Genomic DNA, 44,837 nt, shown 5'->3' with positions numbered 1-44,837 from the left:
CTCCGAGCAGGAGCGCGGATTCGCCAGGCCAGGCCCAGCGCCCAGAAGCCGCCGTCCTCGGCCGGGCCGAGGACGGCGTCGCAGCCCGCGAAGTCCACGGTGAGCAGCTCCGGCGTCACCTGCGGGGTGTCCATGCCGATGAGCAGCGCCGGGCCGGAGCAGTGCGCGAAGGCGTCCGCCAGCCGCTCGTCCAGCCCGCCCGCGCACTGCGGCAGCACCTCGAAGCCCACCGGCAGCCAGTCTCCCGGCGCCCCGTCGAGGACGAGGACCCGCCGGGTCGCGGGGGCCGCCGCCACGGCATGCAGGGTGTCCGCGAGCGCCGCCTCCGCCAGACGGGCGGCCTGCTGCGGGGTGAACGGCGGGGTGAGCCGGGTCTTGACCCGCCCCGGCAGCGGTTCCTTCGCGATGACGAGCAGCGTGGTCACCGTACGAGCCCCCCGTCGGCCGGGGTCTCGGCCAGCACGCGGCTCATGTCCCGCACCGCCTGCCAGGTGCCCCGCCAGGTGCCCGTCACCTTGGAGGCGCCGGTGCGCGGCCGGTAGGACACGTCGTGCTCGGCGATGAGCCAGCCGGCGTCGGCCGCGCGGACGACCATCTGCAGCGGATAGCCGCTGCGCCGGTCGGTGAGGCCGAGCGCGAGCAGCGGCTCACGGCGGGCGGCGCGCAGCGGGCCCAGGTCGTGCAGGCGCAGTCCGGTACGGCGGCGCAGTATCCGCGTCAGCGCGAGATTGCCCGCACGGGCGTGCGCCGGCCAGGCGCCCCGGCCCTCGGGACGCCGTCGGCCGAGGACCAGGTCGGCCGCGCCGTCCCGGATCTCCCGTACGAAGGGCACGAGCAGCGCGGGGTCGAGGGAGGCGTCGCAGTCGCAGAAACAGACGATGTCGGCCGTGGCCGCGGTCAGTCCGGCGTGGCAGGCGGCGCCGAAGCCGCGCCGCGGCTCGTGCACCACCGTCGCGCCGAGCGCGCGGGCGATGTCGGGGGAGCCGTCGGTGGAACCGTTGTCGACGACGAGGGCGCGCCAGCCGGCCGGGATCCGGCCGAGCACCCAGGGCAGGGCCTCGGCCTCGTCCAGGCAGGGGAGCACCACGTCGACGTCCGCTGAAGTGGTCGTCACGGTTTCACCCTACGAACGCCAATCGGGCATTTGGGACTCATGGTCCTTACGAAACGCGGACGCCCGCCCCGCGGCCCGACGGCGGCGGCCGAGCGGTGGGAGGCTGGAGCCATGCAATCGCTGTACGAGCCCCACGGGACCGAAGCCGCAGGCGGGACGGCCCGGATCCTGGTCGTGGACGACGATCCGACCGTCGCCGAGGTCGTCACCGGATACCTGCACCGCGCCGGCTATGTGGTCGACCGCGCCGACGACGGCCCGACCGCCCTCACCCGCGCCGCCGCGCACCGGCCCGACCTCGTGGTGCTCGACCTGATGCTGCCCGGCATGGACGGCCTGGAGGTGTGCCGGCGGATGCGGGACGGCGGGCCCGTGCCGGTCATCATGCTCACCGCCCGCGGCGACGAGGACGACCGCATCCTGGGCCTGGAGGTCGGCGCCGACGACTACGTCACCAAGCCCTTCAGCCCCCGCGAACTCGTCCTGCGCGTGGAGTCGGTGCTGCGCCGCAGCCGCCCCGCCACCACGGGGCACCGGCTCGCCGCGGCCGGCCTCTCCGTCGACCCCGACGCCCGCCGGGCCACCAAGAACGGCACCGAACTCGCCCTCACGCTCCGGGAGTTCGACCTGCTCGCGTTCTTCCTGCGGCACCCGGGCCGCGCCTACAGCCGCGAGGACCTGATGCGCGAGGTCTGGGGCTGGGACTTCGGCGACCTCTCGACCGTCACCGTCCACGTCCGCAGGCTGCGCGGCAAGGTCGAGGACGACCCGGCCAGGCCCCGCCTGATCCAGACGGTGTGGGGCGTGGGCTACCGCTTCGAACCGGACGGGGCGGTGCACTGACCATGCGTGACACCCTCCTCATCGCCCTGTACGCCTTCGCCGGCGCCGCGGCCGCGGGGGTGGCGGGAGCGGGCGTGCTGCGCCTGATCCGGCGCCGCTCGCTCACCGCCTCCGTCGCCGTGGTCGCGGCGGTCGGCGTCGGCGCGATGCTCGCCGGCACGCTCGCCGTCGCCTGGGCGATGTTCCTGTCCTCGCACGACCTGACCGTGGTCACCACCGTCGTCGCGATGGCGGCCGTGGTCTCCCTGGCCACGGCGCTGCTCCTCGGCCGCTGGGTCGTTGCCCGCAGCCGCGAACTCACCGACGCCGCCCGCTCGTTCGGCGACGCGGGCGCCTTCGCCGCCCCGCACGGCCCGGTCACCGCCGAACTGGCCGCCCTCAGCCGTGAGCTGGCCGCCACCAGCGCCCGGCTCGCCGAATCCCGCGAACGGGAGCGGGCGCTCGAGAAGTCCCGGCGCGAGCTGGTCGCCTGGATCTCGCACGACCTGCGCACCCCGCTCGCCGGACTGCGCGCCATGTCGGAGGCGCTGGAGGACGGCGTGGCCGCCGACCCCGGCCGTTACCTCAAACAGATCCGCACCGAGGTCGAACGGCTCAACGACATGGTCGGCGACCTCTTCGAACTCTCCCGCATCCACGCGGGCACCCTCCCGCTGAGCCCCTCCCGGATCTCCCTGTACGACCTGGTCGGCGACGCACTGGCCGGCGCCGACCCGCTCGCCCGGGAACACGGGGTACGGCTGGTGGGCGACCGCGTCGAACCCGTACCGGTGGAGGTGGACGGCAAGGAGATGACCCGGGTGCTCGGCAACCTCCTGGTCAACGCCATCCGCCGGACCCCGCCCGACGGCACCGTCGCCATCGCCGCCGAGCGTACCGACGACGGGGTGGTGCTGTCCGTCACGGACGGCTGCGGCGGCATCCCCGAGGAGGACCTGCCGCGCGTCTTCGACACCGGCTGGCGTGGCAGCGACGCGCGGACCCCGCCCGCCGGGGCGGGGCTGGGGCTGGCGATCGTACGGGGCATCGTCGAGGCCCATCAGGGCCGGGCGACCGTCCGCAACATCCCGGGCGGCTGCCGCTTCGAGGTGACCCTGCCGACGGCGAAGGCGTGAACGGTCACTCCGGGCGGCAGCTGATGGAGTTCGGGGCCACGTTCCGGCATGTGAGCCCGCTCCCCGGGCCGATGATGCGCGAGAGGAGCGGCGCGATGTCCTTCTCGCAGGACAGGCCCGAGCCGTCCTCGGGGTCCTCGTTCGCGTGACGGCAGACCTTGTCGATGACGGTGCCGCTGTCGACCTTCGGGCCGGGCGGCGGCGCGTCCGCGGAGGCTGATGGGACGAGGAGGCCCAGGCCGAGCACCGGCGCGGTGAGCAGGGCTGCGACCTGGGCGCGGGTCGGCCTCAGGGTCCGTCGCGACATGGCTGTCCTTTCGACTGGTTCGTACGCATCGATGGGTTCATGCGCATTTCGAAGCAGCGCCATGATCAAGGGTCAGGCCGTCCCACGCGTGTGGACACGCTCAGTGCGTTCGCGTGAACTCCCGCATTCCCTCCGCGAAGCCCACCTCCGGCTTCCAGCCGAGTTCCGTGCGCAGCCGGGAGGAGTCCGCCGTGATGTGGCGGACGTCGCCCAGCCGGTACTCGCCGGTGACGACCGGTTCCGGGCCGCCGTGGGCGGCGGACAGGGCGCGGGCCAGGTCGCCGACCGTGTGCGGCTCGCCGCTGCCGGTGTTGTACGCGGTGAGGGTTCCGGGGCGCGGCCCGGCCTCCAGCGCGACGACGTTGGCCGCGGCCACGTCCCGTACGTGGACGAAGTCCCGCCGCTGCCGGCCGTCCTCGAACACCCGCGGGGCCTCGCCGCGTTCGAGGGCCGAGCGGAAGAAGGAGGCGACGCCGGCGTACGGGGTGTCGCGGGGCATCCTGGGGCCGTACACATTGTGGTAGCGCAACGAGATCGCCGTACCGTCCGTGGCGCGGGCCCAGGCGGCCGACAGGTGTTCCTGGGCGAGCTTGGTCGCGGCGTAGACGTTGCGCGGGTCGGGCGGGGCGTCCTCGGTGACCAGGCCGGGGACGAGCGATGCGCCGCACCGCGGGCAGCGGGGTTCGAAGCGGCCCGCCTCCAGGTCGGCCGCGGCCCGCGGCCCCGGGCGTACGACGCCGTGCGCGGGGCAGTCGTAGCGGCCCTCCCCGTACACCACCATCGACCCGGCAAGCACCAGCCGCCGGACGCCCGCCTCGGCCATCGCGGCGAGCAGGACGGCGGTGCCCAGGTCGTTGCGGGAGACGTACTCGACCGCGTCCGTGACGCCGTTGCCGAGGCCCACCATGGCCGCCTGGTGGCAGACCGCGTCCACGCCGGACAGGGCGCGGGCGACCGCTGCCGGGTCGCGCACGTCGGCGCCCCGACCGGCCCGGACGTCGTACACGAGCGGCTCGTGCCCGCTCGCGCGCAGCGCCTCGACGACATGGGACCCGATGAACCCGGCACCGCCGGTGACCAGTACACGCATACGGCCACGCTAGAGGCCGACGGCACGGGAACCGGGTGACGCGACCGCCATGTCATGACTTCGTAAGGGCTCGCTGTCGCCCGCACCGGGGAACGCGCCGGGTGATGCCCACCGTCAGCCTCTCGCGCCCAGACAGCAGTTGTTCCCGAAGAAGCTGAGTGTTTCAAGAACTTCTGTCAACAACGTTGACTCCTGGGTGCGCCGCCCGCACATTACTTCTCGGTAGTACCTCGCGGTAACCCCGCGACAAGGCAACTCCCCCTTGCCCTGAGCCGCCGCATTCTCGCGCACCAGCACACACACGGGCACAGCCATGCCCGCCTGCTGCGTGTCCCCACCTCGAGAACAGGGAGCACCCGCCCATGCCCAAGTCTGCCCTGCGCCGGGCCATCGCCGCGACGTCCGCGCTCGCCGGCGCGCTGGCCCTCGGCCTCACCGCCGCACCCGCCCATGCCACGACACCCCTGAACTACGCCGCCCTCGGCGACAGTTACAGCGCCGCCTCGGGCGTCCTGCCCGTCGACGCGAGCAACCTGATCTGTCTGCGCTCGACGGCCGACTACCCCCACGTCATCGCCGCCCGCACCGGCGCCGGGCTCACGGACGTCACCTGCGGCGCCGCCCAGAGCAAGGACTTCACCGCGTCCCAGTACCCCGGGGTCGCCCCGCAGACGGACGCGGTCACCGCCGGCACCGACCTGGTGACGCTGACGATCGGCGGCAACGACAACGGCACCTTCGTCGACGCCATGCTCGCCTGCGGAACCGCCGGCATTCTCAGCGGCGGCAAGGGCAGCCCCTGCAAGGACATCTACGGCAGCTCCTTCGACGACGGGATCGACACGAAGACCTACCCCGCGCTGAAGAACGCGCTGGACGCCGTGCGGGCCAAGGCGCCGAACGCCCGTGTGGCGGTGCTCGGTTATCCGTGGATCACGCCGGCCCAGGCCGACCCGTCCTGCTTCGCCCAGCTGCCGGTCGCCTCCGGTGACGTGCCGTACCTGCATGCGCTGCAGGCCCACCTCAACGCCGTCGTGCAGCGCGCCGCCGAGGAGTCCGGGGCGACGTACGTCGACTTCTCGCAGGCGTCGGAGGGCCATGACGCGTGCCAGGCCGTCGGCACCCGGTGGATCGAGCCGCTCCTGTTCGGGCAGAACATCGTCCCGGTCCACCCCAACGCGCTCGGCGAGCAGCGCATGGCCGAGCGGACCCTGAGCGTTCTCGGTCTCGGCTGACTCCCGCGCCCGGTCAGGCCCGTGCGCCGCCGTCGACCCGCAGCACCGTGCCCGTCACGAAGGAGGAGCGGTCGCTCAGCAGCCAGGCGGCGGCCTCGGCGATCTCCTCGGGAACGGCCGCGCGGCGCAGCGGGGTGAGCGCCGTGAGCCGGTCCTGAAGGCCGGGAGCCTGAGCTTCCCAGGCCCGGATCATCTCCGTCAGGGTGTTGCCGGGCGCGATGGCGTTGACGCGGATGCCTTCGGGGCCGTAGGTCACGGCGGCCGACTCGGTGAGGCTGTTCACCGCCCGCTTCATCGCACCGTACGCGGGCAGTTCGGGGTTGCCCCGCAGACTGCCGACGGACGAGTTGTTGACGATGGCGCCCGTCCCGGCGGTGGCCCGGATGGCGGTCACCTCGGCGACCATGGCGAGCCAGACGCTCTTGAGGTTCACCGCGTAGACATGGTCGAACTCGGCCTCCGGCAGCTGGTCCATGGGGCCGGGCGGCTGGATCGTGGCGCCGTTGTTGAAGGCGATGTCGAGGCGGCCGTACAGGTCGACGGTACGGTCCACGGCGGCCCGCACGCTCGCCGTGTCGGCCAGGTCGCACACGACGTAGTCCGCGGTGCCGCCCGCCGCCCGTACCTCCTCGGTGACGGCCTTCAGCTGGGCCTCGGTGCGGGCCGCGAGCAGGACCCGGGCCCCTTCCCGGGCGAAGAGCCGGGCCGCGGCGGCGCCGATCCCGCGCCCGGCACCGCTGACGAAGGCGACCTTGCCGGCCAGCAGGCCGTATGCGGGCGTGTCGATGTCCGGTGTGTCGTCCATGACGTTCTGTGCGTTGTCCATGGCAGCGAGCCTGCGCCCCGGGTGGCGGGCCCATCCAGGCACCGGCAGTACCTGGATCGGGCTCGCCGCAGACCCGCACACTGGAGGTGTGGACAGAGCGGAACTGGCGGGATTCCTGCGCAGCAGGCGCGAGCGGATCGGCCCTGCCGACGTGGGCCTGGCCGCCGGGCCGCGCCGTCGCACGCCGGGGCTGCGCCGCGAGGAGGTGGCGCACCTGGCGTTCATCTCGACCGAGTACTACACCCGGCTGGAGCAGGCCCGCGGCCCGCGTCCGTCCCGCGAGGTACTGGCCGGACTGGCCCGCGCCCTGCGGCTGTCGGACGCCGAACGCGAGCACCTCCATCTGCTGGCCGGCGCCTCGCCGGACCGCGCGCCCGGGCCCCCGCGCGAGGTGCGGCAGAGCATCCTCGACCTGATCCACCGGCTGCCGCGGTCCGCCGCCTTCGTCACCTCGGCCACGCTGGAGGTGCTGGCCTGGAACGAGCTGGCCGCCGCCCTGATGGAGGACTTCTCGGCCCTGCCGCGCCGCGAGCGCAACCTCGCGCGCCGTGCCTTCCTCGGGCCGCGCTCCGAGGGGCAGCGGCTGTACGGCGTGTCCGACGCCGACGCGTTCGCCCGGCACGCCGCCCGCCGGCTGCGCACGGCCGCCGCCCGCTACCCCGACGATCCCGAGGTGACCGGGCTGATCCGCGAACTCCGCGCCGGCAGCGAGGAGTTCGCCCGGCTGTGGGACTCCCACGACGTGGACGCGGAACCCACGCTCCGCAAGACGTTCCGGCATCCGCAGGTCGGGCCGGTCACCGTCAACTGCGACGCCCTGGACCTCGCCGACCGGGACCAGCAGGTCGTGATCTACACCGCCGTCCCCGGCACACCGTCCGAGGAGGCGCTGCGGCTGCTGTCGGTCATCGGCACCCAGCGCATGGACGCCGCCCGCTGAGCCGGACCAGCCGTACGGTGCGCACCTGGATGCCGTGCTGATGGCGGGCACGCGGTGCACCGCCTCTGTTGCGAGGCGGTGCACCTGTGGGCGAGGGCGGACCCGGTCAGCAGTACAGGTTGCCGCCCGGCGAGACGCCGAGGATCTGGGTGAAGCGCTGGTAGGCGTCGACGCGGCTCTGGACCTGGGCGGGGTTCTTGCCGTCGCACTCCAGGGAGCCGTTGATGCTGCGGATGGTCTGGCCGAATCCGGCACCGTTGACCATGGCGTCGTGCGGGGTCATCGTGCCCGGCCCCGACTGGGTGTTCCAGTACCAAAGGCCCGTCTTCCAGGCGACGGAGGCGTCGTTCTGCACCTGCCAGGGGTTGTCCAGGAGGTCGATGCCGAGTGCGTCACCGGCGGCCTTGTAGTTGAAGTTCCAGCTGAGCTGGAGCGGGCCGCGCCCGTAGTAGGCGGCCTGTCCGGCGGGGCAGCCGTACGGCCGGCTCCAGTCGCAGTACGTCGGGTAGTTGGCGGTGTTCTGCTCGACGACGTGGACCAGGCCGCCCGTCTCGTGGCTGACGTTGGCGAGGAAGGCGGCGGCCTCCTGCTTCCGGACCGTGTCGCTGCCGGTGTTCGCGAAGCCCGGGTAGGCGCTCAGGGCCTGGACGAGGCCGCTGTAGCTGTAGAAGCTGTTGCGGTTCGGGAACATCTGGTTGAACTGGGCTTCGGAGACGACGAATCCGGACGGTGTGCCGCTTCCGCCGCCGGCCGGAGCGTTCCACTTCTGGTTCGCGCCACTCGTGCAGGTCCAGATCTGCAGCCGCGTGCCGTTGGCGCTGTTGTCGTCCCGCACGTCCAGGCACTTGTTCGCGGCCGGGTTGACGATGTCGTGGGCCGGCGTGACCACCCACTGCTGGTTGGCGCCGCCGGAGCAGTCCCACAGCTGGACCGCCGCGCCGTCGGTGGTGCCGCGGTCGACGACGTCCAGGCACTTGCCGAGCGCCCGCAGGGTGCCGTCACCCGGGTTCGACCAGTTCTGCGCACCGGTTCCGTTGCAGTCGTAGAGCTGTACGGCGGTGCCGTTGGCGCTGTTGGCGCCCTCCACGTCCACGCACTTGCCGGCCAGCCCGGTGATCCGGCCGTCCGCGGCCCGGGCGGGCGAGGCGATGAACAGCGCGGCGAGGAGGGCGGCGACGGCGCCGCCGGCCAGGAAGCGTGCGAGACGCCCCGGACGTATGGGTCTGTGCGGGAGTTCGGCGAGGCGGAGGTGCATCGACAGGTGCTCCGGTCCAGGTCGGGTGGATGGGGTGCGTGCCGGTGCCGGCGGACGTGCCGTGCCGCCGGCCGGAGACGGGGGTACGGGCCGTCAGCCGAGGACGGTCTCCGTGACGACGATGTGTCCGGCGTCGGGATCGAGGCTTCCGCCGAGCCGTCCGAAGGCGCCGTCGGTCAGGTCCAGGCACTTGGGTACCTGCGGAGTCCAGGCGAACGTGCCCCGGTCGTTGATGCGGACCACCAGCGACCTGCCGTTGGCGGTGTTCGTGACCTGTACCCGTGTGCCGAAGGGCAGTTGGGGCTGACGGCTGAGCGAGGTCGCCGCCGTGTCGGCGTTGTTGTCGAAGAGTTCGCCGCTGGCCGTCAGGGCGCCGGGCGGCTGCGGACCGTAGTGGGTCGCCCAGCAGGTGTCGGAGTCCTGAGCGGCTGGGGCGTGCGTGCCGGCCTGGGCCGGGGAAGCGGTGAGCAGGCACGCGGAGAGGCCCAGTGCGGCTGTGAGGACGGCGGCGGAAGGGGACCTGGCCATGGAGGAGGGTGGCCTTTCGGGTGGGGGATGGCTGAGCTGTGAAACTAGAGGTACAGACCATTGGGGTCAAGGTGTGAAGTAAGCCATGAGGAAAGCGAGTTGAGGCGCGTCGCCGCACCGCGGCACGCGGAGTGGGGCAGGCACGCCATCCGAGTTCCGGCCCGTCCGAATTCGGTTGTCCGCCGAGCCGGCCCCGCACTACCGTGCGGTCAGTGGATCTCTTCTCACGCTCTTGGACGGCATTGCGCACAGCGGTCGCGGAACTCCCGGACGAGGACTTCGAGCGGCCGTCCGGCTGTACCGGCTGGCTGGTACGTGACCTGGTGTGCCACCTGGTCATCGACGCCCAGGACGTCCTGATCACACTCGTCACACCCACCGACGCCGAACCGACCGTGGACGCGGTCACCTACTGGAACCTGGTCGAGCCCCCGACCGGCCAGGATCCGCTCGACGCGCTGATCCCCCGGCTGGCCGCCGCCTACGGCGAGCCGCGGTGGCTGAAGTTCCACCTGGACGACGTCGGTTCCGCGGCGGGCCGCGCCGCCGAGCTCGCCGATCCGGCCCTCCGCGTCCGTACGCGCGACGAGGTACTGACCGCCGGCGACTACCTGTCCGCGTACGTGGTCGAATGGACCCTGCACCACCTCGACCTGATCGCCCGTCTGCCGTCGGCCGCCGAGCCACCCGTCGAGACGCTCACGGCGGCGCGCGCGTCGCTGGAGAAGATCGCGGGCACTCCCTTCCCCGCCTCGTTCTCCGACAAGGACGCGCTGCTCGTCGGCACCGGACGCCGTACGCCGACCGAAGCGGAGAAGGCCGCCCTGGGTGACTTCGCCGCCGAACTCCCGTTCATCCTCGGCTGAGCGGCCTGTCCCGGTCCTGGGCCGAGGGCTCACGTGTCCGCTCGGCGCTCCACGTCCCGGGCGCTCCACGTCCCCTGAGCGCTCGAACATCACTCGAGGGGGAGACCAAATGGCGAGATGACCTTCCTGTCCGGTCACTACCATGTGCCATAAGACAACCATTCGACCGGCTCGTTCGATACGCGCCGGTCAGGGTCGCCGACGTGCCAGGGACCGCTCCCCGGGCTGTGGTGATCTTCCTGCCCAGGAGGACCTTCCGCATGTTCCGACGTATTGGCGCCACAGTCGTCCGACATCCCGTCTGGACGATCGTGGCCTGGCTGATCGCAGCGGTGGCGATCGTCGCCACTGCACCGAGTCTGCCCTCGAACAGTGACGAGAGCAGCTTCCTTCCCAAGAGTTACGAGTCCATCAAAGCGGCCGATCTCCAACAGAAGGCGTTCCCCAGCACCTTCACCCCGTCCGCGATCGCGCTGTACCAGCGCACCGACGGCGGCGAGCTGACCGCCGCCGACAAGCAGGACATCGCCCGGATCACCACCGAACTGGGCAACAAGCACATCGACCAGGTGCAGAAGGTCGTCCCCGGCCCGCCGTCCAAGGACGGCAGGTACGACCTGACCCTGGTGCAGATGGACAGCAAGAACGCCGGCCAGCCCAAACAGGCCGACGCGGCCAAGGTGTTGCGCGACGACGTCAAGCAGCTGGCCAAGGGTACGCATCTCGACGTCAAGCTCGGCGGTAGCGCCGCCCAGGCTCTCGACCAGCAGGACTCGTCCAAGCGAGGACAGGCGCTGATCGGCTTCGGCACCTTCGCGATCATCCTGGTGACCTTGCTGATCATCTTCCGGGCGCCGATCCTGGCCGTACTGCCCCTGGTGCTGATCGGCCTGGTGTCGGCCGTCGCCAACGGCCTGATCGCCTACGCCACCAAGCTGTTCGACCTCCAGGCGAACAGCTCGATCTCGTCGATCCTGATCGTCGTGCTCTTCGGCGTGGGTACGGATTACTTCCTGTTCCTGATGTTCCGGTACCGCGAACGACTGCGCGCCGGTGACGAACCCAAGCAGGCCATGGTCAACGCGGTCGGCCGGGTCGGTGAGGCCATCGCCTCGGCGGCCGGGGCCGTCATCATCGCCTTCCTCGCGCTGGTGCTGTCCACCCTCGGCTTCCTCAAGCAGATGGGCCCGGCGCTCGCCATCGCGGTCGGCGCGACCCTCGTCGCGGGTCTGACCCTGATCCCGGCGGTGGTCTCGCTGATCGGACCGAAGGTCTTCTGGCCTTCCAAGTCCTGGCAGAAGGAACCGGAGAACGCCCGCTTCGCCGCCCTCGGCCGCGGGGTCCAGCGCCGTCCGGCGCTCGCCGCCGCGCTGTCCGGTCTCGTCCTGGTCGCGCTGGCGGGCGGCATCTTCGGTTACCACGCCACCTTCGACCTGGCCTCGGGCTCCATGCCGAAGACCAAGGAGTCCATGGTCGTCCAGGACCAGATGCAGAAGGCGTACTCGGCGGGCGCCGCGGCACCCACCGACGTCTACCTGTCCAGCACCGACGGCAAGCCGCTGGACAAGGCGGCCTTCGCCGCGTACGCGAGCAGGCTCGGGGCCGTGGACGGGGTCGCGAACGCCCGCATGACACAGGTGAACAAGGACGGCAGCACCGCGGACTTCACCGTCACGCTCAAGTACGAGGCGTCGACGGACAAGGCGATCGACACCGTGGGCCGGGTGCGGGACGTCGCTCACGCCAACGCCCCTGACGGCACCAAGGCGGTCGTCGGCGGCATGTCCTCGATCTACAAGGACATCAACACCGCGGTGAACCACGACTACAAGACGGTCTTCCCGGTGGCCGCCATCCTCATCATGGTGATCCTGGGCCTGCTCCTGCGCAGCGTCGTCGCCCCCTGGTACCTGATGGCATCGGTGGGCCTCGGCTTCGGCGCCACCCTCGGTGCCACCGTGTTGATCTTCCAGAAGGGGCAGGGACACTCGGGCCTGATGTTCATGCTCCCGGTGATCATGTATCTGTTCGTGGTCGCCATCGGCACCGACTACAACATCCTCATGATCGCCCGGCTCCGCGAGGAGGCCCGCGAGGGCCGCGAACCGCGCGAGGCGGCCGGCATGGCGCTGCGCCACGCCGGTCCGACGGTCGCCGCGGCCGGCTTCATCCTGGCGGCGACCTTCGCCACGATGATGCTGGCGGGCAACTCGCTGCTCACGGAGATGGGTTTCGCGGTCTCCTTCGGCATCGCCGTCGCGGCCTTCGTCATGGCGATGTTCTTCACCCCGAGCCTCACCGCGCTGATCGGCCACGCCGCGTGGTGGCCGGGGCACGGTGACCAGGCCGAGGCGGCGACGGCCGGCGCGGGCACCGGTGTCAGCGGTTCCGCATCGGCGCCCGGCGCCGACCGGGACTCCTTCGCCCACGATCCCGCGGGGCGCCGCAACTAGCGGCAGCGCGGGTCGTGATGGGGCGTCCCGCCGGGTCATGAGGCCTGGCGGGACGCCCCGTCGTCGTGTCGCGAGGGATGCGGCCGACGGTCCCACGCTCACGTGCAGCGCTACTGAAGCGGCACAGCCTCGACCGGGCCCGCGCACGGCAGGACGGACGCCGGCCGGGTTCGTCAGGGTCGTCGGGTGCGGGGGAGCGCACGCCAGGCCCCCGGCCCGGTTCCTGCTCGCCGGTATCCGCCAACTCGACCCGCGTAACCGGCAGTTAACCGAACCGGGACCGGCACATCAACCGCCGCACGGGTGGACGTCCGCATCGACGAGCACCCTCGCGTGCATGGCATTCACCTCGTACAGACCCGGCTTGACCCGTGCGGCGACGCTCACCGCGGCCGCCCTGCTCCTGCTGCTCGCGCCGCCCGCCGGCCGGGCCACCGCCGCCCAGGCGACGCTCCCGCTCGGCGACCCCGGCCTCGCGGAGACCCGCACGACACAGACCCTGGCCGACGGTGTCACCCTCACCCGTGTCGTCCGGGGCACCGAGCCCGCCCCGGCCGACCAGATCAACACCACGACACGCGGCCCCTGGGTGGTCGACGTCCTCACCATCGACCCGCGCAGGGCGCACGGGCAGCTGAAGGCGACATTCGGCCCCGACCTGGCCCACACGGAGAGGACGACCGATCTGGTGCGCTCCTCGAATGCCCTGGCCGGCGTCAACGGCTCCTTCTTCACCTTCACCGCCAGCGCGCAGTATCCCGGCGACCCGGTGGGCCTCGGCCTCTACGACGGACGGCTGCTCAGCGAGCCCACCGGCGACCCCGCGGAGGCCGACTTCGTCGTGGACGCCCACAGCAACCGCGCCCTGATGGGCCGGCTGAGTTGGTCGGGCAGCCTGCACAACCGGCGGACCGGAGCCACCCTGCCGCTGAAGTACGTGAACCATCCGCCCGCCGTCCCGGCGGCCTGCGCCGACCTGACCGATCCCACCCGGTGCACCGTGCCCGGCGACGTCGTGCGCTTCACCCCCGAGTTCGCCGAGAGCACCCCCTCCGGAGCGGGCGTCGAGGTGGTCCTCGACCGGCACGGCTGCGTCGTCCGCACCCGGACGGCCCGCGGCACGCACCTGACCGCCGGCCAGACCTCGGTACAGGCCACAGGGGCCGACGCGGCGGCCCTGCTGCACACCGCCGACGGGGGCTGCCTGCGCACCGAATCCGTGCTCACGGACGAGCAGGGCCGCCGGCTTCCCGCCCGCCCGGGGCTGTTCGGCGTGAACGGCCGCTATCGCCTCACCGCGCACGGCCGGATCGTGGTGCCGGCCGGCTCGGGCAGCTTCTTCGACCGCAACCCGCGCACGATCGCCGGTACGACCCGCCAGGGCAAGGTCGTCCTGGCGACCATCGACGGCCGCATGACGACCAGTGTCGGCACCACGATGGACGAGACGGCGGCGGTCGCCAACGCCCTGGGCCTGGCCGACGCCGTCAACCTGGACGGCGGCGGCTCGACCACCATGTCCGTCGAGGGCACCCTGGTGAACCACCCCAGCGGGCCCACCGAGCGGTCCGTGGGCGACGCCCTGGTCTTCGTACCCCGCCCGTACCGGCCCACCGAGGGCTGAGCCCCGCCCCTCCGCTCGGCCGCCCGCGCTCGGCCACACGGTGATCCGGCGCGCGGCCGCATGGTCGTGCACGGCAGCGGCGTCCGGGTCGTCGATCCGCTCCAGCAGCGGTGATACGGCGACCCGGGCGAGCCGTGCGCGTGGACCGGCCGGAGCGGTACACGAACTGAGGGCGCCAGGTGGGGGCATGGCACCCGGAATACCCTCGTGCGGACGGGAGTTGATCACCGCATGACTCAAGGACCCGCACCTCGGCCCCTGTCCGACGAAGCCCTCTCCGATCTGCTCGCCAAGCAGCAGTTCGGCACCCTTGCCACGGTCAAGCGAAGTGGTCACCCCCACCTCACCACCATGCTCTACGCCTGGGACCCCCAGTCCCGCGTCGTGCGGCTGTCCACGACGGCCGACCGCGCGAAGGCGAAGCAACTGCGGCGCGATCCGCGGGCGGCGCTGCATGTGCAGGGCGGCGACGTGTGGTCGTTCGCCGTCGCCGAGGGATCCGCCGAGGTCTCCGAGACCACCACGGTGCCCGGTGACGCGGTCGGGCGGGAACTCCTCGCGATGCTCCCGCCGACCGCCAGGCCCGAGCACGAAGACGCCTTCCTCGCACAGCAGGTGGCCGAGCGCAGGGTCGTGATCCGGCTGCGGGTGGACCGGCTGTACGGGACGGCCCTGGACATCGAGGGCTGACCCCGGCCCACCGAGCTGCTCACACCCGTGAGCCGTCCGGACGACGGCCGGGACGACATGACCGCGCTGCCCCGGAGTCTGCGCCGACTGGCAGGATGCCCCGCATGGAACGCGCACACCCCCTCGACGGCCTCGACGCCCAGCCCTGGCCGGACTTCTCCCACGCCTACGGCACCGCGGAGGACCTTCCCGATCTGCTGCGGGCACTGACCGGGCCGGACGACGACGCGGCGGCCGCAGCGCTGTCGGAGCTGTACGGGAGTGTGCTGCACCAGGGCACGGTCTACGCCGCCAGCGCACACATCGCGCCGTTTCTGGCCAGGATCGCGGCCTCGGGCCATCGGACGGCGGACCTGCTGACGCTGCTCGGGGGTATGGCCGAGAGCGAGGACGAGCACGGCGTGCCGCAGGGCACGGTCCGGGCCGCCGTGACCGAACAGCTCGCCCTGCTGCTGCCCTTGCTCGATGCCGCCGAGCCGGAGGTCCGCCGGGCCGCGGCTTGGGCCGTGTCCCACACCCGCGCCACCGCCACCGTCCTTCCCGCACTGCGGGGACGCTGGGACGAGGAGTCCGAGCCGTCGGTGCGGTCGGCGATCCTGGCCGCGATGTCCCGGCTGGATGCCCGCGCCGGTGCCGAAGCGGCCGCCACGGTCCTGGAGCCCTCCCAGCCGCCGGAGCTGCGGCTCGCCGCCGTGTTCGCCTGTCTCGACGCGAACCTGCCCTGGACCGGGCAGCACCACTCGACGCTGCTGTCCCTCCTGCCCGCTGACGAACTGGTCTCGGACGGCTTCGACCTCGACCGCGCCGAGCCCCTGGCCGCCGTGGTGGAGGCGCTGCTCGGCCGGGACCGCGAGACGGACCGGGAGGCGGTGTTCGCGCTGCTGGACGCCGCTCTTCGGGACGGTCGGGCGGAGGTCCGTGCCGAGGCGCTGTGGGCGGCCGACCGCGCCTGCATGCTCTCGCGCAGCGCCCCGCGGCGGCTGCTGGCCGGGCTGATCGAGGCGACCACCGAGGAGGAGGGCGTGGTGGCGGCGGCATCGCTCCTGGGCCGCCTGGGCACCGCCGCAGCGCCGGCCGCGTCCGTCCTGGCGCCGCTCGCCGGCCGCAGCCCGGACCGGGCGGACGACCACGCCGACCGGGCCCTGGCCGCGCTCGTGCTGGTGGCTCCCGCCCAAGCCGTACCGCTGCTGGCCCGCGGCCTCGGCCGGCGCCCACGGGCCCTGGACGCCGCCGCGGGCTTCCTGAGCCCCGTGGACGTCGTCCTCCCCTACGACACCGAACTCCTCGAGGCGGTACGCCGCCGCCTCTCCCGCCCCGGAAGCCTGAGCGGCAACGAGCCGGGGCAGCTGACGAAGCTGCTGGCCGGCTGGGGCGCTCGGGCCGCCTCGGCGCTGCCCGAACTGTACGCGCTGCTGCCGCACTTCCCCGGACAGGCCGCCACCGCCATCATCCCCCTCGCGCGCGACTGCGGCCCCGGCGAACGGCAACGGGCAGCCACCGCACTGCGGGCCACCGCCGAACGAGGCTCGCTGCGGGCGGCGAAGGCGCTGTACGACCTCGTCGGCGAGCCGGAGCCGCTGCTGGCGTGCCTCGCCCGTGAGCTTCGACGCGACTCGCGCGACCTGCAAGAAGCCGCCGGAACAGCGGGCGCCCTCGGGCCCCGGGCCGGATCCCTGGTTCCCGTACTGCAGGCGGCACTTGCCGCAGGGAAGGGCAGCACCGTCACCCCCGCACTGGACGCCGACACCTCGCTCGCCGAAGCGCTGTGGCGCATCACGGGTGACGCCCCCACGGTCGTCGAGGCCCTGGATTCGGTGTTCGCCCGGGCGGCACAGAGCCCCTGGGCCCGCTGGTCCGCGGTGCGGGCCGCCCGGGCGACGGCACTGCTGGGCCCGGCCGGACGTCCGCTGACCGCCCGGCTCGAGGCCCTGCTCGGCGACCCGGAGCAGGTACCGGCCGCGGTGCTCGCCCTCGCGGCGGTGGCGGAGCCCGCGCCACCGCCGCGCACCGGGCTCGCCACGGCGGTCCTGGACGCCGTCGAGCAGGAAGCCGACCCGACGGGAGCCCTGGATGCCCTGCAGTCCCTCGGCTCCGCATCTCTGGCCCCACGTCACCTGGCCCGGCTGGCGGTTCTCGCCGACGGCGACGCGCGGGTCATCCGCTCGGGCGTGGAAGGCCGGATCATCCGCGAGGACGAGGCCTTCCGCGAGCGGGCGCGCAGGCTCCTCGCCGTCCTGACGGCCGACGGCACCAGGCCCTGAGCAGCCGGGGCCGTGGTGCGGTCGGGTCAGCTCCAGTGACCGGCGGCGGTCTCGGCGACGTAGTCCGCGAACGGCCTCGGCGGCCGGCCGAGGGCTCGTTCCACGGCGTCGGCGACCGTGGCGCCCCGGCCGGAACGGACGGTCACGAGCAGGCCGGTGAGCAGGCGCGCGACGTCGGCCGGAACACCGGAGGAGATCTGCCGCTCGGTGAACACACCGGGATCGACGTCGACATGGCGGACGACACGTCCGGTGGCCCTGCCGATGAGGTCGGCCGCCTCGCCGAAGCCGATCGCCCGAGGACCGGTCAGCTGGTACGTCCGGCCGCCGTGCCGGTCCTCGGTCAGCGCGGATGCGGCGACCTCGGCGACGTCCCCGGCGTCCACGAAAGGCGTGCGGCCGTCGCCGGTCGGCAGGGACAGGGTCGCCGTCCGGATCCCCTGGAGCCAGGGACCCTCGCTGAAGTTCTGCGAGAACCAGTCGGGCCGCAGGATCGTCCCTTCGACGCCCGAGCGCCGCACGGCCCGTTCGGCGCCCTTGAGGGGGTGGGTGTCGTCGGCCTCGCCCACGCCGTACGCCGACAGCAGCACCAGCCGTCGTACGCCGGTGTCCACCGCTTCGGCGACGAGCCGGGGGGTCCGCGCCTCATGGTCGACGTCGGTCCGTAGGTCGGGCTCGACCAGAGGGACACCGAGGCGACCGTCGCGGCCGTGGCCCACCAGGTCGGCTACGAGGACCCGTTCGCCTTCAGCGTCGCCTTCAAACGCCGCCACGGCACCACCCCCTCCCTGTGGCGCCGTCAGGCACGCCGACCCGAGGCCACGACCCCCGAGTGAGCCGGCCGGCCCCGGCCCGGTGTCAGTGGGCTCCGCTACCTTCGGACCCATGCCGATCACTGCACACCTTCGCGACTCGGTCCGCCTGCCCGGCGGGCAGGCCCTGGTCAACGGCTTCGCCTTCGAGAGCCGCGGGACCGACTCACGCCGTGCCCTCCTCCGGAGCGGCCATGAGCTGGAGGTGTACGACCTGGACGAGGTGTTCGCCGGAGAGCGCGCGCCCAGCGCCGTCTTCCCGCTGCCCTGGCCGGGTTGGGACAGCGGTGTCCACTCGGTGAGTCCCGACGGCACGTTCGCGGTGTTCTCGGGGCAGCGCGCGGCACGGGCCGTGGGCCCGGGCGGTGAGACCCTGTGGGAGTACCGGCACGGCTGCTGGGGACCGGAGACAGGCCACCCGCACACCGGGGACGAGCAGGAGGTGTGCCGGGGGCTCGAGCACGGCTCCTGCCGGATCTCGGACGACGGCAGCCTGGTGTGGGCGCACATCGTGGCAGAGCCGGAGGAGGGCGAATGGGAGGAGCGCTGGGTCGTCCTGGACGCCCGTGACGGACGCGAGCTGGCGGCGATGCCACTGGAGAGCGCCGCCGCCGGTTCGCACCAGCTCTCCCATCCGGACGGCGTCCATGTGGGCCTGTGCATCGGCATGGGCCAGGACGGCATCCTGCTGCACTGGGCGCGATGGGACGGCAGGGAGCTGACCGGCTGGGACCTGAACGAGACCATGGACCGCATCCTGATGGACGTCCACCCCGGGCACGCGGGCTTCCTGACGGTCCAGCACTACGGCGCCGACATACGGCTGCACGCCCTGGACGGCACCGTGCTCGCCGAGAGACCGGCCGCGTCGGACGACGACGAGCATCCCCTCCACTGGGACTACACCTGCGGCTTCGTGGACGCCGATACCGTCATCGCGTCGACCCTCGACTCCGCCGAGGACGGCAAATCCCCCAGCCACTGGATCCTCGACACCCCCACCTTGGAGATACGCGGCACGGTGACCTATCCCGAGGGCCCCGCCGACACCTACGCGCGCCCGCTGGGCGACGGAACCTGGCTCACCTACGACGCCGGCAGCGAGACGCTCAACCGCTGGACACTGCAGGCGTTGTGCGAGACCGAGGCGCTGGACTGACCGGCGCCCGGACGGACCGGTCCTCGCCCGTCGGGCGGCGAGCGCCTGGGCCAGGTGGCGTACGGGCGCGACCCCTGCCTGGTGTGTGTGCGCCGGTGGCTCACAGCGGCTGGCTGGCGAGGGCCGCCAGGTAGGTGCCGTAGAGCAGGGACACGGCCGTGAGGCCTGCGCACACCAGGCGGAACCGGGCCGACGGGCTTGCGCGCCACGCCCGTACGAGGGCGCGGGCCGGCGGGATGAGGAGGGGGAACGCCGGAAGGAGGAAGCGCGGCTTGGAGGAGAAGGGTCCGGACACCGCGAGCGCCAACAGCAGCAGCACGCCCACGAAGACCACCAACGGCAGCGGGGCGCGCTCCAGACACAGCACGCAGAACGACACGATTCCGGCCACGACGAGGACCACGGACACGGGATAGGTCACCCAACTGCCCCGCATCGGCATCGACTCCAGAAACCGCAGGGGCCCGACCGCGAGGTCCAGGCGGGAGTTCCAGGCACTCTGCACCTGCAGGTACCCGTGCCACAGGTCACCGGTCTGCCGTCCCACCCACAGCACATAACCCGCCCAGCCCAGTGGACCGAGGGCCGCGCCGGCCAGGAGTCCCGGGGTGGCGTGCCCGCGCTGTCGTACGACCTCGTGCGCGGCCGCGGCGGCGACGGCCGCGGCGACCGCGACCCCGTTCGGCCGCGCGAGGCCCGCCAGCAGCGCCAGAGAGCCCGCGGCCAGCCAGCGGCGGCGCAGCACGGCGTACAGGGACCAGGCGGCACACGCGGTGAACAGCGGTTCGGTGTAGGCGAGGGTGAGGGCCACCGATTGCGGCAGTACGGCCCACAGGGCGACGACGGCGGTGGCGACCGTCCGCCCGTGGAGGTGATGGCCGATCATGTAGATGCCGTACACGGCGAGCACCGCGGAACCCCAGGCGACCAGCAGCCCGGCCTGCCCGGCGGTCAGGGGGAGCAAGCCGCGCAGGGCGCGGATGAGCGCCGGATACAGCGGAAAGAACGCCCAGTCGGTCTGGACCGCGCCAGTGCTGGTGATGCGCAGCTGGGTCCCGTAGCCGTGCTCGGCGATGTGCAGGTACCAGACGGAGTCCCACGTATGGACCAGGCTCTTGCCGAACGGGCGGCCGGCCACTGCGTCGGCCACGATCAGCAGGACGACCCCGGCGAGCCGGACGGCTCCGAAGACGGCGAGGGCCCGGAGAACGCCCGGGGCACCCTGCACCCGACCGCGGCCGGTCTCGCGAGGGCTGTCGGGCGGCCGCAGCGCGGGTGACATGCTCACCCTCCGACCATGAACGGCCGGAAACACGAGCGCAATCCGGCACGCGTCCGGCCACGCCGACCGGCCGCCTACGGAGCACTGTGAGCAGGGGACCGCCGTACTGTTCACGGCCGGGGCCGGCGAGGAACGGCGAGCACATTCCTCGTGCGTCCGGACCGGCGCTGTGCGGCACCTTCGCCTCGAAGGAAACTGATTCGGTGAGCCTCAGGCCGCGGTGTCGCGCAGCTCCGCCAGGGTGGCCGGTGTCAGGTGCCGACGGCTGTCGTCGGCGTCGACCAGGACGACCGTGCAGGGGGCGCTGTGGGTGAGCGCGGAGGTGAGACTGCCGTCGGCGAACTGGGCGAGCGGACCACGCGGGGAGCGGCCGACGGCGACCGCGCGGGCGCCCACGCGTGCCGCGTGCCGGGCCAGCGCACGGCCGGCGGCCGCGTGATCGCCCACGCTGCCGAGGACCTGACCGGTGGCGGCGACGCCATGCTCCGCGAGACGGTCCAGGTGGGCGACCACGGCGGCCCGGGCCTGTTCGGCCGTCTCGGTCTCGACGGCCTGCTCCTCGACCACCGCCGTCTGCTGGACGTGGACGACCTCCAGCGGGCTGCCGGTGTCGCGTGCGAGGCGGGCCGCTGCGTCGACGATGGCGGCGGCCCGGTCGTGCGCGCCCACGGCGACGATGACCGGCGGTGTGTCCGTGGCGGCCGGGGCGCCGACGGGCGTGAGCGAAGGCACCGCCGCTTCGGCCTCACCGGTGTCGGTCTCGGCCCGGCGCAGCAGGCCGTGCCCGCCGGCCAGGACGGGGACGGCCAGGACGAAGGTGGCGGCGCCGAGGTAGAAGGGCACGCTCAGGTCGGTTGCGTCGGCGAGCCTTCCGGCGACGTACGGTGCCAGGCCGCCGCCGATGAAGCGCAGGAAGCCGTACGCGGAGGAGGCCACCGGGCGCTCCACCGGTGAGACGAGCATGACGGCCTGTGTGGTGAGGGTGTTGTTGATGCCGATGAAGGCACCGCTGACGATGACCGCGACGATGACCACGGCCGGTGTCTGTACGCCGGCGGCGATGACGGCCATCACGGCGGCGAGGCCGACGAGGTTGGCGTAGAGCACCGGAGCGGTGCCGAAGCGGGCCTGCAGGCGCGGGGCGACGAACACGCTGAACAGGGCCACCAGCAGGCCCCAGGCGGTGAAGACCAGACCCAGCTCGTGGGCGCCGAGCTTCATCGGATAGGGGGCGTAGCCGAGCATGGTGAAGAAGCCCCAGTTGTAGAGCAGGGCCATGATGCCCATGGTCAGCAGACCGCGGTGGCGCAACGCCCTGAGCGGCGCGACGGGGGAGGTGGGCCGGGCGGGCTTGGGCAGCGACGGTACGAAGGCGAGGGTCGCGACGAGGGCTATGGACATGAGGACGGCGACGCCGAAGAACGGGCCGCGCCAGCTGATGGCGCCCAACTCGCCGCCCAGCAGCGGCCCTACGGCGATACCGAGGCCGAGTGCGGTCTCGTAGAGGATGATCGCGCCCCCGAAGCCGCCGCTGGCCGAGGCGACGATCACCGCGAGCGAGGTGGCGATGAAGAGGGCGTTGCCCAGACCCCAGCCGGCGCGGAAGCCGACGATGCCGTTGATGGAGCCCGAGGAGCCTGCCAGCGCGGCGAAGACCACGATGACGGCGAGGCCGATGACCAGGGTGCGCTTGGCGCCGAACCGGCTGGAGAACCAGCCGACGACCAGCATCGCCACCGCGGTGACGATCAGATAGCTGCTGAACAGCAGCGAGACCTGGCTGGGCGAGGCGTGCAGGCTCTTGGCCAGGGCGGGCAGGATCGGGTCGACCAGGCCGATGCCCATGAACGAGATCACGCAGGCGAACGCCACGGCCCACACGGCCTTGGGCTGCCGGAACGGGCTGGCGGTGCTTCCTTGCGGTGCGCTCATGACGGCTTCATCTCCGGTTCTCTCCAGGGAGGTTGCGAGGGGGACGGGCAGGTTCAGGTACGTGTCTGGCGGTCCTGGATCACGCGGGCCAGCGCGGGCAGCGCGATCGCCACGGCGTGCCGCTCCGGCCCCGTCAGCTCTTCCATGAGCTCCGCCAGGGCGTCGGCGCGCTCGGCCCGCCGTTGCCGGAACACCTCCAGGCCGGTGTCGGTCGCCTCCACCAGCACCCCGCGGCCGTCGGTGCGGTCGGCGGTGCGGCGTACCAGCCCCGCGCGTTCCAGGCGGGTGACGAGCTGGGTCATGTTGGGCTGGGTGGCGTTCTCGGCGCGGGCCAGTTCGGTCAGCCGCTGGGGTCCTTCGCGCCCCAGCCGGCCGAGCGCGGACGAGGCCGCGGTGCTCAGGCCGCCGGTCGTGGCGCTCCGGCGCACGTACCGGACGATGTCCTCCACGGCGAGCATCAGGTGCCCGGCCGACGCGTCCGCCGGGCCGGCAGAGTCCATAACCTGCTTATGCATAAGGTCATTATGCATATACGTGTAGGGTGCATCAAGCGTGTCGGCCGGTCCGTCGTGGTCAAGTGACCCAGATGGTCGGCCAGGGCCTGTCGTGCCTCGGTGGCGGCAGTGGCCGGCCGGGGCACGCCGGTGCGCTGGTGGACGGTCGCCGGATGTCCTTCCCCGTCCGGATCCTCCAGGACCGCGACCAGGCGCACGAACCAGTCATGGACGGTGTCGCCGTCCCGGACCGCCTCCATCGCGGCCACCCGGCCCGGGTGCGCGGCGGCGCGGGCCGCCAGTACGGAGACGTCCGGCGCATCGGGCGGCCTGCGTCGCACGCGGTCGCCGAGGGCGTCGTAGCGCGCGGACGACCTCCTCCGCCTCGCACAAGCCGGCCCCGAGCGGGCGCAGCGCGTCCCAGGCGGCCATGACGGCCGTGAGCAGGCGGTCGTGCGGCACCTCCGTGTCGATCTCCCGGCGGGTCCGTTCCTCCAGGGATGACCACCAGCCGCTCATCGCCTCACCAGGAACGATGCCGTGAAGTGCCGAATGCGCCGAAGTTACCTCACCCCTGACGGCCGGGGAGGACGGCCGACCCGGCAGGGAGCTTTTCGCGCAGATATGGTGGGTACGCGGGGGTATGGCAGGTCTTTGTGATCCGCTGGTTCGGCAGGCGTGGAAGAAGTGATGCCGATGATCTCCGACATGGTTCTGGTGCCCACCAGCGACGCCACGCTCTCCGGTGACCTCGTGGTCCCGACGGCGGCGCGGGCCGTGGTGCTCTTCGCGCACGGCAGCGGCAGTTCCCGGCACAGTCCGCGCAACCGGATGGTGGCCGCCGAACTGCGCACCGCCGGGTTCGGCACGCTGCTGATGGACCTGCTGAGCGAACGGGAGGAGCGGCACGACGCGCTGACCGGCGAGCACCGCTTCGACATTCCGCTCCTGGGCCGACGGCTCGTGGCCGCGATCGACTGGATGGACACTCAGCCCGACACCCGTGGCCTCCCGGTCGTCCTGTTCGGCGCCAGCACGGGAGCCGCCGCGGCGCTGGTGGCCGCGGCCGAGCGCCCCGACCGGGTCCTGACCGTGGTCTCGCGAGGCGGCCGGCCCGATCTGGCGGGCGACGCCCTGGGACGGGTACAGGCCCCGGTGCTGCTCATCGTCGGCGGCCAGGACCAGCAGGTCCAGGAGCTGAACGAGGAGGCGGCCAGGTACCTGCGGGCCCCGAACGCCCTGCACATCGTTCCGGGTGCGACCCACTTGTTCGGAGAACCCGGAGCGCTGGAAGAGGTCGCCCAGGTGGCCAGGCAGTGGTGCGACGACCGACTGACCGGCACGACCGGCTGACCGGGGAGACCGTGCAGCAGGAGAAGTGACCGCTCGCGCCGGCAGCCCCCGCGCGAGGCGGTCCGCTCCGCGAAGTAGCCCGCCGCCACGGCTTCTCCGTCAGCTCGCATTCGGCCTGCCGAAGAACTCGGCGTAGCGGGCCGGCAGCCCGGACAGCAGGTGGTCGATCTGCCGGTCGGGCACCGCGTCGGCCACCGTGGACAGTACGGCGTCCGCGTCCCACTCGGCCGTACGGGGCCGTGCGCCGGTCTGCACGGACACCCGCCGGAGGAACTCGTCACAGTCGAACGTCTCGGGACGCCCTCGGTCCAGATGCAGGACCTCGTCCAGCGGCGCGGGCAACCGATCCGCCAGTTCGTCGGCTTCTTCCGGGGCGATCCGGGTCGCCAGCACCCACAGGACCGCCTCGCAGACGTGCTCGGTCTCCTCACGGCTGCGGTACTCGCCCCGGTCGCGGACCTGGGCCAGGAACTCTTCCAGTTGCACGGCGGCCTCCCGCTGTCGTCGCAGGCCATCACGGCGAGCCGCACCCCTGCCGTCCACCGCGGCCGGATCCGGGACGGCCGACGGACACGGGTGATGTCGTCATTGTAGGTTTTCGGGTGGTCTCAGGCCGGGAGGACGGAGGAAGGTCTCGCCCCTTCCCGCTCGCCGGTGGGGGGAGTCCGGGTTCCCCAGGCGGTGCCGTCGGTGGGGCGGAGCGAAGCCGGTCGGGTGATTGACGGGCCGGTCCCGGCTCGGGTGCGGCCTGTCACGGGCTCCGCCGGAGAGACTGCGGCCATCCCGACGGAGGTGGCGAACACATGCTCAGCGACAGCACAGCGACGATCCTTGCCGAGAGGCCGAGCGTGGCGGCGGTCGTCGCCGGTGCTCCGCGTGTGGCGCAGATCGCGGCGCGATGCAGCGACGAGACGGAGGCTGCCCGGTGCCTTGCGCCCGAGGTGGTCGAGGCGGTGCGGGCGGCCGGGTTCGCCCGGCACTTCGTCCCCGCGGCCTTCGGCGGCACGGAAGGCCGGTTCGTGGACATGGCCTCGGCGGTGGCCCTGGTCGGCGAGGGCTGCGCCTCGGCCGCCTGGGCCGCCTCGCTGTCCGCCCACGCGGCCCGGTACGGCGCGTACCTGCCCCTGGAGGGGCAGGCGGTGATCTGGGGTGACGGGCCGGACGCCCTCATGGCGGGCGCGCTCATGCCGGCCGGGAAGGCCGAGCCCGTCTCCGGTGGCTGGCGGCTCAGCGGTGAATGGAAGTACATCAGCGGAGTGCGCTTCGCCGACTGGGTCTTCGCCTGCTCCGCCGTACCCGGCGACGTGGGCCCCGACGGCCGGGGCGAGGTGCGGTTCTTCGCGGTGCCACAGGCGGACATCACCGTGAAGGACACCTGGTTCACGCTGGGAATGCGAGGAACCGGCAGCGACACCATGGTCCTGGACGACGTCTTCGTACCCGGGCATCTGACCCTGTCGAGGTTCGACATCAACGCGGGGCGTGCGACGGCTTCGGAGGCCCGCTGCCACACGGTCCCGGTGAACGCGGTGAACGGGCTGCCGCTCGCCGTGCCCGTCGTGGGTGCCGCCCGGGGCGCGGTGCGGGCCGCGGCCGAGCAGAACCTCCGGCGGGTCGACCGGCGGGGCGCCCCGCTGCGTGAGAAGCCGTCGGTGCAGATCGAGCTGGCGCGCTCGGCCGCGGAGGTGGACGCCGCGGAACTCCTCGTCCAGCGGGCCGCTCGGGTCGCCGACGGCATCGAGGAGACCAAGGAGGGCGAGGCGGCGGTCCGCGGACCGCGGGACCTCGCGCTGGCGGTCGAGTTGTCGGTGTCGGCCGTCGAACGGCTCTTCCGCGGCACCGGGACGACGGGCCATTTCGAGTCCGACCCGGTCCAGCGGTTCTGGCGGGACGTCAACACCGCCGCGTCCCATGTGATCTTCTCCTTCGAGACCACCGGCACGGCCTACGGGGCCTGGGCACTCGGCGTGGAGAGCGCGGAGCCGAGGCGTTGACCTCGCCGATACGGCAGGCACGGTGTCGGCTACGACGGCTCCCGGTCGAGGGATTCGCACCATCCGCTCAGAGCAGTGCCATGCCGCAACCACAAGATCCAGGCCCCCTTCCATTGTGCGCTCGGCGTCGGATACCCCTGGAGGCTGAGACATCGGCCGACGGACACGACGCGGAGGGAACGGGCCATGAGCGCAGGACGGTTCGAGGACGGCTGGTATGTGGACGAGCGGTGCACCAACTGCGATGTCGCGCGGCAGCTCGCGCCCGGCCTGATCGGTGAGGTCGCCGGACGCTCGGCCGTGCTGCGGCAGCCGCGGGACCGGACCGAGGCGCGCCGGCTCCACGCCGCCGCGCATGCCTGCCCCACCCGCTCGATCCGTCCCCCGGGAGGGCGGCTGGACGCGGCACTGGACCCCTTCCCGATGGCGCTGGACGACACCGTCCACCTGTGCGGACACAACTCCACACACACCGCGGGAGCCAACTCCTACCTGTTACGCCGCCCCGACGGCACCGCGATGATGGTGGACACCCCGCGCTGGAGCACCGCGCTGGCGGTGCGCTACGAGAGGCTCGGCCCCGTCACCGACGTACTGCTCACCCATCGCGACCACGCCGCGCACGGCCGCCGCTACGCCGACCGCTTCGGCGCGCGGCTGTGGATCCACGAGGGGGACCTCGCCGCCGCCCCGGACGCCGACCGCGTGCTGCGCGGCACCGACCCGGTGGAGATCGCCGACGGCGTGACCGCACACCCCCTGCCCGGCCACACCCGGGGCAGCGTGCTCTTCCTCGCCGACGACCGGTACTGCTTCAGCGGCGACAGCTTCTACTGGTCGCGAACCACCCAGGACCTCGAGGTGGCCGAGAGCGTCACCTGGTACTCCATCCGGGAGCTGGCCGCCTCCTTGGCGCGCACCGCCGGCCGACTGCGCTTCGAATGGCTGCTGCCGGGCCATGGCGACCGCCGGCGCCTGCCCGCCGACGAGATGGCCCGGCGACTGCGAGGGCTGACCGTCCGGACCCGCGAACTGCGGCCCCGGCCCGTCGATTTCACGGCTGTGCGCTGGTGACGACCCGGGCCGGCTGCCGACCGGGGGACCTCCTGCCCTGCTGAGCGGTTTCCGGCGTGAGGCGGGAACATGTGATGCCATGCGCGCCGCGTACATCGAGGAGCTGGGTTCCGCCGACGTCATCCGGTACGGCGAGATCGCCGCGCCCCGGCCCGGCCCCACCGACGTACTGGTGGACGTCCTGGCCACCACGGTCAACCCGGTGGACACGTTCGTGCGGTCGGGGCTCTTCCCCACGCAGATCGACTTTCCCTTCGTCGTGGGCCGAGATCTGGTCGGCACGGTCGCCGAGGCGGGCCCCGGTGTCACCGGGTTCCGCGCGGGGGACCGGGTGTGGTGCAACAGCCTCGGGCACGACGGGAGACAGGGTGCGGCGGCGGAGCAGGCGGTGGTGGCCGCCGACCGGCTGTACCACCTGCCCGAGGGAGCCGATCCGTACGCGGCGGTGGCCGTGTTCCACCCGGCGGCGACCGCCTATCTGGCCCTGTTCGTCCACGGGCGGCTGCGTGTGGGGGAGACCGTGCTGGTCGCCGGGGCCGCGGGCAACGTCGGCAGTGCCCTCGTGACGATGGCGGTGCGGGCCGGCGCCCGCGTCCTCGCCACGGCCGGCGCGCGCGACGTGCGGTACTGCGCGGAGCTGGGCGCGGCCGAGGTGTTCGACTACCGGGATCCGGACCTGACCGGGAAGATCCGCGGCGCGGCCCCGTCGGGGCTCGACCTGTACCTGGACACGGCAGGCGTCAACGACCTCGACACCACGGTCGACCTGCTCGCCCGCAGGGGCCGCGTGGTGCTGCTGGCCGGCGCCCGGACCCGCCCCGTGCTGCCCGCCGGAGCGCTGTACATGAACGACCGTTCCGTCGTCGGGTTCGTGATCTCCCACGCGACATCCGACGAACTCGCGGGCGCCGCCGCGTACATCAACGACCTGCTCGGCCGGGGTGCGCTGCGCCCGCGCGGCATCGAGGTCCTCCCCCTCAGCGCGGCCGCCGACGTGCACGCCCGGATGGAGAAGGGCGAGCTGCACGGACGGCGGGTCGTCCTGCGTACGGACCTCACCTCCGGCGCCAGGTGATGTGCCGCAGCAGCGCCGCGACCGCCGCCGGCGGTTCACCGTGCGGGCGTACCACCACCACCTTCCAGCTCGGCGCGTGCCGGGCGAACCGACAGGCCGCCAGCTCGGGGAAGCGCTCGGCGATGGACCGGGGCATGACGCAGACGCCCAGGTCGCCTCGGACCACCAGCCGCACCTTGGAGCGAGGTCCGGATTTCGCAGGACTGGGACACGGTGACCTTCTTCGGGGCGGGGAGCCGGTGAGACCGGCTCGGCAGGATGCCTGGCGGCGATCGAGCAGCTCCCTCGCCGCTCTCACGGGTACCAGCGCCGGGCCGCTCCCTCTGCTTCCCCCTTGATCGCGATGATGGTGGATGTCGGTCACCTCTGCCAGAGATGATCGATGCGGTCTGCGGAGGCCGTGTCGGATGATTTGACTCAGAACGCGTAGTTTGTTCAGCGGTACGGACGTCCGGTCGGGCCGGGATTCGGCAGGGATGGAGACCTCGCGCAGACGGTCTACGATCATGGCATGATAGTTGAATATAGAACTACTCGTCCGGGAGGCGGTCCACGGTGAGCAACGTCGAGACGAAACCCACGGAGCTGCGGTGCGGTGGCGCAGTGGACGCCGAGCGGCCCACCGGGGCGGCACGGGTCGACGTACTGACCCCGCGCGATGTGCCCCTCGGCGGTCCCCGGGCGATGACCGTGCGCCGCACACTGCCCCAGCGTGCCCGGACCCTGATCGGCGCCTGGTGCTTCGCCGACCACTACGGCCCCGACGATGTCTCGGTGACGGGCGGCATGGACGTCGCCCCGCACCCCCACACCGGGCTGCAGACGGTGAGCTGGCTGTTCACCGGGGAGATCGAGCACCGGGACAGCATGGGCAACCACGCCCACATACGGCCGGGCGAGCTGAACCTCATGACGGGCGGGTACGGCATCAGTCACTCTGAGGTCTCCACCCCGCGGACCACCGTCCTGCACGGCGTGCAGCTGTGGGTCGCGCTGCCGGAGGAACACCGCCACACCGAACGGGACTTCCAGCACTACGCACCCGAGCCGGTGCTGAGCGACGAGGCGGAGATCAGGGTCTTCCTGGGCTCCCTCGCCGGCCGCAGCTCTCCGGTGCCGGCCTTCACGCCCCTGCTCGGCGCCGAGATCGTCCTCCAGCCGCGCGCGGCCCTGTCGCTCGCCGTGGACCCCGCCTTCGAGCACGGCCTCCTGGTCGACCAGGGCGAGGTGCGTGTGGCGGACACCCTGGTGGGTCCTTCGGAGCTGGGCTATGTCCCCCCGGGCGCCGACGCGTTGACGCTGACGAACGAGACGGACGACATCGCGCGCACGGTGCTGCTCGGTGGAACGCCCTTCGAGGAGGAGATCGTCATGTGGTGGAATTTCGTCGGGCGCAGCCACGAGGACATCGCCAAGGCCCGGGAGGACTGGCAGAACTCCACAGAGCGCTTCGGCGTCGTCGAAGGATATCCGGGCCACCGCCTCCTCGCCCCCGCCCTGCCGAACGCCGTCATCACACCGCGCAGGAATCCACCGCGCCACTGACCCGTCCCACGCGTGCACCGACCCCCATCCGAAAGGCATCCCATGAGCCAGCCCTCCGCCGCGCCGACCGTCGAGCGCAATGACGCCAAGTACCGGTACGAGATCCTGGTCGACGGCAAGCGCGCCGGACTGACCGCCTACCGCGACCGCGGTGAACAGCGCGTCTTCTTCCACACCGAGGTCGACGAGGCCTTCGCCGGACAGGGTCTGGCCTCCCGGCTGGTCAAGGAGGCGCTCACCGACGTACGCGAGTCCGGCAAGCGGATCGTGCCGGTCTGCCCGTACGTGGCCAAGTTCCTGAACACGCATGAGGAGTTCGCCGACATCACCGACCCCGTGACCCCGGAGGTCCTGCACTGGCTGGACACCGAACTGGGCTGACCGCACCCTTCCGGCCGGCCGCCGGACCAGGCGGCCGGCCCTACGGCAGTGCACCCTCGGGGAATTCCCGTAGCGCGCCGACAACTGCACGGTAAGATCACTGTCCAGTCACCCTGAGGCGCGCCGGCCAGACCACCCGGCTGCGCCCTCCGTGCCGAGCCTCGCAGGACGCGTCGAACGACGCATCTGCCGCAGTGCTCATGGACGACCTCCGGAGAGCCGATGCGTTGTGCTGTGCCCTTGGCCGCTGTCGCCGCGTTGCTGTGCGCGGGCTGTGCCGCGACCGGTGACCACGGCGGTGGGGGCACCGGTGAGGCGAAGCCGGGAGCCGGCTCGGCGTCCGCGGGCCCCGCTGACGCCGTGCGCGCAGCCGTCGCCAGGACCGGTGCGACCACCGCCCGTCTGCACGAGCGCATCGAGGTCTCGGGCGGCGGAGAGACGTACACGCTCACCGTCACCGGAGGGTTCGACTTCGCCGGCGGCCGGGGCTCCCTCGCCGTCGATTTCCCCGAGGGCGCCGTCTCGCACATCGACGAGACCTTCGCGGACGGCAAGGTCTACGTCAAAGGTGCCTCCGGCGTAGATGCCGCCGCGTGGGGGGTGATGCCCCGTGAGAAGCCCGAGGCGCACTACGCGCTCCGGGCCCCGGCCAACGACCCGGAGCATGTCTTCCGGCAGACAGCCGCGATGGAACGTGTCTCCCGTGAGGGCGAGGAGACCGTCAACGGTGTGCGGGCCGTGCACTACCGCGGGATGCTCGACCACAAGACGCTCGCCCTCCGGATGGCCCGCGCCGTGCGGTCGAAGATGGACAGGGCCCGGGCCATGCTCGGAGACGACCTGCCCGCCTTCGCCGACGCGTGGGTCGACGGCCGCGGGCGGCTCGTGCAGACCTGCATGACACTGAACCTGGCCGCCGTCCAGGTGAAGGTGACGATGACGCTGTCCGGGCTCGGCGCACCGGTGTCGGTGAAGACGCCCCGGCCCGGCGACACGGTCCCGGTCAGCGACATGAACGGCGTTCTGACCGGCTGAGTGCCGTACTCCCGCCCACTCGGCCCGGGGGAGTGGTCCGTACACGCCGGCGACACCCGCCGTACGTCTCGGCGTGGCAGCCTGGGCCCATGACGTACGACCCCCTGCCGTCCGTGGACGAGCTCATGGCTCTGCTGGCCGACTGCGCGGACGTCTGGGACACCCCGGACCGGTCGGGCGACCCGGTGGACATACTGGACCACGGCCTCCAGGTCGCCGCCCTGCTCGCCGTGAGCCACCCGCACGACGAGGAGCTGCAGGTGGCCGGGCTCGTCCACGACATCGGCCACTACCTCGTGCCCGCTGACGAAGCGGCACACGGCAGGCATGCCGCGGCCGCGGTCGAGGGGCTGCTGGGGCCGCGGGTCGCCCGTCTGGTCGCCGCGCACATCCCGGCCAAACGCTATCTGGCCGCCGCCGACCCGCAGTTGGCGCTCTCGCCGGAGAGTGCCCGCACGCTCGGCTGTCAGGGCGGGCCCATGACCCCGGCGGAAGCGGTGGCCTTCGAGGCGGACCCCGACTTCCCGGCGGCGATCGCGCTGCGTCGCGCCGACGACGCCGGCAAGGTCGTGGGCCTGGCGGTGGCTCCCCTCCCGTCGTGGCGACCCGTCGTGGAACGAGTCGCCGCCCGCCGTTAGCGGGACGCGCCGACCGGGGCCGGACCCGGCCCCGCGTCGAGGGCCGGTGCCGCGAAGGTGGCCGGCCAGTGGCCGGTCGTGAAGTCCGCCCGTTCCACGGCGGGCAGGCCCGCCACGAGGCGGGCTTAGGCGCCTGACGCCAAGCGCGTACGGACCCTTCCGTCCGGAGCGGTATGTGGCCTTCGGCAGCCACTCGGCCTGCAGCGAGCCGACGGCGGTTCGGGCGGTTCCAGGGCCTTGGCCCAGCGGGCGCCCGCCGACCCCATGCGCCCGGCATGCGCCGAGATGGGCGGCCCCGTGGGCAGTGAGCGGTATCAGTGGGTGGTTCCCCCGGTGACCTTCAGGTCGTGCTCCGCCGGGGTGCCGGCGGCGGTGGCCAGCAGGGCGCGCAGTCCGCGGGCGACCGTGGCGGGCTCCAGGGCCGGGGCGGTGCCGTCGGTGACCTGCTCCGGCGCCCAGGGCACATGCGCGAAACCGCCGCGGGCGTGCGGGAATTCGGTGGCGATCAGGTGGCCGAGGCCGTACGCGACGTGGTTGCAGACGAACGTGCCGGCCGTGTTGGAGACCGCGGCCGGCACACCTGCCGCGCGCACGGCGGCGACGCAGGCCTTGACGGGGAGGGTGGAGAAGTACGCGGCGGGGCCGCCCGGGACCACGGGCTCGTCGACGGGCTGGTTGCCCGCGTTGTCGGGGATGCGCGCGTCGTCGACGTTGATGGCGACGCGTTCGACGGTGACGCCGGGACGGCCGCCCGCCTGGCCCAGACACAGGATCAGGTCGGGCGCGGACGCGCGGATGGCGTCGCGCAGTGTGTCGACGGACGTGCCGAAGACACAGGGGAGTTCGGCGGCGGTGACGGTGAGTCCGGCGGGCGGCTCGGCGGCCACGAGCAAGGCCGCCCGCCAGGACGGGTTGACCTGCCGGCCGTCGAAGGGGGCGAAGCCGGTGATGAGTACGCGGGTCATGGCACTTCCTGCACGGGAGGCGATGGCGGAGGCGCTCAGAACGCGAAGAGCGCCATGATCACGGTGGAGCAGACCAGGAGCGGCAGGGCGGTGGGGATCTGGGCCTTGATGGGGCCGTACTGGTCCTTCAGTTCGAGCAGGGTCGCCGGGACGATGTTGAAGTTGGCGGCCATCGGGGTGCACAGCGTGCCGGAGAAGCCGGCCAGCATGCCGACCGCCAGGACGGCCGGCGGATTGCCGTGCATCTGCTCGATGAGGACGGGCCAGCCGATCGCCGCGGTCATCACGGGGAACGCGGCGAACGCGTTGCCCATGATCACGGTGAACAGGAACATGCCGACGCAGTACGCGATGACCGCGAGGTACTTGGAGTTGTCCGGCAGCACGTCGTGCACGATCCTGCCGACCTGGGTGCCGACCCCGGCCAGCGCGAAGATCGAGCCGAGTACGGCGAGCAGCTGGGGCAGCAGCAGGGCGGATCCCATCGCCTCCAGCATGGAACGCCCCGCATGGAGCGGCACGGACAGCTTCCGCTCGCCGGTGACCAGCATGCCGACGACCAGCGCGACGAGGCAGCCGACGCCGAGCCCGAGGAGGGTGGCCTTGCCGGTCTCGAACAGGCCGGACGTGTCGAGCAGCGAAGCGCAGACGATGGCGACGAGCGGGATCGTCAGGGCGGGGACGAAGATCCTGCTGCCGAGCCGGGTCGCGGACGCCTCGCGTTCCTCGGTGGTGCTGGTGACGGGGACGCCCTTGCCGAGGAAGTTGAACCCGGCGAGCACGATCAGGACGAGGACCGCCACGCCGAGCGGTTCGGCCGGCAGGGTCCAGCCGCCGTTCTTCGCGGTGGCGTTCGCGACGCCGGTGCCGTAGGGGAAGGCGAGCCCCAGCAGGCCCCAGAAAGCCGCCGTCGTCCACCTCTTGGGGTTGCTGCGGTCGGCGGCCATCTGCACGGCCATGACGACGAAGACGAGGCCCACCAGCCAGTAGAGCCATTCGACCTTGATCACCTGTTCGTCTCCTTCGGCAGCGGCAGATCGTGTTCGGCGGCGGCGTGTGCCAGCTCCCGGTGCAGCTGCCGGTCCAGGAGCAGCAGGCGGGCGCCGTGGACGAGGAAGGCGCAGACGGCGACCGGGATCGCCCACAGGGCCAGCTGGGTCGGCTCGAGGTTCTGGTGGTACGTCGAGTTGACGAAGCCGGTGATCAGCAGGATGGAGCCGATCGCGATGAAGCAGTCCTCGCCGAAGAAGACGCCCACGGTGTCGGCCGACGCGGCGTAGGAACGCACCTTCTCGCGCAGACGCTCGGGCAGCGCCGTGCCCGTCGAGCGCTCGGCGGCGGCCTCGGCCATCGGCGCGACGAGCGGCCGGACCGTCTGCGCCGGACCGCCGATGCTGGTGAGGCCGAAGGCCGCGGTGATCTGGCGGACCAGCAGGTAGACGGTGAGGAACCGGCCGGCGCTGAGGCCGCCGAGCCGGCCGATGAGCCTGCGCGCCTGTTCGCGCAGGCCGTAGCGCTCCAGGAGGCCGATCACGGGCAGGACGACGGCGAAGACGGTGACCGAGCGGCTGTCGGCGAAGGACCGGCCGAAGGCCGCGAGGACCTCCAGCGGGTTCATTCCGCCGATCAGCCCCGTGAAGACACCGGCGACGCCCACCACGAGGACGGGATTGCGGCGCGTGACGAATCCGAGGATCACCACGACGACGCCGAGAAGAACGATCATGCGGTGGCCTTTGGCGTGAGGGGCGGGACGCCCGAGCGGCGCGGATCCGGGCCCGAATCCGTGAGGGATGACCGGGACCCTAGGGGATCGTTCAACGATCGAACAAGAGGGCGTTCGGCAAATCCATCCCTTGTCGGATCGTTCAACAATCGATTAGGTTCTGAGCGTGATCGACCTCAACGCAGACCTCGGTGAAGGCTTCGGCCGCTGGACCCTCACCGACGACGACGCCCTGCTCTCCGTCGTGACCAGCGCCAACGTCGCCTGCAGCTTCCACGCGGGCGACCCCGCGGTCATGCGCCGCGTCTGCGACCTCGCTGCCGCACGAGGCGTCCGGATCGGCGCGCAGGTGTCCTACCGCGACCTGGCCGGTTTCGGCCGCCGGGCCATGGACGTCCCCGCCGACGAACTGGCGGCCGAGACGGCCTACCAGATCGGGGCACTGAGGGTCTTCGCACAGGCCGCCGGGGCCGAGGTGGCGTACGTCAAGCCGCACGGCGCCCTCTACAACCGCACCGTGCACGACGCCGAGCAGGCCGCGGCCGTGGTCGAGGGCGTGAAACTGGCGGGCGGCGCTCTGTCCGTGCTCGGCCTGCCGGGGTCGGAGCTGCTCGCCGCGGCCGGGGAGGCGGGCCTCACCGCCGTACCGGAGGCCTTCGCGGACCGCGCCTACACCCCCGCGGGCACGCTCGTGTCGCGGCGCGAGACGAACGCCGTCGTGACCGACGAGGACGTGGTGGTCCGGCGCGCGCTGGCCTTCGCGGTGGACGGTGCGGTCGAGGCCGTGGACGGTACGACGGTCGTGGTGACCGCCCGCTCCCTGTGCGTCCACGGCGACACCCCGGGCGCCGCCCGGATCGCGGCGCGGGTGCGCACGGCGCTGGAGGCGGCCGGGATCGAGGTCGGGGCGTTCGCATGACGGAGAGCCGTTCTCTGCAGGTGCGCCTCGCCGGGCGGCACGCTGTGCTCGTCGAGCTGCCGGACGCCGAGCACACCGGAGCCTTCCACGCCGAACTCCTGCGGCGGCGTGCGGCGGGCACCCTGCCGCCCGTCGCGGAGATCGTGCCGGGCGCGCGGACCGTGCTCCTGGACGGCGTCACCCACCCGGAGGAGCTGGCTCGCCACATCTCCCACTGGGACGTGCCGACCCGGACCGCCGACCACGGGGGAGTCGTGGAGATCCCCGTGCGCTACGACGGACCCGACCTGGCCCGGGTCGCCGCCCTGTGGGGCGTCTCCGTGCACGAGGTCGCCGTCCGGCACTCCTCCTGCACGTTCCGCGTCGCCTTCTGCGGCTTCGCTCCCGGCTTCGGCTACCTCACCGGCCTGCCCGCGGAGCTGCACGTGCCGCGCCGCGACACCCCGCGCACCCGGGTTCCGGCCGGAGCGGTCGCGCTCGCCGGCCCCTACAGCGCGGTGTACCCGCGCGCCACCCCCGGCGGCTGGCAGCTGATCGGGACCATGCCGGACCCGACACCGCTGTGGGACCTCGACCGGGAGGAACCGGCCCTTCTCACGCCGGGAACGCGCGTGCGGTTCGTGGCGGAGGCAGGCACGCCATGACCGCCGAGCTCACCGTCGTGCGCTCCGGCGCCCTCACCACGGTCCAGGACGGCGGCCGCCGGGGCCATGCCCACCTGGGCGTGCCCCGCTCCGGCGCCCTGGACGCCGCCGCGCTGAGACTGGCCAATCTGCTGCTCGGCAACGCCCCCGGCGCCGCCGTCCTGGAGACCACCCTGACCGGCTGCGCCCTGCGCACCGACCGTGGCGTGACCGTCGTGGTCGGCGGCGCCCCCTGCCCGGTGACGGTCGACGGCCGGCCGGTGGCCTGGGGCGTGCCCGTACGGGTGCCCGCGGGCGCCGTACTCGACGTGGGCGGGGTGACGGCGGGCGTGCGCTCGTACGTCGCCGTGGCCGGCGGCATCGCCGTCGAACCCGTCCTCGGCAGCCGTTCGACGGACCTGCTCTCCGGCCTCGGCCCGGCGCCGGTGCGCGACGGGGACGTTCTCCCGCTGGGCGCCCCCGCGCGGCAACCGGCGCTCCCCGACAGCGCTCCGTGGCCGGCCCCGCCGACCGAACTGGCCCTGCCGCTGCGGCTCGGCCCCCGCGCCGACTGGTTCACGCGCGGCGCGCTGCGCACCCTCACCTCGGCGACGTACCGGGTGTCGCAGCACAGCAACCGGATCGGCCTGCGCACCGAAGGACCGGCGCTGGAACGCGTGTCGGCCGGCGAGCTGCCGAGCGAGGGCATGGTCCTCGGCGCCGTGCAGGTGCCCCCGGACGGGCGGCCGGTGGTGTTCCTGCACGACCACCCGACCACCGGCGGCTACCCGGTGATAGGCGTCGTCGCCGAGTCCGCCCTGGCGGCCGCCGCACAGGCCGCACCGGGCACGCCGGTCCGCTTCACCCTCGGCTGACACGCCCGCTGCGCTCCCCGCCGCGCCCGCCGGCGGCGTGCCGGGCGTGGGGCGGTGGGTGATTCTGTAGCAGTGGGTGATGTTGCAGGGGCCCGAGATGTCCCCGTCCGCCGGACTCCGGCTGACTACGCCGCCTCGGGCCGCCGGGCGGTACGCGTCACGCTGGTCGCGGCGGCCGGTTTCTACCTCTTCCGCTACGGCCTCGACCGCCCTGTGGCCGCCACCTACGCCCTGTTCGCGGCCGTGGCACTGGGCGGACTCGCCAAGATCCCGGGCACCGGCCGGCAGCGGGCCGCGACGGTTTCGCGTCTGCTTCCGGTGTGCTGGCTGCTGGTCGTCGTCGGCACCTTTCTGTCGGTGCGGACCTGGACCGCCGTCGTCGGCATGCTGGCGGTCGGCTTCGCGCTGGCCTTCGCCGCCGTGGGCGGTCCACGCCCGGCAGGTGCGGCGCCGGGCCTGCAACTCCTGTACATCCTCCCGTCGTTCCCCCCGTACGCGCCCGGCACGCTGGGCGAGCGCCTGATCGGGACCAGCACCGGACTGGCCCTCTTCATCGCCGCCGAGGCGCTGATCTTTCCCGAGCCCAGCCCGCCGTCGTACCGGGACCGGGCCGCCCACGCGGCGCGAACGGCCGCGCACGGCTCGGCCCTCCTCGCCGCACCGCCGTACGCCCTCACCGGCCCCGACATCGGGGCGCTGTGGGAGGCCGGCCGGTCCCTGCGGTCCCTGACCGTGCCGCAGGCGGAACGCCCGGCCGGGCCGGGAGTGCGCGACCGCGCCCTCGCCCACACCTGTCTGGCCACGCGTACCCTCCTCAGCCGTCTGGCACAGTTGCCCGTCCCGCCGGGCGGGCAGCCGGGTCCCGAGGTGACCGCCGTACTGCAGTCCGTCGCCCGGCTGGCCACGGCGACCGCGGACCGCCTGGGGAGCGGGCCGTCCCCGTCGGCCCCGTACGAGGACCTGCTCGCGGCACGCGCGCACCTGTCGGCCGTGTCCGCGGACCCGGTTCCCGCCGGGGACGCGGCGCCCGGAACCGCTCGCGCGCCGGACCTCACGCCCGCCGTACTGCGCCGGCAGGCCGACGTGCTGGAGATCGCCGACGCCGCGCTCACCATGGCCACGGCGGCCGATCTCGCCGTAGGCGGAAGGCATACCGGGATCCAGGCCGCGCAAGGCCGTTTCTGGTACGCCACGACCTGGGCGCCCCTCCTGTGGTGGCACCGGCTGCGCGGCCATGCCGGGCGCCGGTCGGTGTTCTTCCAGAACGCGGTCCGTATCGCCCTGGCCCTGACCGCGGCCCGGTTCGTGGCCGGGGTGGACACGCTCCCCCATGGATTCTGGGCCATGCTGGCGACGCTCACCCTGACCCGGACCACCATGGACGAGACCTGGCACACCATCCGGCTCGCGCTCGCGGGCACCCTGGCCGGAGCCCTCGTCACCGCCGGGACGCTGAGCCTGGCCGGGACCGACACCGCCGTCTACGCCGTCATGCTGCCGGTGTGGATGCTGTTCGCCTTCACGGTGGGGCCGGTCAAGGGCGTCGGCTGGGCCCAGGGCCTGTTCACCGTGCTCGTGGCCCTGGTCTTCGCCCAGCTCTCCCCGCCGACCTGGCGCCTGGCGGAGGCCAGGGTGCTGGACGTGCTGGTCGGCAGTGCGATCGGCGTGGTCTTCGGACTGCTGGCCTGGCCGCACGGCGCCCACGACGAACTGCGCCACGCGGGGGCGGAACTCCTGCGCAGGGCAGCCGAGATCGTGGTGGCGACCGGCGCCTCGGTGGCGGGCGGCGATGCGGTGGCCGCGCCGTCCGGGGGGTCCGGACACCGGTCGTTGCAGAGCGCGGTCGTCCTCGCCGAGTCCGCGTACGCGCAGTTCCAGAGCGAGCCGACCCCGTTCGGCGGCGCGGCGCGCCGGCCCGCTCCGCGCAGCGTGGACTGGCAGGCCACGCTGATGGCCGGCCACCACACCCTGTGGGGCTCCCAACGGCTGCTGGAGCCGCCGCTGACCGGCTTCGACCCCGTGGTGGCCGATTCCGTCAGCGGGCTGGGGGACCGGGTGGCCGGGCGGATGCTGCTGATCTCGGCGGCCCTGGATCCCGGAGCGGACACCCCGACCGGGCGGTTCACGCTGTTCGATCCGGGGCCGGCCGGGTCCGTGCCCGAGCCGCCCGGCGCGCCGTGCGCGTACTACGCGACCGTGTCGTGGCTCGAGTCGCTGATGACCGACCTGACACGGATCGCACGCGGCAGCCCGGAGCCCGGGCAGGGTCCCGCCGTACCGTGACCGTGCCGCCTGATCCGGCCCGCGCCCGACGGCGGCGCCGTTTGGCCCGCGTCCACGGCGGGGACCCGGAGCGACATGTTCAGAACCATCGCGCGCGGCTGTGCCGCCGGGGCCGCCGGCACCACCGCGTTGAACGCCGTGAGCTACCTGGACATGGCGCTGCGCGGTCGGCCTTCGAGCAGCACCCCCGAGGCGATCGTGGAGAAGATCACCACGCGGGCGGGACACCCGGTCCCCGACGGGGAGGGCCGGGACAACCGGCTCTCCGGACTGGGGGCGCTGTCGGGCATCGCCGTCGGCGTCGGAACGGGCGCCCTCGCGTCACTGCTCCACCGTGCCGGTCTCCGGCCGCCCGCCTGGCTGGGCGCCGTGCTGACCGGAGCCCTGGCGATGACGCTGGCCGACGTGCCGATCGCCGGCCTGGACATCAGCGACCCGCGTACCTGGTCGCCCGCCGACTGGACCGCGGACGCGATCCCGCACCTCGCCTACGGCCTGGTCACCTACGGAGTCATCGCGTCCGCGTGAGGACGCGCCGCAGCCAGCGGGTACGGGCCTCGCGGGCGTCCCGGCTGAGCGCCGCCCGTGGCGCGAAGGTGTCGAAGCCGTGACAGGCTCCGGGCCAGACGTGCAGTTCGGCCTGGCCTCCGGCCCGCCAGAGCGCCTGGGCGTAGGCCACGGCCTCGTCCCGCATGGTCTCCGCGGACCCGACCTCGACATAGGCCGGCGGCAGCTCGGCCAGATCGGACGCGCGGGCGGGAGCCGCGTACGGCGGCACGTCAGGGGTGCCGTACCGGTCGCCCAGCACCGCCTGCCACGCGGTCGCGTTGGAGGTCCGGTCCCAGGTGTCGATGCCGGCCATCTGATGGCTGGAAAAGGTGTGGTTGCGGTCGTCGAGCATCGGGCACAGGAGCAACTGCCCGATCGGTCCGGGCCCGCCCCGGTCCCGGGTGAGCAGGGCGAGTGCCGCGGCGAGCCCGCCGCCGGCGCTCTTTCCCCCGACCACGACACGGCCGGCGTCGATGCCGAGCTCCGCCGCGTGCGCGTCCACCCAGACGAGCCCCGCGTAACAGTCCTCCACCGCTGCGGGATACCGCGCCTCGGGTGCCAGCCGGTACTCGACGGAGACGACGGCCAACTCCAGGGCGGCGGACCACTCGCGAAGGAGCCGAGGCAGCACGGACCACGCATTGCCCGAGATCATCCCGCCGCCGTGCATGTAGTACAGCAGGGGCAGCGGCCCGGCGATCCCGGCGGGCCGTGCGCTCACGAGCGTGACGTCCGGGCCGCCGGTCGGCCCCGGCACCCGCAGCTCCTCCACCTCGAAGCGGCCGTCGGCCTGAAGCTCCCCGACCGTCGGCCTGGGGCGCGTGGCAGCATCCCGCTCCTGCCGGGCCGCAAGGTTCTCCGGGGTGTACGGCTCCCTCGCCGCGACTCCCGAACCGGCCAGTGCCGCGGCCAGTTCGGGGTCGAAGGGGGGCGCGTGCCCAGTCGTCGAGACAGGGCCGGGCGCGGAGAGCATGTCATCGCCTGCGTCCACGCGGCCCGGTCCATCACCCGCCCGGCACGGGCCGTCGGGGCGGGCCGCACCACGGCTCATGCGAGTTCCCTGGGCCCGTACAGCGCACTGCCGGCTTCGGTGGCGAGAGCCCAGTAGCGGTCGCCGTAGGACCAATGCCACCATTCCGTGGGGTAGTTGACCAGGCCCACAGCCCCCAGCGCCGCACCGAGCACCCGCCGGTGGGCCCGCGCCTCGGGGCCGATCGTGGTGGCGTCCGTGTAACAAGCGCCGTCACTCTCTTCCGGGTTGGCATCCACCCGCGTCCCCATGTCGAGTTCGCGTCCCTCGGCGTCGACGAGCGTGAGGTCCACCGCGGCGCCGGCGCTGTGCGGCGCGATCTCCGGCGGCGACACATACCGGCTCGCGGCCTCGCGCACCCGCGCCGGCGACCAGTCGGGATGAGCGGCCCGCAGCGTGCCGGCGTACCCCTCGAAGTACTGGCGCTGCAGCGAGGGCGGCCGGTATCCCTCGACGAACAGCAGGCGCAGGCCGTCCGGGAGGAGTCGCTGGGCCCTGAGCAGCCGGATCAGGACCCCTTCTCGCAGGTGGGCGAACGCCCCTGACGGTTCCGCCCGGCGCGCGTCCACGGCGAGGGAGTCCCGTAGCCGGACGTCGACGAGCGGTTCGCCGCAGTCGGTCACGGGGACGGCGGCGACCCTTGGATCCGCCATCAGCACGATCTCGTTCATGCACCGATCCTCCCCGGCCGTCCGTTCGGCAGCGGCCGACTTGTGCGGCCTTGGCCTGAAGCCGTTGGTCCTGGTAGTCATGACATGTGCGATTCGAGAGTGTTCCCATGCCGGCGGCGGTCGAGGCACGGCCCCGTGACGTTCGTGGGTATCCGGTGCCGGCGATCACCCCCTGGGAGGGGGAGGAGCCCCAGTTCGCGCTGACCGACTACGAACGCAGCGCCGCCTGTGCGCAGAAGCGTCTCTGCTCGGTGTGCAACCAGGCCATGCCGCAGGGACCGGTGTGGCGTGTGGTGGGGGCCGCGGAGAGCGCGGCGATCGGGGAGGCGCTGGCCGCCGGGCGGCCCTACCGCAATCTCGCGGCGACCCTCGAAGGACCGGGGCACCGTGCGTGCATGCTCTACGCCTCGATGGTGTGCCCCTATCTCGCCCGGCCCAACGCCCGGCGCGGCATGTCGGCGGCGGAGCCGGACGACTTGACCTCCCACGTGGTGCGCGGCGCCGTGCGGGGCACGATGGGCGCGGTGGTGGGGTTCGCCGAGTACGAGTACGCCGTCACCGCCAGCCGGGTGCTCTTCCGGTTCCTCGACGTCGTCGAGTTCCTGCCGCACGACACCGCCGACGCGCACCTGGACGAACTGCGGGCCGAGCTCGCCCGGATGGCGAAGTGACCCGCACTTCGCACCCCGGACGCGCCCGGCCCGTCGGGTCGGCCGGCCTCAGGGGCGGTAGGCCGCCAGGCCGACCGTCGAGGTGACCTTGGCCGGACGACCCGTGCCGTCGGCGGGCAGGGTCACGGTGCCGGACGGGGTGCGCACCGCGAGGGTCCTGCCGTCGGGGGACCAGGCCGGCTCGGTGTAGTCGGTGGTGGCGTGCGGGGTGAGGTCCGTGATGTGCCCGCTGTGCGCGAAGTTCTCCACGAGGACGTGGTCGTGGCCCGCGACCGAGCGCACGAAGACGACCTCCTCCTCGTTCGGGGACAGGGCCGGCTGGGAGCCCTGGGCGACCTTGCCGCCCTGCTGGCGCAGGTAGTCGTCCCGGATGTAGACCGCGCCGTCGTGGTCGTTGGCGTACACCGAGGTGCCGTAGTGGCCGGCCGCGTTCGGCCAGACGTTGCCGGTCTGCGGCAGCGCCCCGCCCGGACCGGGCTCGCCGTACAGCGACAGCGTCTTCGGCGTGCCGTTGACGGCCTTGGCGGAGATGTACTTCAGCCGGGACACACCGCCCGCGCGCGCCGCGAAGATGAGGTTGTCCTTGGCGGGGATGTTGTACCGGGTGTCCTTGGCGGTCACCTGCCAGGTCGGGTGGGACCAGTTCTGGTTCCCGGGGTTCTTGGCGACGACCACACGCCCGCTGCCGTCGGGGTTGGCGACGTCCAGGTTGCCGGAGCCGTCGACAAAGGCCGCCTTGGCGCCGTTCGGGGACCAGGCGAGGTCCCGGACGGACACTCCGAAGTCCACCTTGTGGCCGTTGATCAGCACGTACTTGGTGCCGTTGCTGATGGTCAGGGTCCCGTGCGAGGCGTCGGCGGCGGCCGAGGCGGCGCCGGAGGCGCCCAGCAGCGCCGTGCCGGTGACGGCCGCGGCCACGGCGATGGCGGCCGCCATGGTGCGGGTACGCATGGTCATGTCTCAATTCCCCCAGGAATAAGGACTGGTCAGGTCGTTCGGTGAAGCCGAGCTTGGCAGGGCCTGATCTTGGAACTGTCAGTTCAGCGTCACAGGGGCGTAACACAGGAGATAAGGTCCCTCTGATCGTTCAGTCAGTCGTCGTGAAACTCCTTCAGACCAAAGGACGTAGATGAGACGAAGATCCCTCACCGGGCGGGCCGCAGTCCTCATATCCACCGCCGGGCTCGCCGCCGGCCTGCTGGGCACCGCCCCGGCCGGCGCCGTCACCGGCCGGCCGGTGATCACCCTGGACACCCCGGCGCCCGTGGCGCTGCCGGCCGCGCCCGCCACGGCCGACGTGTCCTTCGACTTCCAGACCAAGGCCAGGAACCTCCAGGCGTACGACGCCACCCTGACCGTGGACGCCCGGGGCCTGTCGAAGATCGCCAAGGTGACGTTCTCGGACAACTGCACGGCCAAGGGCCTGATCGCCACGTGCTCGGAGATGTTCGAGTCCGACTCCTCTCCCACCACCCACATGGGCGCCGAGACCCGCCTGACCCTGACCCCGCTCAAGGGCGCCGCGCTCGGTGCCACGGGCACGTACAAGGTCACCGGGCACTCCGCGCACGCACAGATCGTGGGCGGCACCGGCGGGGTCGAGGTGGGAGGCCCCTCCTTCGGCCTCGACGAACTCACCGCCCACACCGGCCTGAAGGTCGGCAGCACGGTGAGCGAACCGGTCCGGTTCACCAACGTCGGCAACCGTCCCGCCAAGGGCGTCCAGGTGGTCCTGGCCGCCTCACCGGGCCTCGACTTCGCCGACCACTACGCCAACTGCAAGTACGGCTACAACGGCACGATCCACTTCGCGGAGTGCTACCCCAAGGGCGCGATCACCATCGGAGAGACGGCCGCCCTGGACGCACCCGTGCGCCTGCGCGTGAACTCCGCCGCGCTGTACACGTATCTCGACACGATGACCGCGCCGCTCGGCCAGCCTGGCTGGCCGGCCGGACAGGGCATCAAGTGGACCTGGGGCAAGGGGGCCACGCTCAAGCTGAAGGTGGTCAAGGCGGGCCGGAAGTCCTCGGTCCCGGCCGGCTCCGTCTCCCTGCCGCAGACGGGCAAGGTCACCGACTACCGGATCACCTCCCTGCAGGCCCACAACACGGCCGACTTCGGAGTCAGCGGCGCGAGCGCGCAGGCCGGGCAGGGCAAGAACGCGACCTTCGCCTTCCACCTGTCCGCGGGCGGCCCGGCCACCCTGTACGACCGCAGCGGCGGTGAGGGAGTGCCCACCGTGTGGGTGACGCTTCCGCCCGGTACGACCGCCGTCGGCCATTCGGCCAACTGTGCTCCATGGCAGGAGAACAACCCGACGGCGCAGGCCCACGGTCCCTACGTCTGCGGTACGTCAGGCATCGTCCTGCCCAAGGGACAGGTCACCGACTTCAGCCTGACCCTCCGGGTCGACGAAGTGACCACGCATGCCAAGGGCGGCGTCCAGCTGGTCTGGGGCCCGGATCCGGCGCATTCCCACCGACCGGTCTTCGACCCGAACAGTCACAACGACTCCGCGACGCTCACGCTGAACTGAGTCGGTGAGCCGTGGGGGGCGGGCCGGCCCCCGCCGGCCCGGCAGGGGCGCCCGCACGGGCGGGG

44 protein-coding genes and 1 pseudogene are annotated in these 44,837 nt (G+C 72.8%); 26 read left to right on the top strand and 19 right to left on the bottom strand.

Features of this window, described 5'->3' with window-relative positions; genetic code table 11:
* The coding region (locus ABT288_RS32730; RefSeq protein ID WP_351615502.1) for a TIGR04282 family arsenosugar biosynthesis glycosyltransferase at positions 1–425 on the bottom strand (425 nt) is incomplete at its 3' end.
* Complete coding sequence (locus ABT288_RS32725) at positions 422–1,114, bottom strand: glycosyltransferase family 2 protein (protein ID WP_351615499.1); 693 nt, start codon at positions 1,112–1,114, stop codon at positions 422–424. The genes ABT288_RS32725 and ABT288_RS32730, both read right to left, overlap by 4 nt.
* A 111-nt stretch (positions 1,115–1,225) precedes the next feature.
* On the opposite strand from ABT288_RS32725, the gene ABT288_RS32720 reads away from it, so the two are divergent.
* Positions 1,226–1,957, top strand: a complete 732-nt coding sequence (locus ABT288_RS32720; protein ID WP_351615496.1) for a response regulator transcription factor — start codon at positions 1,226–1,228, stop codon at positions 1,955–1,957.
* A gap of 2 nt (positions 1,958–1,959) precedes the next feature.
* On the top strand, positions 1,960–3,072 hold the full coding sequence (locus ABT288_RS32715; protein ID WP_351615493.1) for a sensor histidine kinase: 1,113 nt from the start codon (positions 1,960–1,962) through the stop codon (positions 3,070–3,072).
* Positions 3,073–3,076: 4 nt separating this feature from the next.
* Here ABT288_RS32715 and ABT288_RS32710 read toward each other — a convergent pair whose 3' ends face one another.
* A complete protein-coding gene (locus ABT288_RS32710; RefSeq protein WP_351615490.1) occupies positions 3,077–3,379 on the bottom strand; it encodes a hypothetical protein in 303 nt (100 codons plus the stop codon).
* Between the two features lie 100 nt (positions 3,380–3,479).
* A complete protein-coding gene (locus ABT288_RS32705; RefSeq protein ID WP_351615488.1) occupies positions 3,480–4,469 on the bottom strand; it encodes an NAD-dependent epimerase/dehydratase family protein in 990 nt (329 codons plus the stop codon).
* 362 nt (positions 4,470–4,831) lie between these two features.
* On the opposite strand from ABT288_RS32705, the gene ABT288_RS32700 reads away from it, so the two are divergent.
* On the top strand, positions 4,832–5,704 hold the full coding sequence (locus ABT288_RS32700) for an SGNH/GDSL hydrolase family protein (protein ID WP_351615486.1): 873 nt from the start codon (positions 4,832–4,834) through the stop codon (positions 5,702–5,704).
* A gap of 13 nt (positions 5,705–5,717) precedes the next feature.
* Here the strand turns inward: ABT288_RS32700 and ABT288_RS32695 are convergent, their stop codons facing one another.
* Positions 5,718–6,530, bottom strand: coding sequence for an SDR family NAD(P)-dependent oxidoreductase (locus tag ABT288_RS32695; RefSeq protein WP_450863000.1), 813 nt, complete (start codon positions 6,528–6,530; stop codon positions 5,718–5,720).
* 88 nt (positions 6,531–6,618) lie between these two features.
* Between ABT288_RS32695 and ABT288_RS32690 the strand changes: the two genes are divergently transcribed.
* Positions 6,619–7,470 (top strand): helix-turn-helix transcriptional regulator, encoded by an 852-nt coding sequence (locus tag ABT288_RS32690; RefSeq protein ID WP_351615484.1) that lies wholly within the window; start codon positions 6,619–6,621, stop codon positions 7,468–7,470.
* Positions 7,471–7,576: 106 nt separating this feature from the next.
* Here ABT288_RS32690 and ABT288_RS32685 read toward each other — a convergent pair whose 3' ends face one another.
* Positions 7,577–8,725, bottom strand: coding sequence for a glycoside hydrolase family 19 protein (locus ABT288_RS32685; RefSeq protein ID WP_351615483.1), 1,149 nt, complete (start codon positions 8,723–8,725; stop codon positions 7,577–7,579).
* Positions 8,726–8,818: 93 nt separating this feature from the next.
* Positions 8,819–9,253, bottom strand: coding sequence for a septal ring lytic transglycosylase RlpA family protein (locus ABT288_RS32680; protein WP_351615480.1), 435 nt, complete (start codon positions 9,251–9,253; stop codon positions 8,819–8,821).
* A gap of 212 nt (positions 9,254–9,465) precedes the next feature.
* Here ABT288_RS32680 and ABT288_RS32675 point away from each other — a divergent pair, with 212 nt between their 5' ends.
* The 5 genes from ABT288_RS32675 to ABT288_RS32655 all read left to right on the top strand — a co-directional run bounded on the left by ABT288_RS32675 (position 9,466) and on the right by ABT288_RS32655 (position 17,147).
* On the top strand, positions 9,466–10,119 hold the full coding sequence (locus ABT288_RS32675; protein ID WP_351615477.1) for a maleylpyruvate isomerase N-terminal domain-containing protein: 654 nt from the start codon (positions 9,466–9,468) through the stop codon (positions 10,117–10,119).
* A gap of 260 nt (positions 10,120–10,379) precedes the next feature.
* On the top strand, positions 10,380–12,572 hold the full coding sequence (locus ABT288_RS32670) for an MMPL family transporter (protein ID WP_351615474.1): 2,193 nt from the start codon (positions 10,380–10,382) through the stop codon (positions 12,570–12,572).
* Positions 12,573–12,909: 337 nt separating this feature from the next.
* Positions 12,910–14,196, top strand: a complete 1,287-nt coding sequence (locus ABT288_RS32665) for a phosphodiester glycosidase family protein (protein WP_351615472.1) — start codon at positions 12,910–12,912, stop codon at positions 14,194–14,196.
* A 231-nt stretch (positions 14,197–14,427) separates the two neighbouring features.
* Entirely contained in the window at positions 14,428–14,886 is a 459-nt protein-coding gene (locus tag ABT288_RS32660) for a PPOX class F420-dependent oxidoreductase (RefSeq protein ID WP_351615469.1), read from the top strand.
* Between the two features lie 104 nt (positions 14,887–14,990).
* Complete coding sequence (locus ABT288_RS32655; RefSeq protein WP_351615466.1) at positions 14,991–17,147, top strand: hypothetical protein; 2,157 nt, start codon at positions 14,991–14,993, stop codon at positions 17,145–17,147.
* Positions 17,148–17,173: 26 nt separating this feature from the next.
* Here the strand turns inward: ABT288_RS32655 and ABT288_RS32650 are convergent, their stop codons facing one another.
* The gene (locus tag ABT288_RS32650; protein ID WP_502972883.1) at positions 17,174–17,761 is read right to left on the bottom strand and encodes a Rossmann-fold NAD(P)-binding domain-containing protein; all 588 of its coding nucleotides are present in this window, start codon (positions 17,759–17,761) and stop codon (positions 17,174–17,176) included.
* Between the two features lie 72 nt (positions 17,762–17,833).
* Here ABT288_RS32650 and ABT288_RS32645 point away from each other — a divergent pair.
* Together ABT288_RS32645 and ABT288_RS32640 are read left to right on the top strand one after the other, a co-directional pair.
* Positions 17,834–17,983: pseudogene (locus ABT288_RS32645) on the top strand (helix-turn-helix domain-containing protein); the annotation flags it as partial.
* Positions 17,984–18,032: 49 nt separating this feature from the next.
* Complete coding sequence (locus ABT288_RS32640) at positions 18,033–19,118, top strand: hypothetical protein (protein WP_351615464.1); 1,086 nt, start codon at positions 18,033–18,035, stop codon at positions 19,116–19,118.
* A gap of 100 nt (positions 19,119–19,218) precedes the next feature.
* On the opposite strand, the gene ABT288_RS32635 is transcribed toward ABT288_RS32640, so the two are convergent.
* From ABT288_RS32635 to ABT288_RS32625, 3 genes are all read right to left on the bottom strand, one after another.
* Positions 19,219–20,400, bottom strand: coding sequence for a putative hexosyltransferase (locus ABT288_RS32635; protein ID WP_351615508.1), 1,182 nt, complete (start codon positions 20,398–20,400; stop codon positions 19,219–19,221).
* Between the two features lie 210 nt (positions 20,401–20,610).
* Positions 20,611–22,332 carry an MFS transporter gene (locus ABT288_RS32630; RefSeq protein ID WP_351615462.1) on the bottom strand — a complete coding sequence of 574 codons (1,722 nt, stop codon included), beginning with the start codon at positions 22,330–22,332 and terminating at the stop codon, positions 20,611–20,613.
* Between the two features lie 53 nt (positions 22,333–22,385).
* Positions 22,386–22,847, bottom strand: coding sequence for a MarR family winged helix-turn-helix transcriptional regulator (locus ABT288_RS32625; protein ID WP_351615459.1), 462 nt, complete (start codon positions 22,845–22,847; stop codon positions 22,386–22,388).
* Between the two features lie 675 nt (positions 22,848–23,522).
* On the opposite strand from ABT288_RS32625, the gene ABT288_RS32620 reads away from it, so the two are divergent.
* Positions 23,523–24,179 carry a dienelactone hydrolase family protein gene (locus ABT288_RS32620; protein WP_351615456.1) on the top strand — a complete coding sequence of 219 codons (657 nt, stop codon included), beginning with the start codon at positions 23,523–23,525 and terminating at the stop codon, positions 24,177–24,179.
* Positions 24,180–24,278: 99 nt separating this feature from the next.
* Here ABT288_RS32620 and ABT288_RS32615 read toward each other — a convergent pair whose 3' ends face one another.
* On the bottom strand, positions 24,279–24,665 hold the full coding sequence (locus tag ABT288_RS32615; protein WP_351615454.1) for a DUF2267 domain-containing protein: 387 nt from the start codon (positions 24,663–24,665) through the stop codon (positions 24,279–24,281).
* Between the two features lie 317 nt (positions 24,666–24,982).
* Between ABT288_RS32615 and ABT288_RS32610 the strand changes: the two genes are divergently transcribed.
* From ABT288_RS32610 to ABT288_RS32600, 3 genes are all read left to right on the top strand, one after another.
* Positions 24,983–26,173 carry an acyl-CoA dehydrogenase family protein gene (locus ABT288_RS32610; RefSeq protein WP_351615451.1) on the top strand — a complete coding sequence of 397 codons (1,191 nt, stop codon included), beginning with the start codon at positions 24,983–24,985 and terminating at the stop codon, positions 26,171–26,173.
* A 186-nt stretch (positions 26,174–26,359) separates the two neighbouring features.
* Positions 26,360–27,247, top strand: coding sequence for an MBL fold metallo-hydrolase (locus tag ABT288_RS32605; RefSeq protein WP_351615448.1), 888 nt, complete (start codon positions 26,360–26,362; stop codon positions 27,245–27,247).
* 79 nt (positions 27,248–27,326) lie between these two features.
* Positions 27,327–28,322: an NADPH:quinone reductase gene (locus ABT288_RS32600; RefSeq protein WP_351615447.1), complete on the top strand. Its 996-nt coding sequence runs from the start codon at positions 27,327–27,329 to the stop codon at positions 28,320–28,322.
* Here the strand turns inward: ABT288_RS32600 and ABT288_RS32595 are convergent.
* On the bottom strand, positions 28,303–28,488 hold the full coding sequence (locus ABT288_RS32595) for a type 2 periplasmic-binding domain-containing protein (RefSeq protein ID WP_351615445.1): 186 nt from the start codon (positions 28,486–28,488) through the stop codon (positions 28,303–28,305). The genes ABT288_RS32600 and ABT288_RS32595 overlap by 20 nt on opposite strands.
* Before the next feature lie 389 nt (positions 28,489–28,877).
* Here ABT288_RS32595 and ABT288_RS32590 point away from each other — a divergent pair, with 389 nt between their 5' ends.
* From ABT288_RS32590 to ABT288_RS32575, 4 genes are all read left to right on the top strand, one after another.
* Complete coding sequence (locus tag ABT288_RS32590; protein ID WP_351615443.1) at positions 28,878–29,867, top strand: pirin family protein; 990 nt, start codon at positions 28,878–28,880, stop codon at positions 29,865–29,867.
* A 42-nt stretch (positions 29,868–29,909) separates the two neighbouring features.
* A complete protein-coding gene (locus ABT288_RS32585) occupies positions 29,910–30,248 on the top strand; it encodes a GNAT family N-acetyltransferase (RefSeq protein ID WP_351615440.1) in 339 nt (112 codons plus the stop codon).
* 234 nt (positions 30,249–30,482) lie between these two features.
* Complete coding sequence (locus ABT288_RS32580; RefSeq protein ID WP_502972881.1) at positions 30,483–31,283, top strand: SCO4651 family lipoprotein; 801 nt, start codon at positions 30,483–30,485, stop codon at positions 31,281–31,283.
* Between the two features lie 89 nt (positions 31,284–31,372).
* Positions 31,373–31,921: an HD domain-containing protein gene (locus tag ABT288_RS32575; RefSeq protein ID WP_351615434.1), complete on the top strand. Its 549-nt coding sequence runs from the start codon at positions 31,373–31,375 to the stop codon at positions 31,919–31,921.
* A gap of 314 nt (positions 31,922–32,235) precedes the next feature.
* Here ABT288_RS32575 and pcp read toward each other — a convergent pair whose 3' ends face one another.
* From pcp to ABT288_RS32560, 3 genes are read right to left on the bottom strand one after another with little or no spacing between them, the layout of a single operon-like run.
* Complete coding sequence (gene pcp / locus ABT288_RS32570; RefSeq protein WP_351615431.1) at positions 32,236–32,886, bottom strand: pyroglutamyl-peptidase I; 651 nt, start codon at positions 32,884–32,886, stop codon at positions 32,236–32,238.
* 35 nt (positions 32,887–32,921) lie between these two features.
* Complete coding sequence (locus ABT288_RS32565; protein WP_351615428.1) at positions 32,922–33,896, bottom strand: DUF979 domain-containing protein; 975 nt, start codon at positions 33,894–33,896, stop codon at positions 32,922–32,924.
* On the bottom strand, positions 33,893–34,612 hold the full coding sequence (locus ABT288_RS32560) for a DUF969 domain-containing protein (protein ID WP_351615425.1): 720 nt from the start codon (positions 34,610–34,612) through the stop codon (positions 33,893–33,895). Before ABT288_RS32560 ends, ABT288_RS32565 begins: the two co-directional genes overlap by 4 nt.
* Before the next feature lie 166 nt (positions 34,613–34,778).
* Between ABT288_RS32560 and ABT288_RS32555 the strand changes: the two genes are divergently transcribed.
* The 5 genes from ABT288_RS32555 (at position 34,779) to ABT288_RS32535 (ending at position 39,840) form a co-directional block, all read left to right on the top strand.
* A complete protein-coding gene (locus ABT288_RS32555; RefSeq protein WP_351615423.1) occupies positions 34,779–35,531 on the top strand; it encodes a LamB/YcsF family protein in 753 nt (250 codons plus the stop codon).
* Positions 35,528–36,175 carry a 5-oxoprolinase subunit B family protein gene (locus ABT288_RS32550; RefSeq protein ID WP_351615420.1) on the top strand — a complete coding sequence of 216 codons (648 nt, stop codon included), beginning with the start codon at positions 35,528–35,530 and terminating at the stop codon, positions 36,173–36,175. Before ABT288_RS32555 ends, ABT288_RS32550 begins: the two co-directional genes overlap by 4 nt.
* Positions 36,172–37,029 (top strand): 5-oxoprolinase subunit C family protein, encoded by an 858-nt coding sequence (locus ABT288_RS32545; RefSeq protein WP_351615418.1) that lies wholly within the window; start codon positions 36,172–36,174, stop codon positions 37,027–37,029. The genes ABT288_RS32550 and ABT288_RS32545 overlap by 4 nt, the downstream gene beginning before the upstream one ends.
* Positions 37,030–37,101: 72 nt before the next feature.
* Entirely contained in the window at positions 37,102–39,312 is a 2,211-nt protein-coding gene (locus ABT288_RS32540) for an FUSC family protein (RefSeq protein ID WP_351615415.1), read from the top strand.
* Positions 39,313–39,387: 75 nt separating this feature from the next.
* Positions 39,388–39,840, top strand: coding sequence for a hypothetical protein (locus ABT288_RS32535; protein WP_351615412.1), 453 nt, complete (start codon positions 39,388–39,390; stop codon positions 39,838–39,840).
* Here the strand turns inward: ABT288_RS32535 and ABT288_RS32530 are convergent.
* Positions 39,824–40,834 (bottom strand): alpha/beta hydrolase, encoded by a 1,011-nt coding sequence (locus ABT288_RS32530; RefSeq protein WP_351615505.1) that lies wholly within the window; start codon positions 40,832–40,834, stop codon positions 39,824–39,826. The genes ABT288_RS32535 and ABT288_RS32530 overlap by 17 nt on opposite strands.
* A gap of 74 nt (positions 40,835–40,908) precedes the next feature.
* Positions 40,909–41,562, bottom strand: coding sequence for a M15 family metallopeptidase (locus ABT288_RS32525; protein ID WP_351615409.1), 654 nt, complete (start codon positions 41,560–41,562; stop codon positions 40,909–40,911).
* A gap of 107 nt (positions 41,563–41,669) precedes the next feature.
* Here ABT288_RS32525 and ABT288_RS32520 point away from each other — a divergent pair, with 107 nt between their 5' ends.
* The gene (locus ABT288_RS32520; protein WP_351615407.1) at positions 41,670–42,233 is read left to right on the top strand and encodes a hypothetical protein; all 564 of its coding nucleotides are present in this window, start codon (positions 41,670–41,672) and stop codon (positions 42,231–42,233) included.
* Between the two features lie 48 nt (positions 42,234–42,281).
* Here the strand turns inward: ABT288_RS32520 and ABT288_RS32515 are convergent, their stop codons facing one another.
* Positions 42,282–43,190, bottom strand: a complete 909-nt coding sequence (locus ABT288_RS32515) for a TolB-like translocation protein (protein WP_351615404.1) — start codon at positions 43,188–43,190, stop codon at positions 42,282–42,284.
* 172 nt (positions 43,191–43,362) lie between these two features.
* Here ABT288_RS32515 and ABT288_RS32510 point away from each other — a divergent pair, with 172 nt between their 5' ends.
* A complete protein-coding gene (locus ABT288_RS32510) occupies positions 43,363–44,772 on the top strand; it encodes a hypothetical protein (protein WP_351615401.1) in 1,410 nt (469 codons plus the stop codon).
* The last annotated feature ends 65 nt before the right edge of the window (positions 44,773–44,837 follow it).

The sequence above is a fragment of the Streptomyces sp. NPDC001093 genome (genome assembly GCF_040298985.1).
Taxonomy (GTDB): Bacteria; Actinomycetota; Actinomycetes; order Streptomycetales; family Streptomycetaceae; genus Streptomyces.
Note: the sequence above shows the minus strand (reverse complement) of the source record. Positions and strands in the feature narration are given on the sequence as shown.

Excerpts from the sequence above, each read along its gene's own strand:
- ABT288_RS32705 (WP_351615488.1), bottom strand. The coding sequence starts at position 4,469 with ATGCGTGTACTGGTCACCGGCGGTGCCGGGTTCATCGGGTCCCATGTC.
- ABT288_RS32700 (WP_351615486.1), top strand. The coding sequence starts at position 4,832 with ATGCCCAAGTCTGCCCTGCGCCGGGCCATCGCCGCGACGTCCGCGCTC.
- ABT288_RS32545 (WP_351615418.1), top strand. The coding sequence starts at position 36,172 with ATGACCGCCGAGCTCACCGTCGTGCGCTCCGGCGCCCTCACCACGGTC.
- ABT288_RS32515 (WP_351615404.1), bottom strand. The coding sequence starts at position 43,190 with ATGACCATGCGTACCCGCACCATGGCGGCCGCCATCGCCGTGGCCGCG.
- ABT288_RS32665 (WP_351615472.1), top strand. The coding sequence starts at position 12,910 with ATGGCATTCACCTCGTACAGACCCGGCTTGACCCGTGCGGCGACGCTC.
- ABT288_RS32520 (WP_351615407.1), top strand. The coding sequence starts at position 41,670 with ATGCCGGCGGCGGTCGAGGCACGGCCCCGTGACGTTCGTGGGTATCCG.
- ABT288_RS32635 (WP_351615508.1), bottom strand. The coding sequence starts at position 20,400 with ATGTCACCCGCGCTGCGGCCGCCCGACAGCCCTCGCGAGACCGGCCGC.
- ABT288_RS32510 (WP_351615401.1), top strand. The coding sequence starts at position 43,363 with ATGAGACGAAGATCCCTCACCGGGCGGGCCGCAGTCCTCATATCCACC.
- ABT288_RS32710 (WP_351615490.1), bottom strand. The coding sequence starts at position 3,379 with ATGTCGCGACGGACCCTGAGGCCGACCCGCGCCCAGGTCGCAGCCCTG.
- pcp (WP_351615431.1), bottom strand. The coding sequence starts at position 32,886 with ATGACCCGCGTACTCATCACCGGCTTCGCCCCCTTCGACGGCCGGCAG.
- ABT288_RS32625 (WP_351615459.1), bottom strand. The coding sequence starts at position 22,847 with ATGCATAAGCAGGTTATGGACTCTGCCGGCCCGGCGGACGCGTCGGCC.
- ABT288_RS32630 (WP_351615462.1), bottom strand. The coding sequence starts at position 22,332 with ATGAGCGCACCGCAAGGAAGCACCGCCAGCCCGTTCCGGCAGCCCAAG.
- ABT288_RS32680 (WP_351615480.1), bottom strand. The coding sequence starts at position 9,253 with ATGGCCAGGTCCCCTTCCGCCGCCGTCCTCACAGCCGCACTGGGCCTC.
- ABT288_RS32530 (WP_351615505.1), bottom strand. The coding sequence starts at position 40,834 with ATGCTCTCCGCGCCCGGCCCTGTCTCGACGACTGGGCACGCGCCCCCC.
- ABT288_RS32610 (WP_351615451.1), top strand. The coding sequence starts at position 24,983 with ATGCTCAGCGACAGCACAGCGACGATCCTTGCCGAGAGGCCGAGCGTG.
- ABT288_RS32550 (WP_351615420.1), top strand. The coding sequence starts at position 35,528 with ATGACGGAGAGCCGTTCTCTGCAGGTGCGCCTCGCCGGGCGGCACGCT.
- ABT288_RS32660 (WP_351615469.1), top strand. The coding sequence starts at position 14,428 with ATGACTCAAGGACCCGCACCTCGGCCCCTGTCCGACGAAGCCCTCTCC.
- ABT288_RS32640 (WP_351615464.1), top strand. The coding sequence starts at position 18,033 with ATGCCGATCACTGCACACCTTCGCGACTCGGTCCGCCTGCCCGGCGGG.
- ABT288_RS32655 (WP_351615466.1), top strand. The coding sequence starts at position 14,991 with ATGGAACGCGCACACCCCCTCGACGGCCTCGACGCCCAGCCCTGGCCG.
- ABT288_RS32600 (WP_351615447.1), top strand. The coding sequence starts at position 27,327 with ATGCGCGCCGCGTACATCGAGGAGCTGGGTTCCGCCGACGTCATCCGG.
- ABT288_RS32685 (WP_351615483.1), bottom strand. The coding sequence starts at position 8,725 with ATGCACCTCCGCCTCGCCGAACTCCCGCACAGACCCATACGTCCGGGG.
- ABT288_RS32620 (WP_351615456.1), top strand. The coding sequence starts at position 23,523 with ATGATCTCCGACATGGTTCTGGTGCCCACCAGCGACGCCACGCTCTCC.
- ABT288_RS32605 (WP_351615448.1), top strand. The coding sequence starts at position 26,360 with ATGAGCGCAGGACGGTTCGAGGACGGCTGGTATGTGGACGAGCGGTGC.
- ABT288_RS32695 (WP_450863000.1), bottom strand. The coding sequence starts at position 6,530 with ATGGACAACGCACAGAACGTCATGGACGACACACCGGACATCGACACG.
- ABT288_RS32535 (WP_351615412.1), top strand. The coding sequence starts at position 39,388 with ATGTTCAGAACCATCGCGCGCGGCTGTGCCGCCGGGGCCGCCGGCACC.
- ABT288_RS32575 (WP_351615434.1), top strand. The coding sequence starts at position 31,373 with ATGACGTACGACCCCCTGCCGTCCGTGGACGAGCTCATGGCTCTGCTG.
- ABT288_RS32560 (WP_351615425.1), bottom strand. The coding sequence starts at position 34,612 with ATGATCGTTCTTCTCGGCGTCGTCGTGGTGATCCTCGGATTCGTCACG.
- ABT288_RS32585 (WP_351615440.1), top strand. The coding sequence starts at position 29,910 with ATGAGCCAGCCCTCCGCCGCGCCGACCGTCGAGCGCAATGACGCCAAG.
- ABT288_RS32715 (WP_351615493.1), top strand. The coding sequence starts at position 1,960 with ATGCGTGACACCCTCCTCATCGCCCTGTACGCCTTCGCCGGCGCCGCG.
- ABT288_RS32720 (WP_351615496.1), top strand. The coding sequence starts at position 1,226 with ATGCAATCGCTGTACGAGCCCCACGGGACCGAAGCCGCAGGCGGGACG.
- ABT288_RS32670 (WP_351615474.1), top strand. The coding sequence starts at position 10,380 with ATGTTCCGACGTATTGGCGCCACAGTCGTCCGACATCCCGTCTGGACG.
- ABT288_RS32525 (WP_351615409.1), bottom strand. The coding sequence starts at position 41,562 with ATGAACGAGATCGTGCTGATGGCGGATCCAAGGGTCGCCGCCGTCCCC.